Origin of the sequence: Flavobacterium sp. ALD4, assembly GCF_002836475.1 — a bacterium.
Lineage (GTDB): Bacteria > Bacteroidota > Bacteroidia > Flavobacteriales > Flavobacteriaceae > Flavobacterium.
The window spans coordinates 1-57671 of record NZ_PJBJ01000026.1 but is presented as its reverse complement, the minus strand read 5'-3'; the positions used below and the strand labels follow the sequence as shown (position 1 = coordinate 57671).

General features: G+C 35.4%; 50 protein-coding genes and 2 pseudogenes (1 of these 52 running past the window's edge). 37 read left to right on the top strand and 15 right to left on the bottom strand.

Going from position 1 to position 57671, the window contains the following annotated elements; translation table 11 throughout:
- The 5 genes from CXF59_RS06155 to CXF59_RS15555 all read left to right on the top strand — a co-directional run.
- Positions 1-384 carry the 3' portion of an SDR family oxidoreductase gene (locus tag CXF59_RS06155; protein WP_101136965.1) on the top strand. Its footprint begins 339 nt before the window's first position, so only the last 384 of its 723 coding nucleotides appear in the window; its start codon lies off the left edge, out of view; its stop codon occupies positions 382-384.
- A 424-nt stretch (positions 385-808) separates the two neighbouring features.
- Entirely contained in the window at positions 809-1393 is a 585-nt protein-coding gene (locus tag CXF59_RS06150) for a fasciclin domain-containing protein (RefSeq protein ID WP_198554644.1), read from the top strand.
- Between the two features lie 422 nt (positions 1394-1815).
- Positions 1816-2010 (top strand): DDE-type integrase/transposase/recombinase, encoded by a 195-nt coding sequence (locus CXF59_RS06145; protein WP_101136964.1) that lies wholly within the window; start codon positions 1816-1818, stop codon positions 2008-2010.
- 140 nt (positions 2011-2150) lie between these two features.
- Positions 2151-2315, top strand: coding sequence for an IS3 family transposase (locus tag CXF59_RS15280; protein ID WP_232758710.1), 165 nt, complete (start codon positions 2151-2153; stop codon positions 2313-2315).
- Positions 2316-3359: 1044 nt separating this feature from the next.
- On the top strand, positions 3360-3491 hold the full coding sequence (locus tag CXF59_RS15555; RefSeq protein ID WP_255416302.1) for a hypothetical protein: 132 nt from the start codon (positions 3360-3362) through the stop codon (positions 3489-3491).
- A gap of 765 nt (positions 3492-4256) precedes the next feature.
- On the opposite strand, the gene katG is transcribed toward CXF59_RS15555, so the two are convergent.
- Positions 4257-6521 (bottom strand): catalase/peroxidase HPI, encoded by a 2265-nt coding sequence (katG, locus tag CXF59_RS06135; RefSeq protein ID WP_101136962.1) that lies wholly within the window; start codon positions 6519-6521, stop codon positions 4257-4259.
- A 1282-nt stretch (positions 6522-7803) separates the two neighbouring features.
- On the opposite strand from katG, the gene CXF59_RS06130 reads away from it, so the two are divergent.
- From CXF59_RS06130 to CXF59_RS06110, 5 genes are all read left to right on the top strand, one after another.
- Positions 7804-8340: a GNAT family N-acetyltransferase gene (locus tag CXF59_RS06130; RefSeq protein ID WP_101136961.1), complete on the top strand. Its 537-nt coding sequence runs from the start codon at positions 7804-7806 to the stop codon at positions 8338-8340.
- A 178-nt stretch (positions 8341-8518) separates the two neighbouring features.
- Positions 8519-9142, top strand: a complete 624-nt coding sequence (locus CXF59_RS06125) for a murein L,D-transpeptidase catalytic domain-containing protein (RefSeq protein WP_232758708.1) — start codon at positions 8519-8521, stop codon at positions 9140-9142.
- 265 nt (positions 9143-9407) lie between these two features.
- On the top strand, positions 9408-9722 hold the full coding sequence (locus CXF59_RS06120) for an HPF/RaiA family ribosome-associated protein (protein ID WP_101136959.1): 315 nt from the start codon (positions 9408-9410) through the stop codon (positions 9720-9722).
- Positions 9723-10192: 470 nt separating this feature from the next.
- Entirely contained in the window at positions 10193-11485 is a 1293-nt protein-coding gene (locus CXF59_RS06115) for an MFS transporter (protein ID WP_101136958.1), read from the top strand.
- Positions 11482-12819 (top strand): 1-acyl-sn-glycerol-3-phosphate acyltransferase, encoded by a 1338-nt coding sequence (locus tag CXF59_RS06110; RefSeq protein ID WP_101136957.1) that lies wholly within the window; start codon positions 11482-11484, stop codon positions 12817-12819. The genes CXF59_RS06115 and CXF59_RS06110 overlap by 4 nt, the downstream gene beginning before the upstream one ends.
- Before the next feature lie 95 nt (positions 12820-12914).
- Here CXF59_RS06110 and CXF59_RS06105 read toward each other — a convergent pair whose 3' ends face one another.
- Positions 12915-14447 carry a SulP family inorganic anion transporter gene (locus tag CXF59_RS06105; protein WP_101136956.1) on the bottom strand — a complete coding sequence of 511 codons (1533 nt, stop codon included), beginning with the start codon at positions 14445-14447 and terminating at the stop codon, positions 12915-12917.
- 520 nt (positions 14448-14967) lie between these two features.
- Here CXF59_RS06105 and CXF59_RS06100 point away from each other — a divergent pair.
- Positions 14968-15258: a hypothetical protein gene (locus tag CXF59_RS06100; RefSeq protein ID WP_157824538.1), complete on the top strand. Its 291-nt coding sequence runs from the start codon at positions 14968-14970 to the stop codon at positions 15256-15258.
- Positions 15259-15649: 391 nt separating this feature from the next.
- On the opposite strand, the gene CXF59_RS06095 is transcribed toward CXF59_RS06100, so the two are convergent.
- From CXF59_RS06095 to CXF59_RS06070, 6 genes are all read right to left on the bottom strand, one after another.
- Positions 15650-16012, bottom strand: a complete 363-nt coding sequence (locus tag CXF59_RS06095; RefSeq protein ID WP_101136954.1) for a response regulator transcription factor — start codon at positions 16010-16012, stop codon at positions 15650-15652.
- 177 nt (positions 16013-16189) lie between these two features.
- Entirely contained in the window at positions 16190-18547 is a 2358-nt protein-coding gene (locus tag CXF59_RS06090) for a response regulator (RefSeq protein WP_101136953.1), read from the bottom strand.
- Positions 18548-18553: 6 nt separating this feature from the next.
- Entirely contained in the window at positions 18554-18979 is a 426-nt protein-coding gene (locus tag CXF59_RS06085; RefSeq protein ID WP_101136952.1) for a response regulator, read from the bottom strand.
- Positions 18980-19007: 28 nt separating this feature from the next.
- Positions 19008-19418 carry a response regulator gene (locus tag CXF59_RS06080; RefSeq protein ID WP_101136951.1) on the bottom strand — a complete coding sequence of 137 codons (411 nt, stop codon included), beginning with the start codon at positions 19416-19418 and terminating at the stop codon, positions 19008-19010.
- A gap of 4 nt (positions 19419-19422) precedes the next feature.
- Complete coding sequence (locus CXF59_RS06075) at positions 19423-20151, bottom strand: ATP-binding protein (protein ID WP_232758706.1); 729 nt, start codon at positions 20149-20151, stop codon at positions 19423-19425.
- Positions 20152-20157: 6 nt separating this feature from the next.
- Positions 20158-22908: a PAS domain S-box protein gene (locus CXF59_RS06070; RefSeq protein ID WP_101136950.1), complete on the bottom strand. Its 2751-nt coding sequence runs from the start codon at positions 22906-22908 to the stop codon at positions 20158-20160.
- A gap of 576 nt (positions 22909-23484) precedes the next feature.
- Between CXF59_RS06070 and ppsA the strand changes: the two genes are divergently transcribed.
- From ppsA to CXF59_RS05970, 21 genes and pseudogenes are all read left to right on the top strand, one after another.
- A complete protein-coding gene (gene ppsA / locus CXF59_RS06065) occupies positions 23485-25899 on the top strand; it encodes a phosphoenolpyruvate synthase (protein ID WP_101136949.1) in 2415 nt (804 codons plus the stop codon).
- Between the two features lie 19 nt (positions 25900-25918).
- A complete protein-coding gene (locus CXF59_RS06060; RefSeq protein ID WP_101136982.1) occupies positions 25919-26674 on the top strand; it encodes an SDR family oxidoreductase in 756 nt (251 codons plus the stop codon).
- Between the two features lie 27 nt (positions 26675-26701).
- Entirely contained in the window at positions 26702-28129 is a 1428-nt protein-coding gene (locus CXF59_RS06055) for an AMP-binding protein (RefSeq protein WP_101136948.1), read from the top strand.
- A 135-nt stretch (positions 28130-28264) separates the two neighbouring features.
- Positions 28265-28525 (top strand): zinc ribbon domain-containing protein, encoded by a 261-nt coding sequence (locus CXF59_RS06050; protein ID WP_101136947.1) that lies wholly within the window; start codon positions 28265-28267, stop codon positions 28523-28525.
- Between the two features lie 89 nt (positions 28526-28614).
- Positions 28615-29604: a 2-hydroxyacid dehydrogenase gene (locus CXF59_RS06045; RefSeq protein WP_101136981.1), complete on the top strand. Its 990-nt coding sequence runs from the start codon at positions 28615-28617 to the stop codon at positions 29602-29604.
- A gap of 210 nt (positions 29605-29814) precedes the next feature.
- Positions 29815-30939, top strand: a pseudogene (locus CXF59_RS15275) (HAD-IC family P-type ATPase).
- A 5-nt stretch (positions 30940-30944) separates the two neighbouring features.
- Positions 30945-32415 (top strand): annotated as a pseudogene (locus CXF59_RS15270) (cation-translocating P-type ATPase).
- Between the two features lie 163 nt (positions 32416-32578).
- The gene (locus tag CXF59_RS06035; RefSeq protein WP_101136946.1) at positions 32579-32977 is read left to right on the top strand and encodes a DUF2784 domain-containing protein; all 399 of its coding nucleotides are present in this window, start codon (positions 32579-32581) and stop codon (positions 32975-32977) included.
- Between the two features lie 224 nt (positions 32978-33201).
- Positions 33202-34287: a site-2 protease family protein gene (locus tag CXF59_RS06030; RefSeq protein ID WP_101136945.1), complete on the top strand. Its 1086-nt coding sequence runs from the start codon at positions 33202-33204 to the stop codon at positions 34285-34287.
- 4 nt (positions 34288-34291) lie between these two features.
- The gene (locus tag CXF59_RS06025; RefSeq protein WP_101136944.1) at positions 34292-35452 is read left to right on the top strand and encodes a phosphatidylserine/phosphatidylglycerophosphate/cardiolipin synthase family protein; all 1161 of its coding nucleotides are present in this window, start codon (positions 34292-34294) and stop codon (positions 35450-35452) included.
- 569 nt (positions 35453-36021) lie between these two features.
- Positions 36022-37083: a retron St85 family RNA-directed DNA polymerase gene (locus CXF59_RS06020; protein ID WP_101136943.1), complete on the top strand. Its 1062-nt coding sequence runs from the start codon at positions 36022-36024 to the stop codon at positions 37081-37083.
- Positions 37084-37309: 226 nt separating this feature from the next.
- On the top strand, positions 37310-38203 hold the full coding sequence (locus CXF59_RS06015; protein ID WP_101136942.1) for a DnaJ C-terminal domain-containing protein: 894 nt from the start codon (positions 37310-37312) through the stop codon (positions 38201-38203).
- Positions 38200-38493 carry a chaperone modulator CbpM gene (locus CXF59_RS06010; protein WP_101136941.1) on the top strand — a complete coding sequence of 98 codons (294 nt, stop codon included), beginning with the start codon at positions 38200-38202 and terminating at the stop codon, positions 38491-38493. Before CXF59_RS06015 ends, CXF59_RS06010 begins: the two co-directional genes overlap by 4 nt.
- A 185-nt stretch (positions 38494-38678) precedes the next feature.
- Positions 38679-40181 (top strand): thymidine phosphorylase family protein, encoded by a 1503-nt coding sequence (locus CXF59_RS06005; RefSeq protein WP_101136940.1) that lies wholly within the window; start codon positions 38679-38681, stop codon positions 40179-40181.
- A gap of 5 nt (positions 40182-40186) precedes the next feature.
- Positions 40187-41053 (top strand): ribose-phosphate pyrophosphokinase, encoded by an 867-nt coding sequence (locus CXF59_RS06000; RefSeq protein ID WP_101136939.1) that lies wholly within the window; start codon positions 40187-40189, stop codon positions 41051-41053.
- Between the two features lie 348 nt (positions 41054-41401).
- A complete protein-coding gene (locus CXF59_RS05995) occupies positions 41402-42184 on the top strand; it encodes an ABC transporter permease (protein ID WP_101136938.1) in 783 nt (260 codons plus the stop codon).
- A gap of 6 nt (positions 42185-42190) precedes the next feature.
- On the top strand, positions 42191-42943 hold the full coding sequence (locus CXF59_RS05990; protein WP_101136937.1) for an ABC transporter ATP-binding protein: 753 nt from the start codon (positions 42191-42193) through the stop codon (positions 42941-42943).
- Positions 42944-42951: 8 nt separating this feature from the next.
- A complete protein-coding gene (locus CXF59_RS05985) occupies positions 42952-43929 on the top strand; it encodes an MlaD family protein (RefSeq protein WP_101136936.1) in 978 nt (325 codons plus the stop codon).
- 42 nt (positions 43930-43971) lie between these two features.
- The gene (locus CXF59_RS05980; protein WP_101136935.1) at positions 43972-45009 is read left to right on the top strand and encodes a pesticidal protein Cry7Aa; all 1038 of its coding nucleotides are present in this window, start codon (positions 43972-43974) and stop codon (positions 45007-45009) included.
- A 13-nt stretch (positions 45010-45022) separates the two neighbouring features.
- The gene (locus CXF59_RS05975; protein ID WP_101136934.1) at positions 45023-47245 is read left to right on the top strand and encodes a glycosyltransferase; all 2223 of its coding nucleotides are present in this window, start codon (positions 45023-45025) and stop codon (positions 47243-47245) included.
- Positions 47246-47468: 223 nt separating this feature from the next.
- Positions 47469-48707: a sodium:proton antiporter gene (locus CXF59_RS05970; RefSeq protein ID WP_101136933.1), complete on the top strand. Its 1239-nt coding sequence runs from the start codon at positions 47469-47471 to the stop codon at positions 48705-48707.
- Between the two features lie 56 nt (positions 48708-48763).
- On the opposite strand, the gene CXF59_RS05965 is transcribed toward CXF59_RS05970, so the two are convergent.
- Positions 48764-49888, bottom strand: coding sequence for a cysteine desulfurase family protein (locus tag CXF59_RS05965; protein WP_101136932.1), 1125 nt, complete (start codon positions 49886-49888; stop codon positions 48764-48766).
- Between the two features lie 86 nt (positions 49889-49974).
- Between CXF59_RS05965 and CXF59_RS05960 the strand changes: the two genes are divergently transcribed.
- Positions 49975-50934: a hypothetical protein gene (locus tag CXF59_RS05960; protein ID WP_157824537.1), complete on the top strand. Its 960-nt coding sequence runs from the start codon at positions 49975-49977 to the stop codon at positions 50932-50934.
- Between the two features lie 84 nt (positions 50935-51018).
- Here the strand turns inward: CXF59_RS05960 and CXF59_RS05955 are convergent, their stop codons facing one another.
- Positions 51019-51570 (bottom strand): Smr/MutS family protein, encoded by a 552-nt coding sequence (locus tag CXF59_RS05955; RefSeq protein WP_101136930.1) that lies wholly within the window; start codon positions 51568-51570, stop codon positions 51019-51021.
- A complete protein-coding gene (locus CXF59_RS05950; RefSeq protein ID WP_101136929.1) occupies positions 51563-51754 on the bottom strand; it encodes a hypothetical protein in 192 nt (63 codons plus the stop codon). Before CXF59_RS05950 ends, CXF59_RS05955 begins: the two co-directional genes overlap by 8 nt.
- Positions 51755-51874: 120 nt before the next feature.
- Between CXF59_RS05950 and CXF59_RS05945 the strand changes: the two genes are divergently transcribed.
- On the top strand, positions 51875-52135 hold the full coding sequence (locus CXF59_RS05945; RefSeq protein WP_101136980.1) for a DUF2752 domain-containing protein: 261 nt from the start codon (positions 51875-51877) through the stop codon (positions 52133-52135).
- A gap of 145 nt (positions 52136-52280) precedes the next feature.
- Here the strand turns inward: CXF59_RS05945 and CXF59_RS15265 are convergent, their stop codons facing one another.
- Both CXF59_RS15265 and CXF59_RS15260 read right to left on the bottom strand, forming a co-directional pair.
- Positions 52281-52361, bottom strand: a complete 81-nt coding sequence (locus tag CXF59_RS15265; RefSeq protein ID WP_232758714.1) for a DUF1003 domain-containing protein — start codon at positions 52359-52361, stop codon at positions 52281-52283.
- Between the two features lie 195 nt (positions 52362-52556).
- Positions 52557-52766 carry a hypothetical protein gene (locus tag CXF59_RS15260; RefSeq protein ID WP_232758704.1) on the bottom strand — a complete coding sequence of 70 codons (210 nt, stop codon included), beginning with the start codon at positions 52764-52766 and terminating at the stop codon, positions 52557-52559.
- Between the two features lie 344 nt (positions 52767-53110).
- Here CXF59_RS15260 and CXF59_RS05935 point away from each other — a divergent pair, with 344 nt between their 5' ends.
- From CXF59_RS05935 to CXF59_RS05925, 3 genes are read left to right on the top strand one after another with little or no spacing between them, the layout of a single operon-like run.
- Positions 53111-53902, top strand: a complete 792-nt coding sequence (locus tag CXF59_RS05935) for a serine O-acetyltransferase (protein ID WP_101136928.1) — start codon at positions 53111-53113, stop codon at positions 53900-53902.
- A gap of 1 nt (position 53903) precedes the next feature.
- A complete protein-coding gene (gene cysM / locus CXF59_RS05930) occupies positions 53904-54791 on the top strand; it encodes a cysteine synthase CysM (protein WP_101136927.1) in 888 nt (295 codons plus the stop codon).
- 4 nt (positions 54792-54795) lie between these two features.
- A complete protein-coding gene (locus tag CXF59_RS05925; RefSeq protein WP_101136926.1) occupies positions 54796-55251 on the top strand; it encodes a GNAT family N-acetyltransferase in 456 nt (151 codons plus the stop codon).
- A gap of 58 nt (positions 55252-55309) precedes the next feature.
- Here CXF59_RS05925 and CXF59_RS05920 read toward each other — a convergent pair whose 3' ends face one another.
- Positions 55310-55720: an OsmC family protein gene (locus tag CXF59_RS05920; RefSeq protein WP_101136925.1), complete on the bottom strand. Its 411-nt coding sequence runs from the start codon at positions 55718-55720 to the stop codon at positions 55310-55312.
- Between the two features lie 168 nt (positions 55721-55888).
- A partial coding sequence (locus CXF59_RS05915) for a T9SS type A sorting domain-containing protein (RefSeq protein WP_157824536.1) occupies positions 55889-57671 on the bottom strand: 1783 nt, incomplete at its 5' end.

Below are 57671 nucleotides of genomic sequence, written 5' to 3'. Positions count from 1 at the left end.
CCACTTCATTTGACATCACTTTTTATAAAACTACAATCGTTGAACACTATTATTAATGTTACTTCAGGATTGGCGTTTGTGCAGCTTTCAAAGGTCCCCGTTTATTGTGCAACAAAAGCGTTTTTCCATTCGTTTACACTTTCATTAAGACATTTACTAAAAGAGAAAAACATTGAAGTAATTGAAATGATACCCCCAGCATTAAACACTGACCTTGGCGGGAAAGGCATACACGATGGACAGCCAGAAGTTAGTGATTTTGTAGAAGCTGTATTTCAACAAATGAAAGATAGAAAAACAGAACTTACGTTCGGTTTTAGTGAAGTAATGGCAAAAGCAACACCTGAAGTTATAAACGCAACGTTTAATAAAATGAACCCATAAACCCAATATAAAAGAAGAACAAAGTATTACCGCAATTCTAGCGATTCAGTTAAAACAGTACTTTAGAATTCAATAAGGTAAAATAAAATCAGATAAATTAGCATATTAACTATCACAGCTGACGTACTACAAGATAATTATACAACCTAAAAAAAAACTAAATGAATTTAACACTAATATCATTTTTATTCGTACATTCGATCTATTATATTTTCATATCTCGCTAAAAATCAAATTAATAAACTTAAAATAGGGAATTCTGAAAAGCCAATTTTAGTAAAATGCGATACTACGACACTAAACATTGCTACAAATTAGACCACTATTTTACTTTTTGTTTAATTAATCGTCAATAATAGTGAACAAACAATATAAATTCTTATCTTTGAATATCTTAATTTAATTTAAATCTAAAATAGTAACTATGAAATTAGCAAAAACAATTAGTGCATTTGTACTAGTAGGATTAATCACAGCTTCTTGTGGTCAAAAAAAAGAAGCTGAATCAACTGAGATGGCTGATTCAACAGCAGTAGCAATGGACAGTACAATGGTTGTTGAAACACCAAATATTGTAGGTGTAGCAGCTGCAAACGCAGATTTCTCAACGCTTGTAACAGCAGTGACAGCAGCAGGATTAGTTGAAACATTAAGTGGAGATGGTCCATTTACGGTTTTCGCACCAAATAACGCTGCATTTGCAAAACTTCCAGCAGGAACTGTTGAAAGCTTGTTGAAACCAGAAAGTTTAGAAAAATTGCAAGCTGTTTTAACGTATCACGTTGTTGCCGGGAAATTTGACGCTGCAACAGTAATTGATGCAATAAACAAAAATAACGGAAAATACAGTGTTACAACCGTTCAAGGAGGTACAATCGTATTAAGCTTGAACGACGGAAAAGTAATGCTAACAGATGCAAATGGAGGAACTGCAACAGTAATTCTTGCTGATGTAGCTGCTTCAAATGGTGTTATCCATGCAATTGATACAGTAGTTATGCCAAAATAAGGTCTTAACTTCTTATGATATTTACCGTTGCAGTAATGCAACGGTTTTTTTATGCAAAGTTATGAACGTATCATATTGCAACTAGTCACCACAAAGCTAACTTTGAAATTAAATTCTATTGAGCTATAATCGAAAATAGTATCATTTAACTAGACGATTGAAGGCGTATTAAATTAGTATTATTTTACAGGTTGTATTTCAAAAAAATTTCCTTTTTAATAGTTGAAAAAGGACACATTTATAACTGGACCAATCAAATAAGAATAGTGAAGCGTAGCTGTGCAGATATACTTCGCTTTTAATTACTTTATTTAGTTGCATCATCCCCATGTACCAGTTATCTCACTCCTTGCACAAATTCTTAACTTTTAAAATATTATTTAGTTGTCGAAAATGTGTTCAACAGAGAGTTCGTTGTAAAAATGCCTTCAAAAGTTTGGGTTTCGGATATTACATATATTCAAACTAAAGAGGGGTTTGTGTATCTGACCACTATTATGGATTTATACGACAGAAAAATTATCGGTTGGAGTTTGAGTGACAAAATGAGTAAAGAAAAAACTACACTTGGGGCTTGGAAAATGGCGGTTAAAACCGATATATTGATGAAGGTTTAATTTTTCATTCTGACAGAGGTGTCCAACATGCCAGTAAAAAGTTTGTAAATGTTCTTGATTCCTATAAAAAAGTAATCCGCAGTAGGAGTCGTAACGGAAATTGCAGGGATTATGCTGCGACGGAAAACTTCCTCAAATCTTTGAAAACGGAATTGATTTATGGGAATAAACTGATTTCTAAAGAACAAATGAAACTGGAAATCTTTGAATACATTGAAATTTGGTACAACAGAAAAAGAGGACATTCTGCTTTGAATTATGCAACTATTGAAGAATTTAACCATCAAATTAATTACAAAATATAGCTTAACTTATACTGTAGGTTTTATTTGCATATCCAAAAAATACCGGAATGACCTTACACATAAAAGAGTAAGAACGACAAAAATTGATGGATAATGAAGAGGCGAAAGAAATTACATGCGATTGTTTTATTAGGGAAAAAATTATCCAATGTGCAATATAACATCGCGGACAAATCTCTGGCTATTGGACAACTTTTAAAAGAAGACCTATAATTTACTAGTAGGACTCGCCAGCATTTTGTAATCAAGATGAATTAAAAGCCATAACTTGAGGCTTCCCCTCTTTAACTCTATTGTTATCCCATGAAATAGGCTAAAACAAGAATAAATATAGTTGATAAATCACGGTATTATAGTCTTTTCCTGATTGTTTTTACTTGACAAATTTCTCGCTTTACCTAGACTACCGTTCTAATAATAAACATAAAAAAAAATTAAACCCAAAATAAGAGAAATGCCATAAAGACTAATTTCTTTGGGAATAACTTCCGATAACAAAGAAAAAACATGGACTATAGGAGCGAAAAATATTCAATAATTATTTTTTTAATTCAAGTAACTGACCGCGAATTACCTACTGTAAATTATTTAAGCTTTTTAACCAAAAGATTTTTCATAAAAAACATATTATTGTACGATAAAAGTACCGCTACTATCAAATTATAAATTAAAAAAGTGTAATTTTGCTATAGTTAGATTACTTGTAATTCTTAGTAAAACAAAACAGATGACATGCTGTGAAATCGAAAAGAGCGACAGGCTAATCTGAATGAAATAGATTAAAAAGGTGGAGTCCAGAACCCACTTAAAAAAACGGGGCGTATTCCGAAAAGCCATACATGTAGGACTAAAATAATTAATACAAAATGTTTTATAAATTTAACTTAACCGATGCGTTGCTTTTTATATCAGCCTTTGCTTCATTAGTATACTCTGAAATTTTATTTTTTGATGGTCATGAAAATCAAGCTATTTTTATAGGCCTGTGGGTACCATCAATACTTTGCTTTGGAATATACTTACATCTAATAAAAAGAAACAAAAATGACTGATTTTATACCCTATTTTGCAGGAATAATCACCATATTATTTGGCGTTGCATTTGCTTACGCTTTAACTAATACTGGTAAGAACGATGAGGAGCTGCAGAAAAAAATTAAAGACAGTAAGAAATAATCACTGTATAAAGAGTGGTTGGTTTTGACGTAGAGTGAATTACTTATTTACGAGTTATTGCTAAATTTAACTTTTAATTTAATGATTGGTATTGTGATGGTAAAGTTAACTCTACGTCAAGATTTAAGGAACCACAGTTATCTTGCCTACCACTTATCTGAATCTATTGTAGCTACCTTTTTGGCTGTTTATACCGAAATTAAATTATTAAATAACAGTTTAATTAAAAGTCGGCACTAATTTAAAAATAAAGCAGTAGCTTTATTTCTGGGAGATAATTACTTCCAGAATTTTTCTTGTTTGTAATACAGCCGTTTTGCTACTTTTAATATTTGCTTTAACAATGAAATACGACAGATAAAACTTATTCCAATTCATAAATAAGATGTTAAAAATCAAATGGTTACTAAAAACCCACTACCTGTATTGAAGTTTATTTTACATTTTATAAAATCAATAAAATAAGTCTTTTCATACTTCTATTAGCATACCATTATTAAGCTAGTAATCATTTCAGTTTGCCACTTATACCTTTTTTAAGGCCTCTACTCCTTAAAAAAAAGTACTCTAATTAAACAACAACTATTTTCCTGTCTGGTAGTTGCATATTATACTTTTAAAAAGTCTAAGTACTGTTTAATACCGTTTCCTCACATTCTAAGAACTCTGTTAATCTCTAATCTGTTAAAGTTAAAAACTACTATATATAAAAAATGGTCCGTTACCGGACCATTTTTTTTTATGCTATTCTCTAATCTTTACGAACTATTTTACTAAATCAAACCGGTCTAGGCTCATTACCTTGTCCCAAGCCTTAACAAAATCGTTTACAAATTTTTCTGATGAATCAGCACATCCATACACTTCGGCAATAGCACGAAGCTCTGAATTCGAGCCGAATATCAAATCTGCACGAGTACCAACACCTTTCAACTCTCCCGTAGTACGATTATGACCTTCAAAAATAGTATCAGCTTCAGAAACCGACTTCCATGTCGTTGTCATATCAAGAAGATTAAGGAAGAAGTCATTCGTTAACACTTCTGGACGCTGAGTAAATACGCCATGATTCGACTGATCAAAGTTGGTGTTCAATACCCGCATTCCTCCAAGTAGAACGGTCATTTGAGGTACTGTTAACGTCATTAATTGTGCTTTATCAATCAACATTTCCTCTGAAGAAATAGTATATTCCGCTTTTAAGTAATTACGAAAACCGTCTGCTTCAGGCTCTAGCACATCAAATGATTCTGCATCTGTCTGTTCTTGTGATGCATCAGCCCGCCCCGCTGTAAAAGGCACTATTACAGTATGACCGGCGCTTTTGGCTGCTCTTTCAATAGCTGCACAACCACCTAGAACAATTAAGTCGGCTATAGAGACCTTTTTATCATCAGATTGAGCCTTATTAAATGCTGCCTGAATATGGTCAAACACCTCTAATACTTTCGTTAGTTGAACTGGATTATTTACTTCCCAATCTTTTTGGGGTGCAAGACGAATCCGTGCGCCATTTGCTCCTCCACGTTTATCAGATCCACGGAAAGTAGATGCAGAAGCCCAAGCAGTAGAAACTAATTGCGATATTGATAGTCCTGAATCAAGTATTTTTAATTTTAGTGCTGTTATGTCAGCACTATCTATTATTTTGTGTGCTACAGCAGGAATAGGATCTTGCCAGATTAGTTCTTCTTTAGGAACGTCTTTACCAAGGTAACGTACTATTGGTCCCATATCGCGATGCATTAGTTTAAACCAAGCACGAGCAAACATATCTGCTAATACATCAGGGTTTTCATAATAGTATCGTGAAATTGGTTCGTAGATAGGATCCACTCTTAAAGCTAAATCACTCGTAAGCATAAACGGCGCATGACTCTTGGATGGATTGTGAGCATCTGGTACTGTGCCAGCACCTGCACCATTCTTAGGTCGCCACTGATGTGCACCCCCAGGACTCTTAGTTAACTCCCATTCAAATCCGAAAAGATTTTCAAAGTAGTTGTTACTCCACTTTGTAGGCGTAGCACTCCAAGCTCCTTCTAATCCACTAGAAATAGTATCTTCGCCTTTTCCAGTACGAAAACTATTTTTCCAACCAAGACCTTGCTCTTCAATTCCTGCTGCTGAAGGTTCAGGTCCTACATACTTCTCTGGATCTGCAGCACCATGTACTTTTCCAAAAGTATGACCACCAGCTATAAGCGCAACTGTTTCTTCGTCATTCATTGCCATACGTGCAAAAGTCTCACGAATATCACGTGCTGATAAAAGTGGGTCAGGATTTCCATTAGGTCCTTCAGGATTCACGTAAATAAGTCCCATTTGAACAGCTGCTAATGGATTTTCTAATTCACGCTCCAAAGTATACCGATTGTCATCCAACCATTTTCTTTCAGAGCCCCAATAAATATCTTCCTCGCTTTGCCAAATATCTTCGCGACCCCCACCAAAACCAAAGGTCTTTAATCCCATAGAATCAAGAGCACAGTTACCAGTTAAAACTATTAAGTCGGCCCATGAGATTTTCTTACCGTATTTCTGTTTGATAGGCCATAGTAATAAACGGGCCTTATCTAAGTTTGCATTGTCAGGCCAGCTATTGAGAGGTGCAAATCGTTGAGAACCGGCACCACTACCTCCACGACCGTCTGCAGTTCGATACGTACCCGCGCTATGCCAAGCCATTCTAATAAAAAATGGTCCATAATGACCATAATCTGCTGGCCACCAGTCTTGAGAATTTGTCATCAAATCGTATATGTCTTTCTTCACTGCATCAAGATCTAGACTTTTAAATTCTGCCGCATAATCAAAGTTCTCTCCCATGGGGTTAGAAAAGTCCGCATGCTGACGGAGTATATTCAATTGTAACTGATTTGGCCACCAGTCTTTATTACTTTTAGCACTTGCAGCGCTTTGCTTAGCCGCGGTTCCATCACCCGTAATTGGAGCGCTTCCCGAAAAGGGACACTTACTTTCGCTATTCATCTTATAAGATGATCCACTTGATTGATTATTATCTTCCATATTTATAAAATTTAGTTTTATTCGTTATTCAAAATTACAATAACTTTTTCGATAATTTTTATCTATACATTTTATATAACCATAGATATATACTATAGCCGTCATTTAAGACCTACTATCGTAAATATACAAAATTATCTATACTCGACAATAGGCTTTCAAGGAACCTTACATCATCCAGTTATTTGAAACCTGTTCAAAATGAAGTTTTTACGGAAGAAATTACTGACTGACGCGTACAGCGTCGAAGTCACCTATTTTATGGATATGAACTACCATGTCTCATTTATGATTAACCGGTAAATAATTAAAAGGCTAATTAATCAAACTTCAGTAGTACCGGCGATGGTTTAAGTAGGTTAAAAGGCTAACCAACTGCTTATAGAAAAATCACTTTCAAAATAACTGTTGATAGCCGCGCCTCTCTACAAAGTAGCGAAGCGTTAATTCTCTTTTTAAAACAGAACATAGTCTTTACTACTTATCGAGTGCACCTCGTTAAACCCCTTAAATCTAACTGAAAGTCGTTGTACCAGCCACCACAATAAAACCAACCAGTAAGAGTTCGTAATTATATTGAGTTAAAATTTGAACATTTGTTTAGTGACCAATAATTCCTCGAATACCAAAAGTTAAGCCGATGATCCAGGTAATTTTCTTAGGTGAAGAAAGATTTTTCATAATTATTTATTTTTGTTCTTGTTTGACAAAGAATACAATGATTAAGAAAAGGTTCCCCTGACTTGGTTTTTCGATAGGTCTGATTCCTATACCATAACAAATAATCAAGGCGAACCTAAAACATCCCTTTGTCAAACTCCGAGTATTATATAATTTTTGCTGTTAATTGGATAAATCTCAGAAGTGCTTTACTAACCAAATCCTATTTAAAAAGAAAAAGGCGACTAAGCCATTCCTGGCATTGGCTTAGATAATTGAAATACAATTCAATAAAAATAATCTGATGCGTCTCATGAGTAGTGGATCCAATTCATTAATACAGCTTTTAGAAAATAAGCTTAGGAGACTTCTTCAAAAGGAAAGGCATTAAACCGCTTTGAATCATCCTGCAAATCAACACCTAAGTGGACTCTTATTACATTATATAGCTAAACTAACTTCTTTTGAAGGCCCGACAATTCATGACATTATAGAAATACAGCACAAATTAAAGAATCGTCCAAGAAAAAGATTTAATTTTGAGAAAGCAAATTATGGGTTTAACCAAAAGCCAGTAGTTGCCACTTGAATCAAACATTACAATAAGAACGAGCAATAAAACATGATACAAGTATCCGACAAACTTACGTTAACGTCCATTTCAATTACTGACCAGGAACAATTGTACGACTTAATGTCCAGAATATACCTTCCCGAATACCGCCACCTGTGGTTCGATGATGGCAGTTGGTATATGAAAAAAATATATTCCTACGCTAATTTGGCAATGGATCTCGACAATCCTAATTCATCCTATTATTTTGTTCACTATCAATCTGAAACAATTGGAATATTAAAACTAATCGAAAATGTTCCTTTGATTGAATTTAAAGATCTAAAATCCGCTAAACTAGATCGAATTTATCTAGACCCTGCTTTTCATGGCAAAGGCATCGGAAAAACCCTTGTCCATTGGACAGAAAACAGATTGGCAGCTAGTGGTCATTCCATTTTATGGTTGGAAGCAATAGATACCCAGAAAAAAGCAGTAGTATTTTATGAAAAAATGGACTTCCAAATTTGTGGTACATTTGACTTAGAATTTGAATTAATCCATCCTAATTTAAGAGGAATGTATCGCATGTACAAAAATATTTAATGCATGAAAAAAAAAGAGGTAATCTCCCAGATATACCTGTTAAATAACTGTTTTTCAATACTTAAAGTATTTTTTTTTCTTAACTTTGCAAAGTAGATTAATCTGTATCAAATTGACACACCTTAATTCATTTTTCAGGTATTAGCCCAAAGAAAAACAATATTAATACATACAGAAAGTGAGAAAATTATTCTTTGTTTTACTATCAATAGGACTCTTCTTATTACCCATCAACATTTTTTCTAAAAATGCTGCAAACAAAACTTATGCATCTTCTGAATTAACTAGTAGAGCAGAGGAAAAGCTTTTGCAACAGGTAAAACGCATAAAGGAATTAGTTCAGCACAATTCTAATTATAATCCTGAAATCGCCTTTTTTATTGACATGCAAGTCATGTCAGGAAAAAATAGGTTTTTTATATACGACCTAAAAAACAATGTGATATTGGATCAAGGATTGGTAGCCCATGGTTTCGGTTCGAGAATAAAAATCGACGGAGACCAAAAATTCAGTAATGAAAATGGCTCTCTTTGCACCTCATTAGGCCGTTACAGGATCGGACAAAGCTATAACGGTCAATTTGGCAAAGCTTACAAATTACATGGATTAGATGCCACTAACGACAAATCATTCTCTAGAAACATTGTACTACATAAAAGTTGCGATGTGCCTTATGAAGAGCAAAATAACCAAATAGAGTATAGTTTTGGCTGTCCAATGGTAAATGAAATATATTATGAACGAATTGAAAAACGAATTGACGGTTCGAAGCGTACGATCATTTTAGACATATACTATTAAATAGAAGCTGTCTAGATTTCCAATATATATTTTCGCTTACATTCTCTATACCTAATAAGAGAAAAAGTGTCGCTTAGATGTGTGAATCATGTAATTTATTTTTTGTTATATGTAACACTTTCCGTCACAAAAAGCTTAAATTTACATAATAACAAAATCACTATAAAGAAGGTCTTGTGTTAAAAAAAACGGGAAATATTGTCTTATCTTATTTTCAACACTTTCTTTCAGTAAAAAAAATTAACAACAAATAAAATATACATTTATGACTATCCAATTAAATTCAGATAATAACTTAACATTACACGAAGCATTCAGAGCACAATTAACTACGTTACTATCTGAAGAATTAAACAGATTTAGCGGACATATTACGAGGTTAGAAGTTCATTTTTCAGATGAAAACGGACACAAAGAAGGACAAAACGATAAACTTTGTAAACTGGAAGCAAGACTTGAAGGAATGAAACCAATTGTTGTCTCAAATCAAGGAAACACACATGAATTAGCCGTAAAAGGTGCCATTAACAAGCTAAAAACATCTCTTGACAGTACACTAGGTCGTTTGAATAATCATTAATGTAAAAGACAGTCAAACTCGTTTTGATTCTAGACTGCATTACATCCAATTACTAAGGCACTTTCGCTGTTAATTAACATATAAATCAATACGGAAAGCGCCCTCATTTACAAAAGTAAATGAGGGCGCTTTTTTTTATACCACTTTTTAAACTGTTTTCGTTCTTCTGCTGATCATTTGGAAATTTTCAACAGTTACCAAACTGCTAAACAGAAATTACTAGAAACGGGAATTAGGATATTTGAACTCCTTACGGATTTCATGAAACGCATCAAAACCTGGACAAGAAAAATTATTAAAAAAGCTGTTTTGTAATATATGACAAACCATACTACAGTTTTATATAGTAAAGGGAGTCAAATTACAAAGTTTTATTTTCAAGTAGATTCATCTTGGTACGGGCTTTATCAGTTTAAAAAAATATATCTTTAGAAACGAATCAAATTACAAACCAACAACAACAAACCGAAGTGCTGCAAAAAGACAACAAACAACTCATCAATGCCTGGGCCTCATTTGACTGGTCAAATTCAGTTTATAATCTAATTGTAACCACCGCAATTTTCCCTATTTATTATTTGAATACTACTCAAGCTGCTTTTGGAGGGGAAATGGTTCAGTTTTTTGGAGCCCAAATTAAAAACTCCGTACTATTTTCCTATGCCATATCCTTTTCCTTCCTCATAATTGTGCTTCTTTCCCCTATTCTTTCCGGTGTCGCCGATTACAGCGGATTAAAAAAACGCTTTATGCAATTCTTCACCTATCTGGGGTCGTTGTCTTGTATGGGACTTTACTTCTTTACAGGGGAAAATATTGAATATGGAATTGCTTGTTCCATTTTAGCAAGTATAGGCTATGCTGGATCTTTGGTATTCTACAATGGTTTTTTACCAGAGGTTTCTTCCGCCGAACGAATGGACCAAGTAAGTGCCCGTGGATTTGCAATGGGATACACAGGCAGTATTATTTTATTGATTGTAAATTTGCTGTTGTATCAAAAATATGCCGTTTTCGGTTTTGAAAGCGCTGGTTCAGCTACCCGATTTGGTTTTATTCTGGTCGGTGTATGGTGGATGGGATTTGCCCAAATTGCCTTTTATTATTTAAAAGATCGTGCAACGGGGAAACCGATAAGTTTAGATATAATAGGTCATGGCCTTAGAGAATTGAAGAAAGTCTTTGCGGCAGTTGGCCAAAAACAAGTAATGAAACGCTTTCTCATCTCGTTTTTCCTATTCAGTATGGGAGTTCAAACTGTTATGCTATTAGCGCCACTGTTTGCAGACAAAGAGATTGGAATGGGTGCGGACGAAATGATTTATATCGTTTTGATTTTGCAAGTATTGGCTATTGGCGGCGCTTACTTTTTTGCTTGGGTTTCCAATAAAAAAGGAAATGGATTTGCGATCAGCTGTACCTTAATTATTTGGATTGTCATCTGTATTGCCGGCTACTATCTGAAAGAAAAATTGACGTTTTACACTTTAGCTGCTTTTTTAGGATTTGTGATGGGAGGAATACAATCCATTTCCAGATCCACTTATTCAAAGCTAATTCCCTTAGAGACAAAAGACACAGCTTCTTATTTTAGTTTCTATGACATCACTGAGAAATTTGCAATTGTGATTGGATCTTTATCCTACGGATTAATAGATCAGGTTACGGGAAGCATGCGATACAGTATGGTTTTTATGTCACTCTTTTTCATTACTGGTTTTATTGCCCTTCAAACGGCTAATCTTAAACAGCATATCAAATGATTTATCGTTTGTTAAGACAAATCATTAAATTATCTCTTTTTATTTATTTTAAAAAGATTGTCGTTACGGGGAAAAACAATATTCCGGCCGCTGGCCCCATGATTATTGTAGCCAATCACCCCAACACGTTAATCGATCCTTTAATAATCACCTCCATAACCAAGCAAAAAATTGGGTTTATTGCCAATGCAGGACTTTTTTCGAATAAAATACTGGCAAGAATTTTTAATTTTTTTAATGTCATCCCTATCTATAGAAAAAAAGACATCTTGCACGGCGAAAAACCGGACAACAGAACTGCTTTTTCTAAATGCCATGAGTATCTGTCAAAAGGGAATACTATTCTCACCTTTCCCGAAGGCAGCAGTCTCTATGAACTTAATTTGAGGGAAATAAAAACAGGTACTGCGAGAATTGCATTGAGTTATGAAGAACTTCAGAGTTTTGACGGAAATTTAAAAATACTTCCCATCGCATTAGATTATTCTGATTCGATACAGTTTAGAAGCAACATTTCAGTCACTGTAAGCGAACCAATATCCATTGACAAATACAAGCGGGCTTACGCAAATAACGACTTTAAAACGGTCTTGAAACTAACAGAATACATTAGAAAAGAACTTGCGAAAAGCATTCCTCAAACCTACTCTAAAACGCAGGAAGAGTTCCTGGTTAAGTCCTATAAGTTTTACATTACTTTTAGTGAGCCAATGACTGATTTACAGCTCGACACAAAGAAATCTTTAGCGTTGAGGAACCAAGTTTCAAAAGCACTAATTTACACCCTTGAACACCATCCCGACCTTTACTACGATATACAAACAGCGGTACTGTCCTTCTTTAAACTACTTACCGAAGAACGATTGACACCTGGTTTTTTCACAGATCATTTCCTTCAAAAAAATAAGGTGATGGTTTGCCTGAATTATTTTTTAAAATTTATTTTTCTAGCACCAGTATATATCTTTGGGTTACTCATCAATTATTTGCCTTATATCATTCCTTCGCGAGTATTTAAGGCCTTGAAAATTGATATCGAATACAAGGCTTCTGTAGAAATGATTACTGGGCTACTGCTGTTTCCGCTTTTTTACTCGCTGGAAATTTGGCTGTTCAGACAGTACATCAGCTCTGATTTTTCATATACTCTGCTACTATTCCTTGCCTTTCTAATCTCCGGTTATGTCGCAATGTATTATTGGACAGAAATCAAACGTTTTAGAAGAGTAATCAATTTTTACTTTTTCATGAATTCCGAGAGAAAGCGAAAACTGTTACAACTGCGAGATGAAATTTTGACTAATATGGGAAAGGCGCGTGAAAGTATTATTTAAAGAGAATAAAACCAAGCGCCATAAAAACAACAAAAATCCTTTTATGTTGTAAAAAAAAACAGACTTGAAGAAGCTTCAAGTCTGTTTTTTTTTTTCTAATTGGCCGCCACTTTATAAGTAGGATCCTCAATGATATTAATGTCAATAACATCATCTGCAGCATGAAGCAACTCACGACAGTCAGCGCTTAAATATCTCAAATGGAGTTTTTTACCCGCTTTTGCATAGCGTTCTGTTAATTTATGTACGGCGTCAATAGCGCTCATATCCGTGATTTTGCTTTCTCTAAAATCAACAATTACCTCATCCGGGTCATCAAGCACATCAAATTTTTCGGCAAAAGCAGTGGTGGAACCAAAAAATAATGGTCCGTATATTTCATAATGCTTAACCCCTTTATCATCGATATATTTTCTGGCACGAATGCGTTTGGCACTCTCCCAAGCAAAAACCAAAGCTGAAATGATAACTCCAATCAAAACTGCTAACGCCAAATTATGTAATAAAACAGTAATGATTGCCACTAAGACTCCAACAAATATATCGTGTTTAGGCATTTTATTGATTATTCTAAAACTAATCCATTCAAATGTACCTATCGCCACCATTACCATCACTCCTACCAAAGCGGCTATGGGCAATAATTCAATTACTGGTGCTCCAAACAAAATAATCACAAGAATCGCCAAGGAGGCTACTATACCTGATAAACGAGCTCTGGAACCTGCAGAAAGGTTAACCAAAGTCTGAGCTATCATAGGACATCCTCCCATTCCGAAGAAAAAACCATTTAAAACATTAGCACTTCCTTGGGCAATACATTCGCGGTTACCGCTTCCTTTTGTCCCCGTTATTTCATCCACTAAGTTTAAGGTCAACAATCCCTCTGTTAATCCTACTGAGGCCATAATTAGCGCATATGGGAAAATTATTTTTAAAGTTTCTAAACTTAAAGTAATATCAGGAATATGAAAAGGGGGAAATCCACCACTTATGGAAGCAATATCCGCAACCGTTTTTGTTTCAATTCCCAACCCTAAAACCAATCCAAAAACCACGATTATGGCTACTAATGAAGCTGGTACAGCTTTAGTTACTTTAGGAAGAAATATCACAATTGCAATAGTTAAAGCCACCAAACCGAGCATAATAAACATAGGGCTGCCGGATAACCAAACACTCTCCCCATTTACAATCGTTTTGAACTGCTCCAGCTGAGACATAAAAATAATTATCGCTAAACCATTCACAAAACCAAACATTACGGGCTGTGGCACCAGACGTATGAATTTACCTAACTTAAACAGACCAATCAAAATCTGTATAACCCCTGCCAAAGCAACAGCCGCAAATACATATTCTAACCCGTTTGACTTCATCAAAGCAATTAAAACAATCACTGTTGCCCCTGCTCCACCGGATACCATTCCTGGTCTACCTCCAAATATAGCGGTAACTAAGCCCATTATAAATGCAGCATACAATCCAACTAAGGGGGGAAAGCCAGCTAATATCGCAAATGACAATGACTCTGGAATCATGGTCATAGCAACTGTTAAACCTGCTAAAACTTCAGTTCTGTAATTGACTTTTTGTGTGAAATCGAATAAGTTGAAATACTGTTTCATTTTATTTTATAAAATATTGATGAGTTTATGGTCCGGAAAAGAGCTGTAAATTAAAAATCAACCTCTAAAACCAATAAAAAAATTGACGTGTAACCATTTGCCTAAAATGGCGTAGCCTACTGTTTAAGAAAAAAAATATTCTTTTAATCTGCAAATGTACTTTTTTTTAATGGGTGTTCAAAAAGGAATGTAGATATGTTAAAACAGATGGGATAATAAATCATCTATGAAAACCAATTTAAAAGCATACGCATCTTAAAAACAGGTAATTATACAGTCAATCAATACTGTTATTTTTGTTAAATTTATACTGTGGAGTTTTAATGATCTCCTTTTCCTATCAAACGTATACACTTTGAATAACATCATCTTTATAAATTAAAAAACGAAGAATTATAGAATCAAGATGTTAGAAGCCAAATACATCAGCCATGATGTAAAATGTTTTAAAGTTGAAAAACCTGTACGCTATGATTTTACTCCTGATTAGGCAGCTGAAGTTTCCATAATACTTCCGGAATTGAAAGATAAGACAAGGCCCTTCACCTTTACCTACTTGAGGAAAGAAAATTATCTTGAATTCATGATTAAGATTTACAAAGAACATCAAGGGGTCCCTAATATGCTTGGACGAATAAATGCCCGAAAGGAATCAATTATATATGATGTTTGGACCACCATTGAATGCAAAGAGCCAAGAGGTTTTATTGCTGGAGGTGCTCACATTACTCCGTTTATTTCAATATTTAGAAATTTATGTACAATCAAAAGCGTATCAGCAAATGCCTCTTATACTTCAATAAAACTTTAGAAGGTGTCATTGTGAAAGATGAATTAAAGGAAATGTGACAAGAAGATATTATAGATTTATATACTCGATAAAAAGTAATGGGTTTTATAGGAAAACGAATTGACCGTTAATACTTTATTGAAAATAGTACATACTTTGATCAACACTTCTATATCTGTAGCTCCATTGAATTTATGAAAAAACAATCTACCTATTTGGTGGATTTAGGAGCAAATATTAATGCAGTTGTTTTCGGAAAATATTAAAATGAGAATAATCAGTACAGTCTACTATCTCTATTTTAATACTCATTGAACCCTTTTATTTACTTTGTAAAAAACTACTACTCAGCGCAGCGATTTTTAAATATAAAAAAATTCTCGTACCACATTAATTGACACTACTGTCTGCGTTAGACCTTTAAGAGAAGTCGTTTTACCCTTACAATTAACTCGTTTGGACTAAATGGCTTCGTTATAAAATCATCTGCACCTACTTCGAAAGCTACCAAAACCGTCTTCTCTAAGCCAACGGCAGATAATACAATTATAGGAATGTTGAGTTTTAATTCGGTTTTCACCTTTCTGATAATATCAATTCCGGTAACAAACGGCATCATGATATCTGTTATTATTACATCTGGATTATCAGTAATAATTTTAGTAATCGCTTCTTCGCCGTTCGCACATGTGATTACATCAAAACCTTCTCTTTTTAGCTTAAACTCCATTGTTTTAAGCATCATTTCATCATCTTCGGCTATTAAAATTTTCATTTGATTTAATTTAATTACTATTTGGGGAAAATAATTATTTAAAAAACTAAGTTTGCTATCTCTGTCACAAGGATATCTATTTCAAAATTTCTATTGGTAGGTCATTAATTATAATGATTAATAAATAAAACTATCAGAGTACTTTATTTGTATTTAATGCTATGCGCCAAAATTAGACTACGTTATTGATGAGACACGCAATAATGATTCCAATTCAGTAAAAACAGACTGGCAAATTTCATTAAGATGGATTACTTCCTCTTTCCGCTTTTGTCCAAAAGGATTCATATTAATTTCTTCCTCAATAATTCCAATACTTTTTGATGCTGAAACAATCCCTAACAAACTGATAGAAGACTTAAATTTATGCACTTCAGATTTTAGAATGTTAATATCATCCGCTTCATTTGATTCCAATATTATTTGTAATGTTATTGGAGAATTCTGTATGAATAAGAGTAGCATTTCTTTGACGAAATCAGCATCTCCATCAGCAAATTCATTTAAACACTTAAAATCAATTAATTTTTCAGCTTTGATTGTCTGGATAGATGAGTCAGAAGAAACAGTAGTATTTGTGTTCATTAAATTATTGTATAGCTTTTCAAGTAATACCTTAAAATGAAATGGTTTTGATAAATAATCATTCATTCCATTTTCCATACAGCGCTTTTCTTCTTTTAATGTAGCATGAGCTGTCAATGCTATTATTGGGACATTTGATTTGGCCCCCATATGATTTCGAATATATTTTGTCAGTTCATTCCCATCCATTTCAGGCATTTGAATGTCCATCAAAATAATATCGTAATTATTCTGTTCCATTTTGTCAATGGCTATTTTTCCATTACCGGCAATATCGATTTCTTTCTCCCATTTGTTAAATACTTTAATGGCTAAAAGTTGGTTTAGTTCGTTATCCTCAACCAATAGTATTTTTATGTCTTTTAGGAAATCAGGAGTTAACTTTTTGTTTTCAATTAAAGCGATATCAGTTGCTCCACTATTATCTTTTGCGTATTGTATCAGGAATGAAAAGGCACTTCCTTTTCCCATTTCACTATTCACGGCTATAGCGCTACCATGAAGTTCAATCAGTTTTCGGGTTATGGTTAAACCCAACCCTGTGCCTCCAAATTTTCTCGTCGTTTCATTCGAAGCCTGATTAAAACTTTCAAATATGGAATCTATTTTGTCCTGCGGAATACCGATACCTGTGTCTGTCACCGTAAACCGAATAAAAGTTTCTGTATCAGATTCTTTTTCTTGAGAAATATCCAACTCAACAGATCCTTTTTCTGTAAATTTCAAGGCATTCCCTAACAAATTAATCAAAATTCGAGACAACTTCGTGGGGTCTCCAATTAAGGTATCATTGATTTCTGGATCAATTTTATAAAGTAACTTTACCTTCTTCTCTTTAGCGATTGTAGAAAGCAACTCTATTACGGTTTTGATATTCTTTGATAAAGAGAAATTTACTTCTTCAATTATCATTTTATCTGCTTCAATTTTTGAAAAATCAAGAATGTCATTTATAATAACCATTAAGCTTTTCCCAGCTCTTTTAATGGCTTTTACACTTTGTTCCTGATCATTGTCTAAAACTGTTCCCTCTAGAATTCTTGCAAACCCAATAATACCATTCATTGGAGTACGGATTTCATGACTCATGTTAGTAAGAAACTGTTCCTTTACTCGCACTGATTGCTCTGCCAGTTCTTTTGCTTTTGTAAGCTCCCGTTCAATATATTTTTGATCAGTGACATCTTGAATCGTTCCTAAAATTTTGAGGGGTTCATTATACTCATCATTCAGACATTTTATGTACTCATTAATGTATTTAACAGCTCCGTTTTTCCCTGTTAAACTATGACTAAACTTTACTTCTGAATTATTATTTTCAACCAGCTTTAGGTTTTTTTCAAATAGTTTGACATTATCTGAACTAATTAAGCGAGATTTTAAAAGATCCAATGAGGGAGTACTGTTTTCTTCTATTTCAAAAATAGTATAAACTTGTTCAGAGAAAAAAACCTTTTTATCAATTAGGTTTAATTCCCAAAATCCAATTTTGGCAAGTTTTTGAGCTTCTGAAAGTCGGTTTGCGTTAATTTTTAAAGCTAATTCCGTTTTCTTGCGATGAATAAGGCTCTCGTGGAGCTTAAGGGCATTCCTTATGCTGAGGGATACACCGTCAGGATTCAATAATGATTTTGGAATGTAATCTGACGCCCCACCCAAAATAGCCTGACTGGCAATTTTTTCATCTCCCTGGGAAGTTACAAAAATTACCGGCGTCTCTATTCCTAAATTCTTCAGGATTTTCAGAAAAGAAATACCGTCGCTATCAGGCATCAAATAATCCAAAAAGATTAAATCATAAGCGAATGATTTAATCTTTTCAATGCCATCTTTGGCGGAAAAAGCACTTTCCACATCTGCTAAGATGCCAGAATGTGAAATAGATCGGATAATAGTAATCAAATCGACTTTGTCATCATCAATCACTAATATTTTTAAAGCTACAGCCATATTATTTTATCTTTTTTCAATTGAATATTCAATAATATTCCAATAATTATTTAAGATTGAAAAAAAATCAATGTTTTTGTCGCTATCAATTGGTTTACGTAGGTATCCTGCAATATTTAAATTTAAAGCATCAATTTTATTTTTCTCATTATCTGTATCTGTGATTACAAATACTAATATTGATTTTAAATCAGCATCCCTCCTTATCTTATTTATTAAACCTATACCATTAATCCCCTCCTGATTAATATCAATCAAAAGAATTTTAGGTGTTGGAGAAACTTTATGATTGCCGTGAAGTTGATTCCAGGCTTCTAAATCATTTTTAGCAAAATGTAAAGTAGCTTTTATATCGAGTATTAAAAATGCCTTTTTGGTATTTTCAATGTCTACTTTACAATTATCCACTAACAAGATGTTTGAGTTTATCATAATTTGCTATTATTACTATTATTCGATGCTACATTTCACACAAAGACCAAAAATTCTTAAGTGTAGCAACAGAGGAGATAAATTTCTCGAAAGATAATGGTTTTAAAATATACCCAGCCACATTAAGATTATAGGCATTAATTTTATCACTATCCTCGTTTGAAGTAGTCATAACAAAGACGGAGATGTTTTTAAGATTTTCATCCATTCTTAGTTCTTTAAGGAATTCTATTCCATTCATCTTAGGCATATTAATATCCAATATGATAATTCTTGGCAAAGGAACAATAGAGCCACGCAACATCTCTAGTGCCTCAACGCCATTTCCGGCTACATAAAGATCATTCTTAATATTATTTTTTGAGAATGCTCGTTTTACATTCATTACATCGACCTCATCATCTTCTACCAGTAGAATGTTTACCAATTTCTGCATCATAATTCTAAGTATTTATTGTTATTGTTTTAGGCCAATTAAATCTAAAAACTGAGCCGTAATTTAATCTAGGAGTATATCGTATTGTTCCTCCTAGCATTTTTATTATTTTGTCGCATATTGCTAACCCTGCACCAGTTGAATCAACAACATCCTTCGAGTTAACGGTATAGAAAATAGAAAATATCTTGTCTTTTACCTCTTCCGGAATACCGGGGCCATCATCGCTAATCATTATTTCATAATCGCTTTCGTTTTCAATTATTTCAATAAATACATTCTTCTTTTCTTTGTCATGAAATTGAATGGCATTATGAAGCAAACTATAAATTACTTTTTCTAATTTTTTACCCAAAGTAATGCATTTTTCATCAACTAAATTATAACTAACATGAAATTCTACGTTTTTTTTGTCCCCCAGCATTGCAATACAATCATTTACCAATTTTGGAATACTCACTTCGAATAGGTCCATTTTCGTTCTTTTGACATGCGAAAATTCTAATAAAGCGTTCATCATGTTTTCCAGACGTCCTACTCTATTTTTTAATAAATTAAAATTATCTAAAATATCCTTATCAACATCAGTGCCTAAATCATCTTCGATCCAAGTAGCAATGTTTACGATAGCCCTCATTGGTGTTTTTATATCATGGGACACAATATAAACAAAATCTTCAAATTCTTTTTTAAGAGCTATTAATTCCTCTTGACATTTTTTTTCTGACTCCATCATTTTCATTTATTTAGGAACTGTAAAAATAAAACTTGCGCCTTTATCTTCTTCAGATTCAATACGAATAGTACCTCCCTTTTCTTCAACTATCTTTTGTACAATTGACAATCCAACACCTGTACTTTCCTTTTTATCCCTAGCTTCAATAGTTTGAAAAACTTTAAATACTTTTTCATGGTATTCTTTTGCTATTCCGGGGCCATTATCTTTTATGGTAAATTGGTGAAAACCAGGCAATGATTCATAGAGGCATTCTATTTTCCCTATTGGTTTGTCATTATACTTTATTGCATTACTGATAAGATTAGTGAAAATCTGCTGAAATAATATTCTTGCAATTTTAATTTCAGGAATATTGTCTGCAATATAAACGACATACCCTTCAGTGGGTACAATTGTTTCAACAATATAATGTAACATTTTTTTCAAGTCAGTTAGCTGTTTTTCAATCAACACTTTACCAATACGGGAATAATCTAAAACGCCATTAATTAAATTCTCCATGCGCATGACACGACCTCGTAACAATCCAAAATTACTACTTACCTCAGCAGGCATCTCAGGCATATCTTCCATAATCCACTCCGAAAGATTATTGATAGCCCTAAGAGGAGCCTTGAGGTCATGAGAAACGATATAAGCAAACTGATCCAATTCCTTATTCTTTTTTTCAAGATCAGTTAATGCATTGTTTAAATTTTTCTGTGCTTGTTTTTGCTCCGTAATATCTGAACTGATCGCGATATATTGATATGGTTTTCCCTCATTATCTAAAAAAGGAACAATGGTTGAATACACCCAGTAAAATGACCCGTCTTTAGCAACATTCATTATCTCTCCTTGCCATACTTGCCCATTAGCAATGACCTTCCACATGTTTTTAATGAACTTATTTAATTTATAATGTGGATTATCAAGGTAATGATATTGACCAAGAAGTTCTTTTTTCGAATATTTAGAAATGGAACAAAATTTATCATTCACAAAATTAATAATACCTTTTTGATCTGTAATTGTAACTATCGAAGATTCATCTAAAGCAGACCTAACATCATTTATTTCTTTTGCTTTTTCAATTATGATTTGTTCGGCTAACGTTTTTTCGGTAATATCTTGAATTGTCCCTTGTATTCCAACCACTTCTCCTCTCCGGTTTTTATATGGCTGGCCTATTTCTAAAATCTGCTTTATTCTGCTGTCCGGCAAGACTATTCTATAACTAACTTTAAAATCTTTACCTGTTTTTACGATATTTTCACTTAACTCATCTAAAACCACTAAGTCTTCGGGATGGATGCGACTTCGATAAGCATTATTAAGTTCATTTTCAGGTAATTTTTCCAATTCAAAAACACTATAATGCCCTTTTGACCAAATCAGATTATTTGTATTTATATCATATTTCCAACTTCCTGTTTTAGCTATCCGTTGGGATTCATCTAATAAGTTATTGCTGTTGATTAAATTAAGTTCGGCTTCCTTTTCCTTTGAAATATCCTTGGCTATTCCTAAGTAACCAGTTATTTCCCCTATACTATTCTTAATGGCAGTGATTGATAACTGTACTGGAAAGGTCGTCCCATCTTTTCTTAAATACGTCCACTCATGCGTATCAGCGACCCCAGATTTTCGAGTTTTAATAAAAAGCACATCAAATCCCGGCTCAACAATTTCACCGAGTTCCTTAATTAAGTCTTGGGAACGTTGTACAACCTCGTTTACCGAATGGAAAATAGCCACTGAGCTTTTTCCTACCAATTCATCTGCTTTATAACCCAGTAAAACTTCAGCTCCCTTATTAAATTCTTTCACCATACCGTCAAGGTCCGTCGCTATTATCGAGAATTCAGAAGCATTAAGTATCGCTTTCAACTCATTACTAGTTTGTACTACTATTTCTTGTTGACTTCGTTCAAAAGTGACATCTCTCGCTGTACAATATAGATTTCCTGTTTCTGGCTCTGGTGTTACGTTCCAGCTTAACAGAACGTAAGCTCCATTTTTAGAGCGGTATCGGTTTTCAAAACTAATCGTCTTTTGTCCTTGCGCAAGTTTCTCTACTTCTTTATCGCTAATTTCTATATCTTCAGAGTGAATAAAACCTACAAATGGTATGCCTTCCAACTCTTCTTTGGAATATCCTAAAACATCGGTAAAAGCCGAATTTACTTTCTGTAATGTACCGTCTATGTTAGCGATACAAACTAAATCTTTTGAGAGTTCAAGAAAGTTCTGAAATTCCTGTTGAGTACTTTTAAGGGCTATATTTTTTTTTCGCAGATCCAACAATAAAACAACTTGATTAGCCAATAGTTTTAATGCGTTTTTCTGTTCATCAGAAAGTATTCTTGGCTTTGTATCTATTACGCACAATGAGCCTAAATTGAATCCGTTAACATCATGAAGTGGAGCACCGGCATAAAACCGAATGTCAGGATTACCGGTCACTAAGGGATTATCGGCAAAAGTTTCATTTTCCAATGCGTTATTAACTTCATATACCTCCTCTCCCATAATTGCATATTGGCAAAAAGAGATGTCCCGGGGAGTTTCAATAGCACTTAAACCTACACTTGATTTAAACCATTGACGACCTTCATCTAATAAACTTATTAAAGCTATCGGAGTCCCACAAATGTAAGAAGCTAACTGTGTGATAGAATCATACTCTTGTTCAGGCAAAGAATCCATAATTGAATAACTTTCAAGAGCCTTAAGCCTTTCTGATTCGTTTAACGGCAATACTGATTTTTTCATTATTTGAAGCGGGTATTGATTTGGGGTCAATTGCTTGAAAAAAAACTATGTATTTGAAGTGTTAAACACGTATTTACCATGCAGCAACAATAAATAGTTTATTCTCCAGAGTATACAAAAATAAAATAATAATTGAACTAAAGCCGTTTTTACCTATTAATTATGATACTTCGTCATACTACCTACCGAGGTATTTCATTTAACTGCTTCTTAAATGAAAAACACTATGAGTAATTGAATTTAAGAAACGAAATCATACCTAATTCCGCTGCAAGTACAAAAGGAAGAAATACAAAAAAAACATACAAACTACTGCTAATTAGTTGATTAAACTTAAATAATTTTGAAATAAATATACTTTTTGTATCAAAAATATTTTTTTTTGATTAAATTAGTAGTAGACTAAATTAGTTATGAGGAGCGTACCTACAACGCTATTCCTTTAATTACCAAATCATACTTATAATTCTAACGTAGTGTTTAAAAATCATTTTTTGATTTCGAACAACAAAAGCATGCTCCAAATATTTTTCTATTACCTAATTTAATCATCACTTAAACTTTAATATATTAAAAATGGAAAAATCTAAATACATATTATTTTTCAACCAAATTGGTATTGATATGATAGATCAAGTTGGGGGTAAAAATGCATCTCTTGGTGAACTATACAATCAATTGAAGCCTATTGGCGTCAATATTCCTAATGGATTTGCAATTACTGCAGCAGGATACCGTCTGTTTCGACAAAAAAACAATTTGGAAAAATCATTGGATGATATCCTGAATCTATTAGACACAGAGGAGTATTCCAACCTAACTGAAATTGGCGAAAAAGCAAGAGCATTAATTCTATCGGCAACTATTCCTGACGAAATACGTGCTGAAATAATTACTTCTTACCAATCGCTAAGCAAACAAAGTGAAACAAAGAACCTTGGTGTAGCCGTTCGAAGCAGTGCCACGGCAGAAGATTTGCCGTCAGCAAGTTTTGCCGGACAGATGGAGTCTTTCCTTAATATCACTGGCGCTGATCAATTACTTAATGCTGTCCTCCGTTGTTACGTTTCCTTGTTCACGGATCGTGCCATAAAGTACCGCCATGATATGGGTTTTACGAACTTAGATATTGCTATCTCTGTTGGCGTACAACAGATGGTACGAAGCGATAAAGCAGCTTCGGGTGTTGCCTTTACTATCGATCCCGATACCGGTTTTCAAAATACGATTATCATCAACGGCAGTTGGGGTCTTGGCGAGAATATTGTCAAGGGCACCATAACACCGGATGAGTGGATGGTCTTTAAGCCCACTTTAGAAAATGCAAAACTGAATCCCATTCTGAAAAGGCATTGCGGCAGAAAAGAATTTACGATGATTTATGCCGAAAACAGCGAAGAAACCTCCTCTGAAAATACCGTAATAAATAACCCCACATCAGTCGAAAAACAAAATCAATTTTCATTAAATGACAAAGAAGTTATCCAACTTTCACAATGGTGTTACAAAATTGAAAAACATTATAAAAAGCCTATGGATATTGAATGGGCAAAAGACGGGGTAAACAATCAGCTCTACGTTGTTCAGGCACGCCCTGAAACAGTTCATGGGAAAGATAAAATACAAGTCCGGGAGATTTACAAACTCAAAGAAAAAGGGACCCTTATAACAAAGGGAATCGCATTGGGAGATAAAATAGCTAACGGAAAAGCGCGCATACTCAATAGTCCGCAGGAAGGAAATCAATTATTAGAGGGGGAAATTCTCGTTACCGATTTGACTAATCCAGATTGGGATCCAATCATGAAAAAGGCAGCTGCCATTATTACTAATAAAGGAGGACGCACCAGTCATGCCGCGATTGTAGCTAGAGAACTCGGCGTCGTTGCCGTGGTCGGCTGCGGTGATGCCACTAAACTGATAAAAAACGGACAACAAATTACGGTATCCTGTGCTGAGGGGAAGGACGGTAACATATATGAAGGCGAGTTAAAATGGGAAGTAACAGAACAGGACTTCAGCCAATTATCCATGCCGGACACCGACCCAATGTTCATTCTCGCAGATCCTGATAGAGCTTTTGAACTGAGCAACTACCCAAATAAAGGGGTCGGTTTGATGCGAATGGAGTTTGCTATTTCAAATAGCATTAAGATTCATCCGTTGGCACTTTGTGAACCAGAAAAAGTAACTGACCAAACGGTAATAGACCAAATATCGGAATTAACGAAAGGATATACCGATAGCAAAAAATATTTTATTGACAAACTGGCTGAGGCAGTTTCGATAGTTGCAGCGGCTTTCTATCCCAAAGATGTGATTGTGAGAATGAGCGATTTTAAAAGCAATGAATACGCTAATCTCATAGGCGGAAAATACTTTGAACCCCACGAGGAGAACCCGATGATTGGTTTCCGGGGTGCTTCCCGTTACTACAGCGATTTTTATAGAAAAGGGTTTGCCCTGGAATGTGAAGCGATGAAAAAAGTGAGAAATGAGATGGGTTTTCTCAACGTAAAACTGATGATTCCTTTCTGCAGAACCTTGGAAGAAGGAGAAAAAGTACTTACTGAGATGGCTAGCAACAAATTAGTACAAGGTGAAAACGGTCTTGAGGTGTACGTCATGATAGAAATCCCCAGTAACGTCATATTGGCTGATGAATTTGCGTCTCTTTTTGACGGGTTTTCTATCGGTTCCAATGATTTAACACAACTCACCCTGGGTCTAGACCGCGATTCTGCATTAATAAGTTATTTGTTTAGCGAACAGAACCCCGCGGTAAAAAATTTAATCAGGAAAACGATCCATGCAGCCAAAAGAAATAAAATAAAAGTGGGATTGTGCGGTCAGGCACCTAGTGACATTCCGGAATTCGCACAGTTTTTAGTAGAGGAAGGAATAGACAGCATTTCATTTAATCCCGATGCCCTTATCAAAGGAATTGAAAATATTTTGGCAACCGAAAAAAAAAATACGGTACGGTTATAAACAACTAAAAAATGAAATTATGGAAACAGCATTCAAAAATAAAGTAGCGATTATTACTGGAGGATCTTCAGGAATAGGAAGAGCCACTGCATTAGCTTTCGCCAAAAAAGGAGTAAAAATTGTTATTGTAGATTGGAATGAAAGCCCCGAAACTATGGAGAGTATAGCAGACTTGGATGCGGAAGCTATTTTTATTAAATGCGATGTCTCGAAAAGTGCCGATGTGAAAGCTATGGTCGAAAGAACCATAGCTGCTTTTGGGCGATTGGATTATGCCTTTAACAATGCAGGTATTGAAGGGGACTCTGCTCCCACGGCTGATTGCACAGAGGAAAATTGGGATAAAACCATTGCCATAAACCTGAAAGGGACCTGGCTCTGCATGCAATATGAAATTCCTGAAATGCTCAAACAAGGCAAAGGTACCATCGTCAACTGCTCTTCGGTCGCTGGACTTGTCGGTTTTAAAGGACTGCCTGCATATGTCGCCTCCAAGCATGGCCTAATCGGATTAACGAAAACAGCTGCATTGGAATATGCCGAACAGGGAATCCGAGTGAATGCCGTTTGTCCAGGAGTTATACAAACCCCTATGATGGATCGCCTTACGGGAAAAAAGAAAGAAGCCATAGAACAATTTACGGCATTAGAACCGGTTGGTCGCATGGGACAGCCAGAGGAAATCGCCAATGCCGTAGTATGGATGTGCTCAGACGAAGCCTCTTTTGTAACCGGACATGCCATGGCCGTAGATGGTGGTTTTGTGGCACAATAAATAATTTACTTATCTAATTTAACTATTATGTATTCAATCAATCATAGTCAAACCATCCAACATAATCTTTCGGATTACGACAAAGTAAAAGCTACTTTCTCTTGGAAATATTGTGCTCGGGAATTAAGTGGACTTCCCGATGGCAAAGGATTAAACATTGCCTATGAGGCTGTCGACAGACATGCTCAAAACCATCTTAAAAATACGGTTGCACTTCGTTTTATTCGAAAAGACCGAAGTATCGAGGACTTTACCTATTCCGATTTGAAAACACAAAGTGACAAATTTGCTAATGTCCTTAAAAAACTAAAAATCAAAAAAGGGGAACGCGTTTTCTCGCTAACGGGAAGAGTTCCTGAATTGTATGTTACCGCTCTAGGAACGCTTAAATATACCGCTGTTTTTTGTCCTTTATTTTCTGTATTTGGCCCTGAGCCTATTTATCAAAAAATAAGGAAAGGTGATGTGACTATATTGGTTACCACTTCAAAGGTATATGAGAAGAAAGTAAAACGATTGGTGGAGCGACTTCCCTCACTTCGCTATATCATTCTTACCGATGCAGCCGAACATCTGTCAGATAAAATACTATCCTTTTCGACACTTATGGAGCAGGCCTCAATTGATTTTAAAATTCCAGAAACAAATCCTGAAGATGCTGCTTTACTCCATTTTACCAGTGGAACTACAGGAATGCCAAAAGGGGTTTTACATGTGCATCATGCGGTTTTTACCTATTACATAACAGGTAAATACGTACTTGATTTTCATGAAGGAGATCGGTTTTGGTGTACTGCAGATCCGGATGGAATAACTAGTACTTCCTATGGAATTATTGCCCCACTAGTCTCTGGAGTTACTAGTATTATCGATGAAGCAGAGTTTGATGTAACAAGATGTTATTCTATACTCAAAGAGCAAAAAGTAACTACTTGGTATACTGCGCCCTCGGCAATCAAGCGCTTAATGAATATGGAGGACATAAAGCCCAAAGAAGCATACGATCTCGAAAATCTCAGATCGATACTGAGCGTAGGTGAACCGCTTCATGCAGAAGCTGTAATCTGGGGTGAAAAAAAATTTGGGTTCCCTATCCTTGAAAATTGGTGGCAAACGGAGACGGAAGGTATTATGATTGCCAACTATCCTTCGATGAAAGTAAAACCCGGTTCTATTGGAAAACCTTTGCCTGGAATAGACATTGCCATTGCAGAGGTCAATGGTAAGCGGCTGAAAATAATAACAGAACCGGACGTGCAAGGTCAATTAGTTTTGAAAAAAGGCTTCCCTTCCTTATTTCGTGCCTATCTGCAGGAGGACGATCGATATCAAAAATGCTTTATCGGCGACTGGTACCTCAGTGGTGATCTGGCAAAAAAAGATGCCGACGGCTATTTTTGGTTTATCGGTCGCGCCGATGATCGCATAAAACTACCTCGGGGGAACTCCAGATAGTAATGAAGTAATAGGCACATATTCAACCATTTTTATAAATCGTTTTTTAATCTGTAATAAAAACAGAAGTTACCCATCGACGAACTAAATCTAAAGAGATTAAACAATATACTCTAATTCTTTAAAACAAAAAATATGATACTACCAACATTATGTCAAAGTTGTGGAATACCACTTGACACCGAGCAATTGAAAGGAACAAGAACAAATGGTTTAAAAACGGATGAGTATTGCAAATTTTGTTATGATGCAGGGGCTTTCGTCGAACCACATATGACCTTTAATAACATGAAGGAAACGGTAGAAACCCAAATGAAAAAATTGCAACTTTCAGAACGTCTGATTCAAGATGCCGTAAACATTCTACCCACTTTAAACCGTTGGAAAACAATTTAAGCTGTTTTACTCACATAATTTATCCGCAAAATAAAACAGGAAACTTCAGAAAAGCAACCATTCCTTCTTTGGAACTAAACAAAAAAATCATGAAAATTTTAATGTACAGCATATACGCATTTGACAAACCATTTATCGAAAATGCTACACACGGCAAATTGGAATTCGAATATACGAATCAACCTTTAAATGAAGACACGGTGAAACTTGCGGAAGGCTTTGAAAGTATTTCCATTTTCACCACTGATAATGCCTCTGATATCGTACTGGAAAAACTATATTTATGTGGTGTCAGATATATTGCCTTACGCTCTGTAGGATCTGATAATGTCGATTTAAAAAAAGCAAGAGCTCTGGGAATCAAAGTGGCAAACGTACCCGCATACTCACCCTACTCTGTAGCGGAGCATGCAGTAACCTTATTATTGGCATTAAATCGAAAGATTATTCTAGGTCAAAAACTCATGCAAATGGGCGACTACCGTTTGGATCATTTGGTCGGTTTTGACTTGCACGGAAAAAAAGTGGGAATTATTGGAACCGGGAAAATAGGCGGCGCTTTTGCAAAAATCATGCATGGTTTTGGTTGCCAAATTTTAGCCTGTGATCCAGAAGAAAATACGGAATTAACCCAAAAAATAGATATAACCTACACCACATTGGAAGAGGTTTGTAAAAGCTCAGATGTGATTTCAGTTCATTGCCCGCTTAATCCCGAAACAAAATACATGTTCAACAAAAAGTCCTTTAACCTGATGAAAAAAGGAGTCATATTTATTAATACTGCAAGAGGAACTGTAGTGAACACCGAAGATTTAATAGATGCGCTCAAAGTTGGACATATCGGAGCAGTCGGGTTAGATGTTTATGAAAAAGAAAAAAAAATCTTCTTTACCAACCACATTACTAAAAAAATGGGGGATCATTTATACACTATACTTCGCTCCTTCCCTAATGTTTTAATTACCGGACACCAAGGCTTTTTAACCAACGAAGCATTAGAGGGAATTGCGCGCACCACTATTGCGAATTTTAATGCATGGACATACAATGGCACCTCTGAAAACGAACTTAATTGATTTATTTCGTATACTAATGCACAGACCTCAAAGCACCTATGTTATTTAGTTAGCACACAAGTCCTTGAAGTATACTATTGATTTTTTTACCTGACAAAAATTCGTCATTCGATTAATATTTACTTTTAAAATCTTAAATCAGTCATAGGGTTTTGAAAGCAAATACTTTTAAATAATAGCCCCTATGAGTTCAATTAATGACTACCTTAATTGAAATTTAAAAAACAGAAAGGACGATTAATTAAAATAAATTCAGATGAACATGAATTGGCATTTACTTCTCTTTCTGAAGTATCCGAAAAGTTGGACACATCCCCCTCAGGCATTGATGAAAAAACTGCTAATCAACGGCAATCCCAGTACGGCGAAAACAAGATTGAATACAAAAAAAAGAACACTCTTTTGCGGATGATTCTTCATCAATTGTCCAATTTTATGATTCTCATTTTGATTGTTGTGGCTATTGTCTCCCGATTTCTGGGAGGAATAACAGATACCGTTATTATTCTTATCATAATTATTGTCAACGCTGTGATCGGTTTTGTGCAAGAATACCGAGCCGAAAAAGCGATGGAAGTGCTTAAAGATATAATTCCTGATGAAACAAGGGTAGTTCGGGCAGTAAAGACGATCGCACTAGCAACTGCTAAGCTGGTTCCCGGTGATGAAGTTTTGCTCGAAGCCGGAAACAGAATCCCCGCTGATGTTCGCTTTATTGAAACCCATCAATGAAAAGTAGATGAATCAACGCTTACGGGCGAATCAAATACTATTGATAAAACGTCAAAGAAACTCCCCGATGGCGAGTATTCCCTTGGAGACCGCAGTAATTTAGGCTTCAAAGGCACTTTTATCACAAAAGGACACGGACGCGCTTACGTCACTGCAATCGCCATGGATATAGAACTTGGTCACATCGCACAGATGATTCAATCACAAGATTCATCAACTCCATTACAAATACGACTAGCTGCATTCGGTAAATGATTGTCCATTGTCATCCTGATAATTTGTACCTTAATTTTTATGATAGGGTGGCTCAATGGCGAAGCTATTTTAAGCATGCTGTTAACGTCTATCTCGCTTGCTGTGGCCGCCATTCCGGAAGCCTTGCCTGCACCTGTTACAATTGCGCTTGCCTTTGGTGCTAAACGATTAGCAAAAAGTAATGCACTTGTAAGAAAACTTCCAGCGGTGGAAACACTTGGCTCGGTTGCTTATATCTGCACTGATAAAACAGGAACGCTGACCGACAATAAAATGACCGTAAAAGAGGTTTATCTGACTCCTCATATAGAACTAAAACTCATTTTAATCAAAATAATGCCCTGCTAACTGCAATGGTGTTAAACAGTGATGCCTCCGAAAAAGAAAACGGAACCTGGCATGGCGATTCAATAGAGATCGCATTGATAAAATATGTCTTAACTAAAAATAATAAAAAAAAGGAACTAGAAAAAAAATTTCCAAGAGTAGCCGAATTTACATTCGATTCGTCAAGAAAATGTATGACGACAATACATCAAACAGAAAAAGGCATATTGGTTATTACCAAAGGGGCTGTCGACGTACTGTTAGGTAAAATAGTTATAGATCAAAAACCACTGGTTTCTGAGTTTGAGCGAAAAGCAAACGAGGTAGCATACGAAGGGTATCGGGTTATTGGCTATGCCATAAAAGAAATACGAACTTTACCGGAAATTTTAAATGGAGAGGAGATAGAATCATCATTAACCTTTATCGGGTTTGCAGGAATGATTGATCCGCCAAGGAGCGAAGCAAAAGAAGCAGTTTCAGCATGCATACAAGCCGGAATAATCCCTGTCATGATTACCGGTGACCAAAAACTCACGGCAAAAGCCATTGCAAAGCAGTTGGGCATAATCACCTCGGAGGAAGACCTTATATTGAGCGGCACCAAACTGGCAGCATTATCAGAAAAAGAGTTTTCAAATATAGTGGAACATGTTCGCATTTATGCTCGTGTGAGCCCACAGCAAAAATTACAAATTATAAAAGCACTGCAAGCAAAAGAACAGTTTGTAGCGATGACCGGCGATGGTGTAAATGATGCTCCCGCCCTTAAAAGCGCTAACATCGGGATTGCTATGGGAATCAATGGTACAGCCAATTCTAAAGAAGCGGTGGACATGATTCTACTTGATGATAATTTTTCTACCATTTTGATTGCCGTAAAGGATGGTCGAGTGATATTTGATAATATTTTAAAATTTATAAAGTACATCCTGACAGGGAATTTCGGAGAAATCTGTGCCATTTTCCTTGCTCCTTTTTTTGGTTTACCTTTTCCATTGCTGGCCATTCACATTTTGTGGATTAATCTTGTAACAGACGGATTACACGGATTGGCGTTAGCTTCTGAACCGGCCACCAAGGGATCCAATGCAAAATATTTTTGCGGGAAAGATGGCACTGCACATACTAAGAGTTGGTTTACTGATGGGTTTAGTCACTCTGTGCGTTCAATACTGGGCTATTCACGCCAACATTCCACACTGGCAAACAATTACTTTTACCGTCCTCTTTTTTAGCCAGATGGGCCATGTTATGGCAATTCGGTCTGGACGGGAATCTCTTTTTAAAATTGGATTTTCTTCAAATAAACCTCTTGTAGGCGCGCTGCTTTTGACTGTTTTTCTACAACTGATGATCATCTATGTTCCTTTCTTTAATGTGGTTTTCAAAACCCAACCGCTATCTTTGTATGAATTAATATTAACCCTGCTGGCATCAAGTATCGTTTTTTGGGCGGTAAAAATCGGGAACTGGGCATTACGCAGAAAAAAATAGCGAAACGGTCTCAAATAGCCAAGGTCAATAATATTGCCACATCGCCCCAGACTGCAGTAGGGATACATTTCTATTCTGCTAGTTATATTCTCCAGTGCGCTCGAACCGACAACGATAATTAACTTTTGATACCAACTCATAATTCTGTTGGATACACCTTATTATGGATAAAATTATTCTTCATATTATCGATTATTTTTTCATTATGTTTCATATCGGGCTCATACTATTCAATGTGTTTGGTTGGATAATACCGAGATGGCGATTTTATAATTTGATTACTTTATCCCTTACTGCTTTTTCGTGGCTCATTCTTGGAATTTGGTATGGCTTTGGCTATTGTCCCTTTACAGACTGGCACTGGAGAGTACGTGAACTTCTAGGCTATACTTATGACAGTAATTCTTATGTCCATTTTCTAATTCTAAAAATAACAGGAATTCACTTTCCGGAAAAGCGAATTGATTTCGCAACAGTAATTATCTTTTTTACAGCTTATTTTATCAGTATATATTTTGCAGTGAAGAAAAGAATTTTGAACCAAAAATTAAAAAATCAATAGTCGGTTAAATCTATCCTAATCTTGTTTTTACGAATTGCATTTTGTTATAAACGAATCCATCACTGCCTAACTATTTTTTGTCAACAAATCCAAATATGTTAATTTTTTGGTGTAAATTGAGGTAGCTTTACGTAAGTCTTTATCTATCACAAATTATTGATTTTTAATTATTTAAATATTTTTTTTTATATAATTACAGGTCATTCACAATAAAATTCAGAAAAATGAAAGGAACATTCAAACTCGGAAAAGTAGCAGGTATTGGCCTGTTTATTCATTGGACATTTTCATTACTTATTGCATTTATTGTTTTCATTAACTATCGTACAGGTTATAACGCTATTCAAATCCTTTGGTCAGTAGTTTTCGTTTTATGCATTTTTGTCACGGTTGTTATGCATGAATTAGGACATGCGCTCGCTGCAAAAAACTATGGAATACAAACAAGAGATATTACATTGCTGCCCATTGGTGGTTTAGCCCGATTAGAAAGACTGCCTGAAAAACCGGTAGAAGAACTAATAGTTGCTTTTGCTGGGCCGCTTGTCAATATTTTTTTGGCAATAATAACTGGTTTTTTTATAACGCTTCCAGAAAATGCGGAGGCGCTTGCTGCGCAAGTATCAAGCGGTGTAAATGCCAGTAATTTTTTTCTTCATTTCTTCATTGTGAATATCGTATTGGCAGTCTTTAATTTGATTCCAGCCTTCCCCATGGATGGAGGTCGAGTCCTTAGGGCACTATTATCCTTTCAATTTAAAAGACATGTCGCGACCAAAATTGCGGCAAGAATTGGTCAATTTATAGCAATAGGATTTATTCTTATAGGCTTTTATTCTAATCCCTTTCTAATTTTCATAGGGTTGTTTGTTATTGTATCTGCCCAAATGGAAACGCAACATGCCGCGTCCAAATTCATTCTCAAAGGATTTAAAGTGCGGGATGTACTTATGAAACAATATCATAGTATCGATGCTAACGAGCCTATCAAAACGGCTATTACACTGCTGCTGGACAGTCAGTCTAAGATATTTATGATAACAGAAAACAATGAACCCGTTGGCACTCTGAACCGAGATCAAATTATAGCAGCCCTTTCCGAAAAAGGCGAGGATACAGCTGTACGACTTGCAATGAACAAAAACTTGATCTATTTAGATGTCGAAACCCTACTGGAAGACAACTTTGAATTAGTTTCTGCCAATAAATCCAACCTAATGCTAGTCACGGAAAATGGGCTGCTTATTGGGGTTCTTGACACTGAAAATCTTTTGGAGTTTCTTTTAATAAAAGAAGTCAAATCAAAATAAGCCTATGTCTAAAACCCAAAAAACAACCCATCCCAATTGCCTGGAATTAGTATATAGCGGAGAAGACTATTTTTCTCGGCTGGAGCAAATTATTAAAAATGCGAAATATGAAATTCATCTTCAATTCTATATTTTTAAAAATGATGCCGTAGGAGCTAAGATTATAGAAAAACTTAAAGAAGCCGCAGCGCGCCATGTTAAGGTCTACCTGATGTTAGATGGCTTTGGCTCCTTTTCATTTCCTAAGGAAGTAGCCGAGGAATTAAGGGAAAGAGGAGTTAATTTCCGCTATTTTTCTCCGTTTTTTTCAGCAAACTCTTTTTACATTGGCCGAAGACTACATCATAAAATCGTCGTTGCAGATGCCCATGTAATCTTGATTGGCGGAATAAATATTGCCGATAAATACCATGGCAAACTTGGAAAAGACCCTTGGTTGGATTACGCGGTAAAGATTGATGATCCGATAATTGCAAAAAAGCTTCAATTGCTATGCAGAGACCTCTTTTTTAAGAAAAGATACTTTTTCAAAAAAAAGATAGAAAGTGCTTTAAATACAAAAGAGAAAACCATCGTCAGTATTATTCAAAATGACTGGCTGAAAAGGAAAAACGAAATTTATGACGCTTATATTAATTCCTTCAGTACTGCCAAAAAAGAAATCGTCATAGTAGGAAGCTATTTTCTTCCTGGCAGGAGAATGAATATCGCATTGAAGAAAGCGGCAAATAACAAAGTCAAAATTAAACTAATCCTCTCCGGCATTTCAGATGTTACTCTTTCCAGACGGGCTACCTATCATATTTACTCTGCTCTTTTGGACAATAACATTGAGTTATATGAATGGAATACAACCGTTTTGCATGGAAAAGCAGCGATTGTTGACCGTAATTGGACCACTATTGGTTCTTTCAACCTGAATAATTTGAGCTCTTATGGAAGTCTTGAAATGAATGTTGAAATTAAATCTATCACATTCGCCAGCAGTTACTTAGAACACCTCAATGAGGTCATAGCGCAATGTCAAAGAATAACTCCTGAATCACTAAAAAAAAGAAAAAATATATCTTCTGGTTTTATAAATTGGCTATCCTATTGGGCTGCCCGACTCATACTTAATATAGTCACTTATTTTCCCCAAAAGCGATTCAAAAAATTTTACTAGTCCATTCGTTTGTTCTTTACTTTTAGCACCAACTTCGTTGCATGTGCAATTGTTGAAAGAATAATCTTTTAAATAAAAATTAACCTTCTTAGAGTATTTAAAACCACCAAATTAAATTTTGGTGGTTTTTTTATTTTGAAAAAAAAATAAGGTATTACATTTTGTTTTTAAATATTTTTTGTAACTTTAATTAAGTCAACTCGTTTATTTAAAAATAGTTACAATTAAAAAAGTCGATTTAACGTAAGATTTACAGCAATGGAACGTACTAAAATACATAGACGAAAAAAAGAAGAATGGATAGCCAAGGATTTAAAAAGTAAAATCCCCAAATTGTCCAGGAAAACAATATATATTCCCCTTCAGAATGAGTTACAGTTTTAATTCATTTTTTAAAGATAGTGTTAGCTCAGCTAACATCGGAGCAGTGAGTCACTGTTCTGTAATTGAATGCTTTTTCAAGCACTGGGTTTAAAAGATTCTCCGCGGAGCTCCGAACCTTTTAAACCCGTATTCCTAATTGGAGTGAGAGACATAAAAGTCCTCACTCCATTAACGATTTTAAGGTTATGGATTTTTCACACTACAAAGACACTTTCACCAACGAGGCTATAAAAAGAGGCTATTCTGAACAGAATATCAAACGCTGTTTGGACTATGCGGCACCTTTATTTTCCAATGATGTTCCTGTAATTTACAATACGTCCCATTTGTCAGTATTAGTGGGCTACAAAAAGGAATATATCAAGAAAGCCGCTCTTCATACCAAATACTTTTACCGCGATTTTGAAATTGTTAAAAGAAACGGTAAAAAAAGACCCATATCAGAACCATTGCCCAGTTTAAAAGAAATTCAGCACTGGATTCTAAAAAAAATCTTATACAATATCCCTGTGAGTCCTTTTGCTAAGGCGTACAAACCAAATATAAGTCTCATAGAAAATTTGAAATTTCATAGAAACCAGCCGAAAGTATTTACGCTGGATTTAGAAAATTTTTTCCCTTCCATTACTATAGAAAGTGTCGAAAAAATCTTTAGTGAATTGGGCTACTCTAAAAGCATTTCTAATTTACTGGCCAAACTATGTACCCGGGATGGTTCTTTACCGCAGGGAGCACCTACAAGTCCTTCCCTGTCAAATCTAATTTTTGTAGATGCTGACGCAATGATCTCTGACTATTGCATTCAAAGAAAAATAAGATACACCCGTTATGCCGATGATCTCAGTTTTTCAGGAGATTTCGATGAAAAAGAACTCTTTGATAAAATAAACGGAATCATTGAAAAAATGAATTTTAAAATTAATACTGCAAAAACGAAACTCATGACTCCCGGCAATCGACAAACGGTAACAGGTATTGTGGTAAATGAAAAACCACAAGTCGTGTTTCACAAACGCAATGAATTAAGACAAGCCATGTATTACATCAAGAAGTTTGGAATTGATGAGCATCGGGAGTACAGAGAAATTAACCAAAGTAACTTTTTAGAACACCTGCTGGGAAAAATAAATTTTGTTTTGCAAATAAACCCAAAAGACAATGAATTCATAGGGTATAAATCATTTCTTATTAATTTAAAAAAGAAACAGTATTTGAAATCCAATACGGTAAAACTTATATGGATGTAAAAATTAGTAACTCAAAATTATAGCAACATCAGTATCAAAAAGTCCCTTTTCGGGGCTTTTATAATTTATAATTGCTTGTAATAAAACATTTTAGTACCCTATATCAGCTAAAAATTGATTAAATTTATTAGAATAATAAGATGTTTTTTTTTAGAACTATTGAGAGCAGGTTATTCGGTGGTAGTAAAAGTTAAAGACGGTATCAATAATTGAAAAAATAATACAAATGGCATTTATAGACTATTACAAAGTATTAGGCGTCGATAAAAAGGCAACGGAAGCTGAGATTAAAAAGGCATATCGTAAAATGGCCCGGAAACACCATCCTGACTTGAATCCAAACGACAAAGAAGCTGAAAGAAAATTCAAGGCACTAAATGAAGCCAATGAAGTATTGAGCAACGCCGAAAATCGTAAAAAATACGATGCCTATGGCGAAAACTGGCAACATGCAGAGCAGTATGAACAATCGAAAAGACAGCAGCAACAATACCAAGGAAGTCGACAGCAAGCCGATTTCGGTGGTGGTGGCGCGGATTATTCGGACTTTTTTGAATCCATGTTTGGCGGGCGGTCTACAAGAGGCGGTCGTCGTACCGCGCAATTTAAGGGACAAGATTTTAATGCTGAATTGCACCTTGACTTAAAGGAGGTTTACACTACCCACAAACGGACGCTAACCATTAACGGCAAAAACATTCGCCTTACTATTCCTGCGGGAGTGGAAAATGGTCAGGTTATAAAAATTACAGGATATGGTGCTGCAGGATCCGGAGGTGGTCCAAAAGGGGATTTATATATTACTTTCACCATAGACAATCACACTGCTTTTAAACGAGATAAAGAGAACCTATACTCCACTTTAGATTTAGACTTGTATTCCGCTATTTTGGGAGGAGACATTACCGTTGATACTTTTGACGGACAGGTAAAACTGAAAGTAGCGCCGGGGACTCAAAATGGAACCAAAGTAAAACTGAAGGGAAAAGGATTTCCTGTTTATAAAAAGGAAAGTCAATTTGGGGATTTTTACATCACCTATGAAATAAAAATTCCAACAAGTCTTTCTGAAAAAGAAAAAGAACTATTCACTGAACTTTCTAAGCTAAAAACCTTATGAACATAGAAAACTTCATTCCTCTCAACACATTAGTCACCCATTATAAAGTCGAACTGTCTTTCTTTAGCAATTTAAGCGAACTTGGATTAGTGGAGATTCAAACAGTGGAGCAGGTACAATATATACATCAAGATTCTATTTATGAAATCGAAAAAATGATTCGAATGCATCAGGAATTAGATGTCAACATAGAAGGAATTGACGTTGTTTTTAATTTACTGCAAAAGATAGATGCCCTACAAAAGGAATTAGTCAATATCAAAAACAGGTTGCGTTTATATGAAAATTAAAAAAACAAAGAAATAGCTGCCCTCTCTTTTGGAACATGCTATGGCAATTAATTCGAGGACTTCGCTAACGTCTAATTTTATGATTATATATTGAACTCGATCCATAGTGGCAGCATACAGTACTTTTAACCTTTTACAAAAGCCCTCTTTTATTTAAGCTTTAATTCTCATTTAAATTAATTAGAATGGAAACCACATTTAATACTCTAAAATTAGTACATCTTGGTATTGACACGCAAAGGGAACATGTTGTTTTCATGCGTAAAGATTGCCATATCTGCTTATCGGAAGGCTTTGAAGCACTTAACCGAGTATTGGTAACTGTAAAAGGGAAATCAAAAATAGCCACTTTATACATTATTAATGATGGAATTTTGAAACCTGGAGAAGCGGGATTGTCTGAAAGTGCCTGGATGGACTTATATGCTAAAGAAGGAGATGAAATTAGTTTTTCACATGTTCAGCCCGTGAACTCCATGAGAAGTATTAGAGCTAAAATGTATGGTAAAGAACTGAACTATGAAGCCTTACAAAACATTATAAATGATATTGTTAAAGGCGAATATTCCAATATTGAAATTGCGGCATTTATTACCGCTTGTGGCGGTGATAACCTCAACATTCAAGAGATCATTGGACTAACCAAAGCGATGGTAGGTTCAGGACAAAGCCTTTCCTGGAATAAAAAAATAGTAGTGGACAAACACAGTGTGGGAGGACTTCCCGGCAACAGGACAACACCCATCGTAGTGTCTATCGTAGCCGCCTTTGGACTTACGATACCCAAAACATCGTCAAGGGCAATCACATCCCCCGCAGGCACCGCAGACTGCTTGGAAACCATGACAAAAATAGACCTCAGCATCAAACAAATTCAAAAAGTAGTCGAACAAGAAAACGGATGCTTTGTATGGGGTGGTTCGATAAAACTAAGCCCCGCCGACGATATCATAATACGTGTGGAAAGAGCGCTTGATGTAGATGGTGAAGGCCAAATGATAGCCTCTGTATTATCAAAAAAGATTGCTGCAGGTTCCACACATGTAGTTATTGATATTCCAATAGGAAAAACGGCAAAAGTAAGAACGGATGAAGACGCCGAAAAACTAAAATATTATTTCAATGTAGTTGGAAAAGCAATGGGCATCAAGGTAAATGTGCTGTTTACTGATGGCTCGCAGCCCATCGGTAGAGGGATTGGTCCCTCATTGGAAGCTATGGATGTGTTGAGTGTTTTGCGGAACGAAATGGATGCCCCCCAAGATTTAAGAAATAAAGCATTACTTCTTGCCGCGAGCATTATTGACATGGTACATGGTACCAAAAATAAAACTGGACTTCAGCTTGCAAAAGAAATTCTTTCGTCAGGAGATGCATACAAGAAGTTCCTTACGATATGCAAAGCGCAAGGTGGTTTTAGAGAACCTGAATTTGCCCTCTATAAAGAAAATGTTAAAGCCGAGAAATCAGGAATTGTAACTGAAATCGATAACAGAAGACTTGCCAAAATCGCAAAACTTGCCGGCGCACCACACGACAGTAAAGCAGGGGTATTGCTAAAAACACCTTTAAATACAAAAGTGGAAAAAGGAGATATATTGTATTGTATTTATTCAGAAACAAAAGGCGAGCTTAAATACTCGATAGATTATATGAAATCAGAAGAGGATATTATTTTAATTCAATAAAGCGCATGAAAAAAATATATTTTGCTTTACCCGGTAATGAAAATTTGACAGAAATACTTATTCAAAAAGAAAAGGCTGAAAAAGGAATGATTGAAATTCGTTCTTTTCCTGATGGGGAAACATATGTTCGGATTTTATCGAATGTGAAAGATAAAAAAGTGTTTTTAGTTTGTACCCTTCATGAGCCGGACACTAAATTGCTACCGCTTTACTTTTTGGCGAAGACTGCAAAAGAATTTGGCGCAAAAAGCATTTGTCTTATTGTACCTTATCTTGCCTATATGCGTCAGGACAAAGCCTTCAATACTGGGGAATGTGTCACCTCAACCCATTTTGCAAATTTGATTTCTGAATTTGCAGATACTTTAATCACGATCGACCCACACCTGCATAGAAGAAGTTCTTTATCTGAAATCTACAGCATACCTACAACAGTATCCCATGCGGCTCATCATATTTCAGCCTGGATCAAATATACTATTGACAAACCCATTTTGATTGGCCCTGATGGCGAAAGTGAACAATGGGTTGCTGAGGTCGCAAAAAACGCCAATGCGCCCTATGTTATTTTAACGAAAATTAGGCATGGTGACCGTGATGTCGAAGTGTCTATACCTCATCTCGAAAAATATAAGGATTATGTTCCCGTTTTAGTTGATGATATCATTTCGACAGGACGCACCATGATTGAAACCATCGGTCATTTGAAAAACGCCGCAATGAAACCCCCTGTTTGTATCGGCGTACATGCTGTATTTGCTGAAAATGCATTTCAAGAAATAAAAGATTCCGGTGCCAAGGAAATTATTACCTGCAACACGATTCCACATGAAAGTAATAGAATTGACATTAGCGATTTGTTGATTGTCTAACCTGAAAACTGCAAGAGAACTGACGCTGTTATTACATTAAGTAAAGCTGTTCTAACGGTAATTTAAATAAACTCGGAAAGACACCGTGATTTACAACCCTAGGCAAGTCTTTTAGACTATATACGCGTTCACTACCTAAAAACTCCGTTATCCAATAATACCAACTTCCTTTTTTAACATTTTTATAAGAGTGCATTTACTAAATATTTTATTATCTGCATAAAAGACTCTTTTTTTCCGATTAAATCATCAAAAAATCAGTTTATCAACATTTAAAATGCCTGATAATCAGCATAATAGTTGTATATTTGAGTAGCACCTCATTATGAAAATTAATTCATTACAGCTATGAATGCCATTTTTAAAATAATCGAATTGGTCAAATCTTTCTTGATTGAAATTGGCGAACTTGCCTTTTTTGCAGGTCGGTTTTTCAGAGAGTCTTTCAGACGCCCCTTTGAATTTAAAGAGTTTCTCCGTCAATGCTTTTATATGGGGAATCGTTCTTTATTATTGGTTGCCGTTACCGGATTCATAATTGGTTTGGTTTTCACCTTACAATCACGCCCTACTCTTCTTGAGTTTGGCGCTGTTTCTTGGATGCCCTCCATGGTGAGCATTTCGATAATTAGAGAAATAGGTCCAATTATAACCGCTTTGATTTGTGCTGGACGTATTGGTTCCGGTATTGGTGCTGAATTAGGGTCCATGCGCGTTACGGAACAAATTGACGCGATGGAGGTTTCCGGTACTAATCCATTCAAATACTTAGTAGTCACTCGAATTATGGCTACCACTTTAATGCTTCCTATACTCGTCTTTTTCGGAGATGCCATCGCTCTTTTTGGATCGTATTTGGTTGAAAATATAAAAGGGCACGTATCTTTTTTACTGTATTTCAATCAGGTCTTTAATGCTTTGGATTTTGGAGACCTGATACCTGCCACAATCAAAAGTTTCTTTTTTGGTTTTGCTATAGGACTGGTGGGGTGCTTTAAAGGATATTATTGCAAAAAAGGAACAGCAGGGGTTGGTCTGGCCGCTAATTCTGCGGTAGTTTATACCTCTATGCTCCTTTTCATTATTGATTTTATTGCTGTTTTTGTTACTGATATATTTTATGATTTATAACTAATTATGAGTACGACTATCCAAAATAAAAAAATTATTATAGAGATCAAAGACTTGAAAAAAAGCTACGGGGACAATCATGTCTTAAATGGCTTTAACATGATTTTACATGAAGGAGAAAACTTGGTCATAATGGGTAAATCCGGTTCTGGTAAATCCGTAATGATTAAATGCCTTATTGGGCTGGAAAAGCCTGATAGCGGTTCCATTATGGTTATGGGAGAGGAAATTGGAGAACTCAACCGAGCAACCCTGGATGAACTACGGACAGAAATTGGATTTCTTTTTCAGGGAAGCGCGCTGTATGATTCCATGACCGTGAGAGAAAATTTAGAGTTCCCATTGCGACGTCATACTAAAAAATTTGGAGTATTAAAAGATACTACACCACTGGTTACGGAAGCCCTTGAGAATGTGGGATTGGCTGATGCCATAGACTTGATGCCAGTCGAACTTTCAGGCGGTATGAAACGTAGAATTGCCTTGGCGAGAACACTAATCCTGCAACCCACGATAATTCTTTATGATGAACCCACCACGGGATTAGACCCTATCACGGCTAAAGAAATATTGATATTGATGAAATCAATCCAAGAAAAATACAACACATCAGCTCTCATCATTACACATGATGTCGATTGTGCCAGAGTGATTTCAAATAGAATGATTTTACTGGTCGATGGTATTAATTATGCCGAAGGCACTTTTAATGACTTATCGAATTCAACAGACCCAAAAGTGCAGGCTTTCTTTAAATAAGTATAGACATGGAAAAAACGACATCACAAAAAATAAGATTAGGCCTTTTTGTAATAATAGGGTTACTAATTTTTGTTTTAGCTACCTATCTAATTGGAGATAAACAAAGTATGTTTGGAAAAACAAGTAATTTGGAAGCTCTTTTCACTAATGTAAATGGTTTACAGATAGGGAATAATGTACGCTATTCCGGAGTAAATGTGGGGACAGTGCGCGGCATTGAAATGATCAATGACACTAACATCAAAGTGAACATGATTATTAACAATACTATTTTTAAACACATAAAAAAAGACGCTGTGGCGACGATAGGTTCTGACGGATTGGTAGGAAGTATGATTATCAACATCTTGCCAGGGAAAGGAACGGAGCCTCCCGTTGAACCAGGAGATGAAATTCGTTCTTTAAATCGCATCCGTACAGATGATCTTTTGAAAACTCTAAGTAAAACCAATGAAAACGCAGCGCAACTTACTGAAAACTTACTTACAATCGCCGAAGAAATTAATGACGGAAAAGGAACTATAGGTCTATTATTAAATGATGCTGAGACAGCCAGAGATTTAAAAGAAACCATGTATTACTTAAAAATATCGGGACGAGAAACAGCAAAGGCCACGAAAAATTTAAACAGACTTCTTGAATCGATGAACAACAAAGACAATGTTATAGGTCTTTTGAAAGACACGGCTATCGCCAACAGCATAAAGACAATCGTTAGCAATTTAGATAATTCAAGTTTGGAAGTAAAGAAGGTCGTGACTAATCTAAACAAAACCATTGTCAACATAAAAGATGGAAAAGGGGCTTTAAACTATCTTGCCAATGACCCCAAACTTGTTCATAAAATTGATTCTACAATGACTAATGTCAAAGAGGCCAGTGCCAAATTGAACGAAAATTTAGAAGCTTTAAAACACAACTTTCTCTTTCGAGGGTACTTCAGAAGATTAGAAAGAGACAAGAGAAAGGAACAAAAAAAGTAGCCTTAAAAGGAGATTGAGTAAGAAATCACAAAACAGTCGATTATGATTACGGTAGAAAAGCTAGGGGTTATTTTAAGCCCCACCAATTTAGATTTTGAAAATAACGGCGTCATAAACCCTGGTATTTATCAGGATGGAAATACAGTCCATATTTTATACCGGGCCGTACAGGAAGGAAACGTTTCTACCATAGGCTATGCAAAAATGGAGGGACCTACAAAAATAGTACAAAGAATGGAAAAGCCTCTTATTTTGAGAGACTTCGATTATGAAAAAAAAGGGGTCGAAGACCCGAGAATTGTGAAAATTGAAGATACCTATTACATAACGTACACCGCTTATGATGGCATCAATGCCATGGGAGCACTAGCCACTTCCAAAGATTTAATTCATTTTGAAAAACATGGAATAATCACACCTCTAGTGAACTATCAGGAATATGAAAGTCATGTAAACAGATGTAACGATTCCAAGTTAAACCCAAAATACCATCAATACTATAATCTTTTTGCGGAAATTGGATTAGTCGGTGACGAAACCCGTTTATTACGCGATAAAGATGTAGTTCTTTTTCCAAGAAAAATAAAGGGTCAATTTGTTCTTTTACACCGTATTTGGCCCGGAATTCAGATTGTTAAGTTTGACAAGTGGGAAGACCTAACCTTATCCTTTTGGGAAGATTATCTAATGAACCTGACAGATCATATTATTCTAGACCCTAAAGCCCCGTATGAAACGAATTATATTGGCGGCGGAATTCCTCCTATTGAAACTCCTTGGGGCTGGTTGGTAATTTATCATGGTGTAAATGAGACTGCAACCGGAAAGGTATATCATGCTAAAGCTGCTTTATTCCATTTAGAAAAACCTGAAATGGAACTATCAAGATTACCCTACCCTCTGTTTTCGCCAACAAAAAAATGGGAAAAAGAGGGTGTCGTTAATAATGTTGTCTTTCCCACTGGTTATGCCTTGTTTGAAAATGACCTTTATATCTACTATGGCGCCGCTGACACTCATATTGCAGTCGCTAAAATAAACCTTACCGAATTGCTTGATGAACTAAAAAAACAACCATAAATAAAATCTTAATATGAGACTTGAGAAAGGATTAAAAATGCTAATCGTAAGTTCTTATCCACCTCGAGAGTGTGGATTAGCAACTTTTTCAAACGATGTTGTAAATGCCGTAAAAATCGTATTCGGGGATACCCTTCCCGTTGAGATATGTGCTTTACAGAATAATGGCATCGAATACAAATACAATCAAGAAGTAACTTATACCCTATCGGCTACTAACTTAGATGAATACCGGTCTGTAGCCGAACAAATAAATGAGCGTAAAGACATTGGTCTCGTTTGTATCCAACATGAATTTGGGCTTTTCGGTGGTGAATATGGTGATTATATCCTTGCATTTATACTGGCTTTAAATAAACCAATTGCCACAATATTTCATACTGTCCTCCCAAATCCTGATCAAAAAAGAAAAAAAATAGTCAATGCCCTCGCCGATCTGTCAGATCGCATAGTAGTCCTCACCAAAAAATCGCAAGAGATTTTGACAAACTACTATAACTGTCCCATTTCAAAAACTCAAGTAATTCCGCACGGTAATCACAATGTGTTATGGGAACAAAAAGAAAAATTAAAAGACAGCTACAAGTATTCCGACAGGATTGTGCTTTCCACTTTTGGATTGATCAGTGAGAATAAAAATATTGAAACAACATTATTCGCTTTACCTGAAATCATAAAAAAACATCCCAGTTTACTTTATTTGATAATTGGAAAAACACATCCCGAAATCATCAAAAACGAAGGGGAGAAATATCGCAAAAAACTGGCCTCAATTGTGGACGAACTCTATTTACAAGACAACGTCGTTTTTATCAATGAATACGTGGAATTAAAACAGCTTTTGGAATATTTGACATTATCCGATATTTATTTATTTTCATCCAAAGATCCCAACCAGGCCGTGAGCGGAACTTTTGCTTATGCCATGAGTTGCGGCTGTACTGTAATCTCCACGCCAATTCCCCATGCAGTTGAAATGCTTGAACAGAGTACAGGCATTTTACTAAACAAATTTAACGATTCTGCGGAGTTCAAAGAAGCAATAGTATGGCTTATTGAAAATAAAGAGGAACGAATTAATATGGGCAAAAATGCTTTTTCACAGTCACATGTGACCTCATGGGGGAATATTGCAATTCAATACAGACTGCTTTTTGATCAATTGACAACCAAAGAAGATAATTTGAATTTCTGTTTTCCACCGATAAAGCTGGATCATATTAAAAACCTTACGACTAATTTTGGCATACTCCAATTTTCTAAATTTAGCGAGCCCGATCCTGCATCAGGATATACATTGGATGACAATGCAAGGGCATTAATAAACATGGTCATGTATCATAAACTTAAGCCTAACGACGAAACCATTTCATTGGCACACACCTATCTAAGATATATAGAGGGAATCCAGAGACCAAATGGCTGGTTTGACAATTACAAAGACTATAACAATGAATTGACCACACAAAATCATGAAGTCAATCTCGAAGACGCCAATGGAAGAGCTTTATGGAGCCTAGGAACGACGCTAGCGCATAAAAAAACACTCCCTATAGAAATAGTGGTAAGAGCAAAAAGATGCTGGGATAAAGCGATTGTAAGAATCGATGATTTCAGTTCTCCAAGGGCTATGGCCTATGCTTTAAAAGGGCTCTACAACTACTACTCCATTTATAAAGACCCGAAAATTGAAAAACAGATGGAAAAATTGGCAGATGAATTATTGCGGCACTATCATATTAATTCAGATGTCAATTGGTGTTGGTATGAAGACTATATGACCTATGCCAACAATGTGTTACCAGAGGCGATGATGTATAGTTACCTAGTTACCGGAAAGATGAAATATAAAAAAATAGCAATCATTACCTTTGACTTTCTGCTATCCCAATATTTCATGAAAGGTCAACTCAAGGTAATCTCAAACAGAGGATGGTTTAAAAAAGAAAACGAAAGGTATTTTTACGGAGAACAACCTATTGAAGTGGCCACTACGATTATTGCTTTAGATTTGTTTAATGATGTCACCAAAAACAGAAAATATAAAGATCAATTAAAGCTGGCTTTTATTTGGTTTTTAGGCAATAATCATCTGAAACAAATTATGTATAACCCAGAGAACGGCGCTTCTTATGACGGTCTAGAAGACAAACACATTAATATAAATCAGGGCGCGGAATCCACCTTGTGTTTTTTTAAAGCTCGACTAATAATGGAGAAATATGCAGAATTGTAGCTGATTTTACTTTTTTTTTAAAAAAAAGACTCGGTAAAAATTAAAAATTAGAGCATTTACTTACAGTTTATTAGACCTAAAAAACGATGCCATACAGCAACTATTTTTCTATATTTAAAAATATGTCTATGTTTTAACAAGCTAATGTATTATATTTCACAAAATAGAGCTCCATTATAAGTAATGGAAACCATTAAAAGTTAAAAAATATAATTAATTTTCTATGACAATCATAATTTCACTTTGTCTACTGTTGCTCATCGCATACTTATTTGACCTTACAGCCGCAAGGACAAAAATACCTTCCGTTATATTATTATTACTTTTAGGCTGGATGGTCAGAGAGATCACCTTCTTTTTTGATATAAACCTTCCAGATCTTACCGATACGTTACCAGTATTAGGCACGATTGGACTTATTCTTATTGTATTAGAAGGTTCTTTAGAACTAGAACTCAACAAATCTAAAGTTGGACTGATAAAAAAATCATCTATTGGCGCTTTCCTTCCTTTAGTTATTTTAGCTTTTTCGCTTGCCTATTTATTACAATATTACGGAGGATATTCTTTTAGGGAAAGTCTAATAAATGCGATTCCTTTTTGTGTGATCAGTAGTGCTATTGCGATTCCAAGTGTAAGAAATCTTAGTTCGAATCAAAAAGAGTTTATTATTTACGAAAGTAGTTTATCTGATATTTTCGGAGTTATTTTCTTCAATTTCATCGCATACAACACCAGCTTCGGATTAGAAACCTTTGGTTATTTTTGTTTAGAAATATTGATTATAATCGCAATCTCTTTTGTGGCAACTATATTACTGTCTTTTCTCTTAAATAAAATTCAGCATCATATTAAGTTTGTTCCAATAGTCCTATTAATTATTCTAATTTATGAAATATCAAAAATATTTCATTTACCAGCACTTATTTTTATCCTTGTTTTTGGATTGTCAATCGGTAACTTAGATGAATTAAAACATTATCGATGGACACAACAATTTAGACTTGACTTGTTGAACAAGGAGGTTAGCAAGTTTAAAGAGTTGATAATCGAAGCTACCTTTCTGGTTAGAGCATTATTCTTTCTTTTATTTGGGTATTTAATCAAAACCGCCGAAATTATAAATGCAGATACGCTTGTCTGGGCTATCGGAATTGTGGTAATTCTTTTTCTTTTGCGTTTCATTCAGCTCAAAGTTTCTAAAATCCCCCTATTCCCACTGCTTTTTGTAGCACCTAGAGGGCTTATTACTATTTTGTTATTCCTAGGTATAGCTCCTGAGCAAAGGATATTATTAGTCAATAAGTCATTAATTATTCAAGTGATTTTAATGACTGCAATCATAATGATGCTGGGATTAATGATTACAGCTAAAAAAAGGAAAACGATTATAGAAGAAAAAAGGAAAGCAAAAGAAGCGATCCCCGTTGAAAATGAAGAAGTGTACAAAACCCCCTTGTGAAATGCCCAAATTGACCTTTCTTATGGGGGGCAGTTTAATGAGAAGGATTCTTTTATTTAAATACTTTTTAAAGCATCCATTAACAAATCTATATCTTCTTTCGAATTGTTGTGGCTAAATGAAATGCGCAGACTTGGCTTTCTTAAATCTTCATCTGAAAGCATTTCAGCTAATACATGTGATGCTCTGATGCTTCCGCTTTGGCAGGCACTTCCTCGGGAGACCGCAATGCCTTTCATGTCCAAATTAAATAAAATCATAGCTGTTTTGTCCTCTGGAAAAGGCAATAAAACGTTCAGCATATTGTAAAAACCATCTTGGCTTCCATTCATTGTAAATAAAGGGAAATCAATTTCAAGTCGTTCTATCAAATACTTTTTCAAGTCGGAAATCTGAGCTCTCTCTGCTTCTAAATTGGCATAAGAAAGCTCCAAAGCTTTTGCCATCCCTGCTATTTGGTGTAGCGCTTCCGTTCCGGGTCGCAATCCCTTTTCTTGTTCGCCACCATAAAACAATGGCTGTAAGCCTGAATTTTTTCGCACAAAAGCAAATCCCACGCCCTTAGGTCCGTGGAATTTATGGGCACTGGCCACTAAAAAATCAATGGGTAGTTCCTGCAGGTCGATTTCCTTCTTTCCAATGGACTGAACGGTATCAGAGTGCAATAGCGCATTGTACTGTTTGCATATAGGTACGACTCTGTTCAGGTCTAAAACGGTTCCTATTTCATTGTTGACATGCATCAGACTCACTAGCGTTTTATGATTCTGTGCTAATAATTCGACTAAATGCGTGATATCTATTTCTCCATTTGGCTTGACTGCTACGTAATCTACTTGAATCCCAAATTCCCTTTGCAATGCCTGAACCGTGTATAAAACGGCATGATGCTCTATTTTACTGGTAATAATCCGCTTTACTTTCAAATCTGCCACAGCAGAGCGAAGGATCCAATTGTTGGCTTCCGTTCCACAGGAGGTAAAAATAATTTCTTGCGCAGAAGCATTCAACTGCTTGGCAATTGATTTTCTGGAAAGTTCCAGAACACTTTTCGCATTTCGTCCAAAACTGTGTGTTGAGGAAGGATTTCCGAAATCTTCCGCCATTACTTTTGTCATTTCTTGAATGACTTCCGGTCTTATGGCTGTCGTTGATGCGTTATCGAGGTATATTTTTTTCATTACTGCAAAGTTATGAAATATCAATTGTCTATTCTCCAATATTAATTGTCAATTTTTTAGCTATTTTTGTAAAAATATATTTTACGATGAAAAGATTTCTAAGCCTATTGGCTTTTGCGTTGGTATTAACTGGTTGTGATGATGGTAATTTAATTCAGGAAGACATTAACTTTGAAGATATAGCAACGCAAAGTTGCACTACAAATGACATCATTTTCAAGCTAAAAGAGAAAGAGGCACTGCTCCTTCAAATTTCGGGAAGTTCTTTTGTAAACGAACCTTCACTAACTGACGCACCAACCACAATAGACATCAACAACAGCAATCGAGTGGTGTATCGCTTTTATGATGGTGTAGTATCTACTGACAACATCTGCGAAACCATAGCCCCCGCTACCCCTATCGTAACAGATCAATGGAATGCCACTGCAGGAAAAATACAAATATTCACGACGGCGGTAAAAACGTTAAATACAACGGAGAACAGCACCAGAATTACGGGTTACAATCATAACATTGTTTTCAAGAACGTCACTTTTACAAAAAGCAACGGCACCCAAGTATATGAAACCTTCCCTTTTGGAGATTATGTAACAAGCGCAACGCCTTTACCTTTTCTTTTTGACAAAACGGTAGAGAAATGCAGCAACTCGAATTTAGTTTATAATTATACTAGCAGCGAAGCATTGACACTAGAGATAGACCCAAGTCTGATTGTTAATACAGTGACCGCTTTAAACAGCCCGAGAACGGGATTGATCGCTACAGCCTCAAACAAACTTAGCTACCGCTTATTTACAGGCCTTCTTACGGGCGATTATTTTTGCGGGTCAACAACACCTGCTACACCCACAATAAACCAACAATGGAATGCCGTAAGTGGTGTAACTGGCGTCAGCGGTATTATTGAAGTAACGACAACAACAAATGGCCCTACTGCTTTCAAGCATACCATCGTACTTAAAAAAGTAACTTTGAAAAATGGAAACAATACCTTTCTATTGGGTGATAATTATAACTACGGTGATTTGTTGACTACTAATTAAGTCGTTTATATTACCGAAAAATAAGTATAAAAAAAGTCTCGTTTGTAATCACAAACGAGACTTTTTTTTTAAACTGCATGCAGTTTATTTACTATTTTGTTTAATGAAAACCTCGGTGGCACCTTGACCGTATTTTTGATAATTACCTTCCTGAAAAGCAATATTATCATAACGACCCAATAAAAAATCGAGCTCTGCTTTTAGCACTCCTTCGCCAACACCATGAATAAAAACAATTTTTGGAATACGGTTGCGAATCGCAAATTCGATATGACGTTGTGCTGTTTCAGATTGCAAAGTAAGAATGTCATAATTTGACATCCCTTGTTTGTTAGGCACTAATTTTTCGATATGCAAATCGAATTCTGGTGCTGATCTCTCATTCTTGTCTTTGCGTTCTTTTACAAAACTTCTCGGTTTTGGAATCGCTTTTTCCTTTTCGATTTCATCTCTATTAACTCTTCTAATAGAATCCATTAAGTTACTGGAATCGTTTACTTTAATTAATTCTTTGACAAGAAATGTCATCAAAAATCCATCCTCTGTTTCTATTGTAACTTCTTTATCTTTGGTTGATACCACCACTCCATTTATGGCTTCGTCCAGCACTGAAACTTTGTCTCCTTTATTAAACATCTTTATCTTCTTTATCTTGATTATCTTGATTTTTACTTGGTGTTTTAGCACTCAACTGCATCATGCCAAACATAAAAATAGCAATGGCAATTACAGTTATATACACATTTTTTTCGGCACTTACCTGCTCAAAGAAAGCAACAAGTATTGCGACAATCATCATTGGAATTATTAATTTTTTCATTTCTTTACCTATCAGATTCCAAATGTAATAAATTTAAAATTGGCTCCCTTTTTTATTAAATAGTTTACTGAAATTTTGTAAATTGTAGAAAAAACAAAACCATTGGATTTAACAAAATATATGATTCCCTGTATCAGTAAAACACTCTTTGGGGTGGAGTGTTTGGGCTGCGGTTTTCAGAGGTCATTGCTTTTGCTTTTGCAAGGGAATTTTAACGCTTCTTTCCAAATGTATCCTGCCCTATTTACCTCGCTTTTATTTTTAGGTTTTCTAGGTTTTCATTTTATTTATAAAAGTATTATTTCTCAAAAGTTAATTATAATCGTGGCTCTTATTAATGTTCTTTTTATGATTGGCGGCTACTTCTACAAACACTCTTAGGTGGCTTCTGCTAAATACAAATTAAATTATTTACTGATCCTGCTCAGAATAGCGTTCATCATTTCGACTTGTATCTTTTAAATTTCTACTAATTCTTCTTATGATACTTGATTAAATGAGCTGATTTTTTATCAAGAATTCTAATTTAAAGTTCTGATTTTAGATTAATCATGTAGTCCCTTCTTATTCTATCACAGTCTTTTTCCTCTTGAGGGTTTTGGCCCATCATAATAACTGGGGCCTGAAAAGCTGTGAAACACGATAAAATAAAGGATAAAATCCTTTATTGTGCCGACTATAAATATTACCTAACATCCAAAGCACTATCAAAAGGATTATAAACTTCCAACTTCCTCCAAAATAAGCCATTTTATCGGCTATAATCTGTCCAAAAGTTAGTGGTTCCGCTTTTTTTTCAATTCTAGTTACCACAAGAGTCATACTCTTTTAATTCATCATTAATTTTACTTTCAAGATTCGAAAGCTCTCCTATTTCATAGGAGAAATAGTTTGAAATGTATTTTTCTCTATAAAAAATCACTTCTGTCGCAGATAACGATTTCTCTTTCGAGAAATTCGGAAAATCTTTTTGCATCACTACTAAAATTATTTTTCGAATTGTTTTTCCCAAGATTTTGTCTACGAAAGGGAACTCCTTGTTTGAAAATTCACTCCTGAAAATTCCGCTATTAGCTATCTGTGTCGTTTTTACCACACGAATTTAAAAACAGCATTTATTAAAAACATTGCTCTCTGAATAAATTGTAGTTGAAATCACCGCACTTTTACTGATACTATCGTCGTTCTTAGAGTTTAATTCAAAATAGTTCGATATCTTTGTTTCGTCTTATTTATTAAGATCAAAAATAAAATAATTAGCAACAAGCTCCTCGAATTTCAATAGAGAATTGTCGTTGCTTTTACTTATTACTGCGTATTTTAAGCCTTTTCTACTAACTATTCAATCCCATAATCATGACAAAAGATCTGATTATCAAAAATATAATCTCTCTAAAAGGTCATTCCTCTATTAACTACGGAATCAAAACAAAAATAGAAGATTTTACTGAGAAACTATTCTACACTTTATTTGATGCCAATGCACCGTTAAGCGAAAGTATTGATGAACTTCGAGTTCTTTTCAAAGAAATCTCTATAATCGCCTGTAAAAAACCGAAAGGGATTTGTGAATCCATGTGGGATCAGTACCTAGAAAAATTACCTTCTGTTCTTGAAAAGCTAAATCAAGATGCTAATTTCTTTTTGGAAAATGACCCTGCCTCCAATAGTATAGAGGAAATATACCTTGGCTATCCTGGTTTTTACGCCATCGCGATCTATAGACTGAGCCATGAGCTTTATCTTTTAGACCTACTTCTCTTTTCCAGATTAATGAGCGAATATGCGCATCGAATCACAGGAACAGATATTCATGCAGGAGCCATAATAGACTCTCCTATTTTCATTGATCATGCCACCGGTATCGTAATTGGAGAAACAACAGTCATTGAAAAAAGAGTAAAAATATACCAAGGGGTAACCTTAGGTGCACTCAGCGTTAGTAAAGACATGAAAGATGCAAAAAGACACCCTACCGTGGAGTCAAACGTTTGTATTTATGCTAATGCGACCATTTTAGGAGGCAATACCGTTATCGGTAAAAATAGTATTATTGGTGGAAATTCATGGGTTACCAAATCCATTCCTGAAGGCTCACTTGTGACCAACACCACAACAACAGAAGTAAAAATAAAAGAACTAAGATAGCATGGAGCCTAAAAAATTATTAGACCTGATTGGGAATACCCCATTAGTGGAAAGCGTCAATTTAATTAAAAATAAAAATATAAAGTTACTGTTGAAACTCGAAGGAAACAATCCTGGCGGAAGTCTAAAAGACCGCGCTGCCTATAATATGATTGTATCCGCTTTAGAAAGAGGCGACATCAAAAAGGGAGATAAATTGATTGAGGCCACCAGCGGAAATACCGGAATCGCATTGGCCATGATTGCTCAATTATTAGATATAGAAATCGAACTCGTATTACCCGAAGATTCAACCAAAGAACGTACTCAAACCATGCGTGCTTATGGCGCAACAGTAACCCTTACTTCAGCTAAAGAAGGAATCCTAGGTTCGCGCGACTATGCTGATAAAAAATTAGCCGAAGGCGGTTATATCATGTTGAATCAGTTTGCCAACGAAGATAACTGGAAAGCACATTATAAAACTACAGGTCCAGAGATTTGGAATGACACGCACGGTACCGTAACGCATTTTGTTGCTGCCATGGGAACGACAGGAACAATAATGGGGACCTCTACTTACCTGAAAGAGAAAAATCCAGCAATTCAAATTATTGGGGGCCAACCAGCGAGTGGCTCGCAAATTCCGGGTATCCGTAAATGGCCAAAAGAATATTTGCCTAAAATCTTTGATGCTTCAAAAGTAGATCGTATTGTCGAAGTAAGCGAAACCGAGGCACGTGCCATGACCAAGCGACTAGCACTTGAAGAAGGCATTTTTGCAGGAATGAGTAGCGGAGGATCAGTCGCTACGGCTTTGAAAATAGCAGAAGAATTAGAATCGGGCGTGATTGTCGCCATAATTTGTGACCGCGGCGATCGCTATTTGTCCTCTGATTTATTTGATTAAATAAATGATAACAATTATAAGAACCAATCCAGAAAACATTGATTTCATTCAATTAATAAGCGAACTTGATAAAGACATAAAGGTTCGAGACGGTGAAGAGCACAGCTTTTATGACCAATTCAATAAAACCGACAGTATAAAACATGCAATAGTTGCTTATGACTGCGGCACAGCGGTAGGCAGTGGTGCTTTTAAGTTATATAAAGGTGAGATTGCCGAAATAAAAAGAATGTTTGTTAATCCTGAGAGTCGCGGTAAAAATATTGCTTCGCAAATATTGGAAGAATTAGAATCTTGGGCGAAAGAATTATCATTTACTACTTGTATTTTAGAAACGGGCAAAAGATACCCTGAAGCTATTGGCTTGTCTAAAAAAAATGGATACCGTATTACAACTAATTACGGACAATACGAAGGGATAGAAGATAGTGTTTGTTTTAGCAAATCAATTTTAAAATAAAAAGAGGCGCCATTATGTTAATGGCGCCTCTTTTTTATATAATTAATGTGTCGCTATTTTAAGATAAAGTAGCGGTAGATGTAATGTCTGCATTTAATACTTTAGAAACAGGACAGTTCTTTTCCGCCTTAGTCACTAATTCTTGAAATTTAGCCTCTGAAATGCCTTCTATTTTTGCTTTCACTATTATGTGAGACCCCACTATCACTCCTTCTACTAAGTTAATTTCACATTTAGTTTCTATACTTTCAGGAGTAAATCCTTCTTCACCAATAAATGCTGAAAGTTGCATTGCAAAACAACCAGAATGTGCTGCTGCAATTAGTTCTTCTGGATTAGTACCCACTCCATCCTCAAAACGCGATTTGAATGAATATTGTGTATTTGCTAATGTGTTACTTTGTGTTGTAAGCTTTCCTGTTCCTTCTTTCACGGAACCGTTCCATACTGCGGTTGCATTTCTTTTCATAAGTTGTGTTTTTTTGATTCATTCAAAGCTAGCCTTTTAAAAGCTAAGATTTTCCTTCTAGGTTTTTTTTAACGAAACTTTAAAATTTATCTTCAAATAGAAGGTGTCAAAATTAAAAAGCCAACCCGAATTGGGTTGGCTTTTAACTTCATGATATTTAAAAGAACTTTATTTTTTAATTAATTTAACTGTTTTACTTTTAACTCCCTGACTGATTACAGAAATATAAATACCAGATGGAAGCTCTGATCCAAAATTGATACTTTGTCCATCGCTACTTTGGATAGTTTTGATCAATCTACCATTCATATCATAAACCTGTAATGCTACTTTTTCTTTACTATCTCCTGCAACGGCAATCGTAAATTGGTCATTAGATGGATTTGGATACACAGCGATATTGAAAGGAACTGGTTCTGATATTATTTTCTCAATTGTTGCGACAGATCCTTTAGAATTAGTTGTTTTCGCTGTTGATTGGGGTAATCCAGATGTAGAAACATATACATTCCCTTTGTTTAACAACTGCTCTTGAGTTTTAGTTGCATTCCATTTACTGGAGAACCAAACACCACCAGCTTTCCTCTGCAATGTAATTCCAAATAAGTCAGTAGTACCTTTTCCATTATCGGTCATAGTAAGTTGTAACGTTATACCACTATCAATTCCGACTGTTGTTCCATTTTCAAGTACTTCAACTAAATTTGATTTACTACTAAATGAAGCATCTCTTTTAGATGTAGTTTGCCCTACTGCAAATACTGCGATTGCATTACTGGTAATTTCATAATGATGCAGTACATTGTCAAGTGTTCCATCTGATTTGTAATAGCTCCAAAATGTAACATATGACTTCCCTTGAGGATTCGTGTTTTTATTATTGAATTTAACATCCATACTAAACTTAGTTTCAACATCAGCAGCTCCTTTAAGTATTCCTGAAGAGGTACTATTAAGTAAGGTACCACCTGCAACTACATATCCACCAGGTACTGGTTTCGAAACAGTAATAACTTCTATAGCTGTTGGCTCTGTTTTCTTGTTGATGTAAGCACCACTAATACCCACCGCAATAGTATAACTAGCCGAATTTTGACTACCTATATTAAGTTGCACGATAGCACTAGCTGTACCAATGCTACCATCAGTCATATCCACCAATCCAACTGGTAAATTACTCGCACTAGGAATTGCCGTATAAACGCCGTTATTCACATAGTAAAAAGTAACTTTTGCTCCTCTTACATCCCCGCTAGGTGTATCTGCATCTTTGATAGTGGCGACCAAAGCAACAGTACCTGTACTGCTTGTCTCCGTTGGAGTCCATACAAATACATCACCAGTATAGAAACCAGTTCCTAAATAAGTAGCACTCCTTGGTGTCACTTTCAGAGGACTAGTATTTGTAGATCCCGAATAATTAGTATTAGTACTTGTAAATGATGCATACACTTTGTAGTCACCCGGTAATTCCGTGTTTTTCATTTGTGTAATCAGCATTGCTTGCACTGATCCGTCTGTAGCTCCAGGCATTGGAACTATTGCAGCTGTGCCGTATACTATTGAGCCAATTTTAAATTCAACTGTACCTGTTAGTGGAGTAGCTGTATTTGATGGCTTAATAACTGCTGTCATTGTTAACATATCCATGTAGCGTACACTTGGCGCACTTAAAGTAAGTGTGGTTGTTGTAGAGGCTGGGGTAATATCAGTATTAGTTGTTGTAGTTGTGTTTAATAGTTTATAATTTACTGCATCTGTACCACTGATACTTATTCCAGTAACATTAACAGTCCAATTTCCAACAATAGCATTTGCAAAGCTAGCTAATGTGTACGAAGTTGTCATTACATCTCCTGAAACACGGTTGTCACCTAATGTAACTGTGGCTGTTGTATTGCCATCGTAAACTTTATTGATTCCAGTAGCGGTAACTGTTAGATCTCTAGCT

Bases quoted from the DNA above. Each gene is read 5' to 3' on its own strand.
- CXF59_RS06150 (WP_198554644.1), top strand. From the start codon at position 809: ATGAAATTAGCAAAAACAATTAGTGCATTTGTACTAGTAGGATTAATC.
- CXF59_RS06145 (WP_101136964.1), top strand. From the start codon at position 1,816: ATGCCTTCAAAAGTTTGGGTTTCGGATATTACATATATTCAAACTAAA.
- CXF59_RS15555 (WP_255416302.1), top strand. From the start codon at position 3,360: ATGACTGATTTTATACCCTATTTTGCAGGAATAATCACCATATTATTT.
- katG (WP_101136962.1), bottom strand. From the start codon at position 6,521: ATGGAAGATAATAATCAATCAAGTGGATCATCTTATAAGATGAATAGC.
- CXF59_RS06130 (WP_101136961.1), top strand. From the start codon at position 7,804: ATGATACAAGTATCCGACAAACTTACGTTAACGTCCATTTCAATTACT.
- CXF59_RS06120 (WP_101136959.1), top strand. From the start codon at position 9,408: ATGACTATCCAATTAAATTCAGATAATAACTTAACATTACACGAAGCA.
- CXF59_RS06110 (WP_101136957.1), top strand. From the start codon at position 11,482: ATGATTTATCGTTTGTTAAGACAAATCATTAAATTATCTCTTTTTATT.
- CXF59_RS06105 (WP_101136956.1), bottom strand. From the start codon at position 14,447: ATGAAACAGTATTTCAACTTATTCGATTTCACACAAAAAGTCAATTAC.
- CXF59_RS06095 (WP_101136954.1), bottom strand. From the start codon at position 16,012: ATGAAAATTTTAATAGCCGAAGATGATGAAATGATGCTTAAAACAATG.
- CXF59_RS06090 (WP_101136953.1), bottom strand. From the start codon at position 18,547: ATGGCTGTAGCTTTAAAAATATTAGTGATTGATGATGACAAAGTCGAT.
- CXF59_RS06085 (WP_101136952.1), bottom strand. From the start codon at position 18,979: ATGATAAACTCAAACATCTTGTTAGTGGATAATTGTAAAGTAGACATT.
- CXF59_RS06080 (WP_101136951.1), bottom strand. From the start codon at position 19,418: ATGATGCAGAAATTGGTAAACATTCTACTGGTAGAAGATGATGAGGTC.
- CXF59_RS06075 (WP_232758706.1), bottom strand. From the start codon at position 20,151: ATGATGGAGTCAGAAAAAAAATGTCAAGAGGAATTAATAGCTCTTAAA.
- CXF59_RS06070 (WP_101136950.1), bottom strand. From the start codon at position 22,908: ATGAAAAAATCAGTATTGCCGTTAAACGAATCAGAAAGGCTTAAGGCT.
- ppsA (WP_101136949.1), top strand. From the start codon at position 23,485: ATGGAAAAATCTAAATACATATTATTTTTCAACCAAATTGGTATTGAT.
- CXF59_RS06060 (WP_101136982.1), top strand. From the start codon at position 25,919: ATGGAAACAGCATTCAAAAATAAAGTAGCGATTATTACTGGAGGATCT.
- CXF59_RS06055 (WP_101136948.1), top strand. From the start codon at position 26,702: ATGTATTCAATCAATCATAGTCAAACCATCCAACATAATCTTTCGGAT.
- CXF59_RS06050 (WP_101136947.1), top strand. From the start codon at position 28,265: ATGATACTACCAACATTATGTCAAAGTTGTGGAATACCACTTGACACC.
- CXF59_RS06045 (WP_101136981.1), top strand. From the start codon at position 28,615: ATGAAAATTTTAATGTACAGCATATACGCATTTGACAAACCATTTATC.
- CXF59_RS06035 (WP_101136946.1), top strand. From the start codon at position 32,579: ATGGATAAAATTATTCTTCATATTATCGATTATTTTTTCATTATGTTT.
- CXF59_RS06030 (WP_101136945.1), top strand. From the start codon at position 33,202: ATGAAAGGAACATTCAAACTCGGAAAAGTAGCAGGTATTGGCCTGTTT.
- CXF59_RS06025 (WP_101136944.1), top strand. From the start codon at position 34,292: ATGTCTAAAACCCAAAAAACAACCCATCCCAATTGCCTGGAATTAGTA.
- CXF59_RS06020 (WP_101136943.1), top strand. From the start codon at position 36,022: ATGGATTTTTCACACTACAAAGACACTTTCACCAACGAGGCTATAAAA.
- CXF59_RS06015 (WP_101136942.1), top strand. From the start codon at position 37,310: ATGGCATTTATAGACTATTACAAAGTATTAGGCGTCGATAAAAAGGCA.
- CXF59_RS06010 (WP_101136941.1), top strand. From the start codon at position 38,200: ATGAACATAGAAAACTTCATTCCTCTCAACACATTAGTCACCCATTAT.
- CXF59_RS06005 (WP_101136940.1), top strand. From the start codon at position 38,679: ATGGAAACCACATTTAATACTCTAAAATTAGTACATCTTGGTATTGAC.
- CXF59_RS06000 (WP_101136939.1), top strand. From the start codon at position 40,187: ATGAAAAAAATATATTTTGCTTTACCCGGTAATGAAAATTTGACAGAA.
- CXF59_RS05995 (WP_101136938.1), top strand. From the start codon at position 41,402: ATGAATGCCATTTTTAAAATAATCGAATTGGTCAAATCTTTCTTGATT.
- CXF59_RS05990 (WP_101136937.1), top strand. From the start codon at position 42,191: ATGAGTACGACTATCCAAAATAAAAAAATTATTATAGAGATCAAAGAC.
- CXF59_RS05985 (WP_101136936.1), top strand. From the start codon at position 42,952: ATGGAAAAAACGACATCACAAAAAATAAGATTAGGCCTTTTTGTAATA.
- CXF59_RS05980 (WP_101136935.1), top strand. From the start codon at position 43,972: ATGATTACGGTAGAAAAGCTAGGGGTTATTTTAAGCCCCACCAATTTA.
- CXF59_RS05975 (WP_101136934.1), top strand. From the start codon at position 45,023: ATGAGACTTGAGAAAGGATTAAAAATGCTAATCGTAAGTTCTTATCCA.
- CXF59_RS05970 (WP_101136933.1), top strand. From the start codon at position 47,469: ATGACAATCATAATTTCACTTTGTCTACTGTTGCTCATCGCATACTTA.
- CXF59_RS05965 (WP_101136932.1), bottom strand. From the start codon at position 49,888: ATGAAAAAAATATACCTCGATAACGCATCAACGACAGCCATAAGACCG.
- CXF59_RS05960 (WP_157824537.1), top strand. From the start codon at position 49,975: ATGAAAAGATTTCTAAGCCTATTGGCTTTTGCGTTGGTATTAACTGGT.
- CXF59_RS05955 (WP_101136930.1), bottom strand. From the start codon at position 51,570: ATGTTTAATAAAGGAGACAAAGTTTCAGTGCTGGACGAAGCCATAAAT.
- CXF59_RS05950 (WP_101136929.1), bottom strand. From the start codon at position 51,754: ATGAAAAAATTAATAATTCCAATGATGATTGTCGCAATACTTGTTGCT.
- CXF59_RS05945 (WP_101136980.1), top strand. From the start codon at position 51,875: ATGATTCCCTGTATCAGTAAAACACTCTTTGGGGTGGAGTGTTTGGGC.
- CXF59_RS15265 (WP_232758714.1), bottom strand. From the start codon at position 52,361: ATGGGCCAAAACCCTCAAGAGGAAAAAGACTGTGATAGAATAAGAAGG.
- CXF59_RS05935 (WP_101136928.1), top strand. From the start codon at position 53,111: ATGACAAAAGATCTGATTATCAAAAATATAATCTCTCTAAAAGGTCAT.
- cysM (WP_101136927.1), top strand. From the start codon at position 53,904: ATGGAGCCTAAAAAATTATTAGACCTGATTGGGAATACCCCATTAGTG.
- CXF59_RS05925 (WP_101136926.1), top strand. From the start codon at position 54,796: ATGATAACAATTATAAGAACCAATCCAGAAAACATTGATTTCATTCAA.
- CXF59_RS05920 (WP_101136925.1), bottom strand. From the start codon at position 55,720: ATGAAAAGAAATGCAACCGCAGTATGGAACGGTTCCGTGAAAGAAGGA.